The organism is Vibrio sp. 2433-A1 (assembly GCF_056726085.1).
The window spans coordinates 1-57,671 of sequence record NZ_JBRESC010000018.1 but is presented as its reverse complement, the minus strand read 5'-3'; the positions used below and the strand labels follow the sequence as shown (position 1 = coordinate 57,671).

The following is a 57,671-nucleotide window of genomic DNA, read 5'->3' as shown; positions in this document are numbered from 1 at the left end:
ATTTTGGCGTGCCTAAAGTGAAGGTGCTTGAACTTTCCAATAGTGATGTACAAGAAGACAGGCTTTATTTCCCTGCAGTAGCGAATGCCGCTGAACGTTCTCATTTAAGCTTTCGAGTGGCCGGGGAGATAAGCAAGATTTATGTGAAAGAAGGTGATCAACTTAAAAAAGGCGATTTGATTGCTGAGCTTGACCCAACCGACTATCAATTGGACGTGGACAACGCCACCGCTCGGTACAGCGTAGTCAATAGCCAGTACAAACGCTCAAAGCCTCTGGTAGAGAAGGGGCTGTTGGCAAAATCACAATTTGATGAAATTGCCGCCAACAGACAGATCGCTCTAGCTGAGCTGGAACTTTCCAAGCTGCGTCTGTCGTTTACCAAACTAAAAGCGCCAGTAGACGGGATAATCTCTCGCGTCAGTACGGATCAGTTTGAGAATATTCAAGTAGGCCAGCAAGTAGTGAACATTCACAGTGTCGAGGACGTTGAGGTATTGATTCAGCTCCCTGACCGCCTGTACATTAATCAACCAAGCCAAGAGGCGCTTGAAAAGGTTAATGCGCTTGTGAAGGTTCCGAGCGGCAATGAATACAGCGCGCAAATTAAGGAGTTCACCACTGAGCCAGACCCTGCCACAGGTACTTTTACGGTGACGTTATCGCTGCCAATGCCTGAAAATGAATACATTCTCGATGGCATGGCGGTATCGGTGACCTCGAAAGGTGAAGACATTGGCCTTGACCTTAATGCGGGGGTACGCATCCCGATTGAAGCGATTTTCAACGGTGATGGTGATGATCTTGGACGGGATAATAAATACGTTTGGGTTCTCAACTCAGATAACACGGTAACTAAGCAATTAGTGAAAACAGGCAAAGCGAGTAAAGATGCTGTGCAGATTTTAGAAGGTTTGACTAATGAGCAAGTCGTTGTGATTGCGGGTATGTCGCGATTAACCGAAGGACTGGAAGTTGAAGTGATCGAGCAGGAGGCTGGTAATGAGTGATAACAAAGTGAACTCGCCTCAAAGCGATGACGATATCACAGGGATCGCGGCGTACTTTATCCGCAACCGAGTGATCAGTTGGATGATTTCACTGATCTTTCTTATCGGCGGTGCAGCGGCTTTCTTTGGCTTAGGCCGACTAGAAGATCCGGCGTTTACCATTAAAGATGCGATGGTGGTGACCTCTTACCCAGGGGCAACGCCTCAGCAAGTGGAAGAAGAGGTGACTTACCCGCTTGAGAAAGCGATTCAGCAACTGACCTATGTTGATGAAGTGAACTCCATTTCTAGTCGCGGGCTATCTCAGATCACCGTGACCATGAAAAATAACTATGGTCCTGATGATTTACCGCAGATCTGGGATGAGCTACGTCGTAAAGTTAATGACTTGAAAGGGCAATTGCCGCCGGGGGTGAACGATCCTCAGGTTATCGATGATTTCGGTGATGTTTACGGGATCTTATTAGCGGTAACAGGTGATAGTTACAGCTATAAGGAATTGCTTGATTACGTCGATTACTTAAGGCGTGAGCTAGAGCTAATTGATGGAGTGAGTAAGGTCTCGGTATCAGGTCAGCAGCAAGAGCAAGTCTTTATTGAGGTGTCGATGAAGCGCTTAAGCAGCTTAGGTCTCTCGCCAAATACCGTATTTAACTTACTCTCGACCCAGAATGTGGTCTCTGACGCAGGGGCGATCCGAATTGGTGACGAATATATCCGTATTCATCCAACTGGCGAGTTCCAAAATGTCGACCAGTTAGGTGATTTGATCATTACTGAAAGTGGTGCTCAGGGCCTCATCTACTTGAAAGACGTGGCAGAGATTAAGCGTGGCTATGTTGAAGTGCCGACCAATATCATCACGTTCAATGGTGACCTTGCGCTAAACCTTGGTGTGTCATTCGCTCAAGGGGTCAACGTGGTTGAGGTGGGTAAGCGCTTTGATCGCCGCTTAGCAGAATTGAAGTTCCAACAACCTGTTGGCGTTGATATTTCTGAAATCTACAGCCAGCCAAAAGAGGTAGATAAATCCGTTAGCGGCTTTGTTGTCAGTCTAGGTCAGGCGGTTGCGATTGTAATCATTGTTCTGCTGTTCTTTATGGGCTTACGCTCTGGTCTATTGATTGGTTTGATTCTTCTGTTGACGGTACTGGGTACCTTTATCTTTATGAAGTATTTTGCCATCGATCTACAGCGTATTTCGTTAGGTGCGTTGGTTATCGCGCTGGGTATGCTGGTGGATAATGCCATCGTGGTCGTCGAAGGGATATTGATAGGGACGCAGAAAGGCCGCACTAGGATGCAAGCGGCCACCGACATTGTTACACAAACCAAGTGGCCACTGTTAGGTGCAACGGTTATTGCTGTTACCGCGTTTGCACCAATCGGTTTGTCTGAAGACGCAACTGGTGAATATTGTGGAACTCTATTTACCGTGCTGTTGATATCGTTAATGCTAAGTTGGTTTACCGCTATCTCGCTGACACCGTTTTTTGCTGACATCTTCTTTAAAGGTCAGAAGTTCAAGCATGATGGCGAAGATAGTGACCCATACAACGGTATGATTTTCGTGCTGTATAAGGGCTTCTTAGAGTTCTGTATGAAGCGCGCATGGTTGACGGTCATTGTCTTGATTCTCGGTCTTGCTGCTAGCATTGCAGGCTTTACGCAAGTCAAACAGTCATTTTTCCCTTCATCAACAACGCCAATCTTCCAAGCGGATATTTGGCTACCAGAAGGGACAGACATTCGTGCAACTAACACCAAATTAAAGGCGTTAGAGTCATGGATTTCGGAGCAAGATGGCGTCGATCATATCACCACCACCGCAGGTAAAGGCCTACAGCGCTTTATGCTGACTTACGCGCCTGAAAAGAGCTATGCTGCCTATGGTGAGATCACGACTCGCGTGACGGATTATGAAAAGCTTGCTGGTTTGATGGCGAATTTCAGACAGCATCTTGAGAAAAACTTCCCAGAGATCAACTACAAGTTGAAGCAGATCGAATTAGGTCCAGGTGGCGGCGCTAAGATTGAAGCTCGTATTATTGGCTCTGACCCAACGATATTGCGTGGTATTGCCAAACAAGTTGAAGAGATCATGCACGCTGACCCAGGTGCGACCAACGTTCGACATGACTGGCGTGAGCGTACTAAGGTACTAGAGCCACAGTTTAACGAAAGCCAAGCTCGTCGTTACGGTATCACTAAGTCTGATGTGGATGAGTTCTTAGCGATGTCGTTCTCTGGAAAAGCGATCGGTGTTTATCGTGACGGTACAACCTTGATGCCGATTGTAGCTCGTTTGCCGGAAGATGAACGTGTCGATATTCGCAATATCGAAGGGATGAAGATTTGGAGTCCTGCGCTGAGTGAATACATCCCATTGCAGCAAATTACAATGGGTTATGACCTGCGTTGGGAAGATCCAATTATTGTGCGTAAGAACCGTAAACGTATGCTAACGGTTATGGCGGATCCTGACCTTCTTGGTGAAGAGACCGCTTCGACATTACAGAAACGTTTAATGCCACAAATCGAAGCGATTGAAATGCCGCCAGGCTACTCGCTAGAGTGGGGGGGGGAGTATGAGTCCTCAGGTGACGCATAAGCTTCACTATTTACCACAATGCCGATGGGTTACTTGTTTATGTTCCTAGTAACCGTGTTCCTATTCAACTCGGTCAAAGAGCCGTTGATTGTATGGTTAACGGTGCCACTGGCGATCATTGGTGTAACCACGGGTCTGCTCGCTCTGAACACCCCGTTTGGCTTTATGGCGCTGCTCGGTTTCTTGAGTCTATCGGGTATGCTACTGAAAAACGGTATCGTACTGCTGGATCAGATTGAAATTGAAATGAAGTCAGGTAAAGACCCATATCTAGCGGTTGTTGACGCATCGCTTAGTCGTGTACGCCCGGTATGTATGGCGGCAATCACCACTATCTTAGGTATGATCCCACTACTGCCTGATATCTTCTTCAAACCAATGGCGGTGACCATCATGTTTGGTTTAGGCTTTGCCACTGTACTGACACTTATTGTCGTACCTGTGTTATATCGTCTATTCCACAAAGTCAAAGTGCCAAGTTAAAGAATAACAACGAATCAAGCGCCCCTGACTATGTTAGGGGCGTTTGTTTTTAAGGAGATATTAGATGAGCAAGGATACAACCTGTGCATGGGCAATGAACCACGAACTAGAGCGCGAATATCATGATGCTGAGTGGGGCGTTCCGGTTTACGATGATACCGTCCTATTTGAGTTCATTACCTTAGAGGGCGCACAAGCGGGTCTCAGTTGGATTACCATTCTTAAGAAAAGAGAAGGGTATCGTGCGGCATTTGAAGGCTATGATTTGAACATTCTAGCCAGTTATGATGAGTCACAAGTTGAGCGAATCATTGAAAACTTCGATGTGGTTAAGCATCGGGGCAAGATTAATTCTGTGTTCAGTAACGCACGCGCAGCTTTGGCTTTAAAAGAAGAGTATGACAGCCTATCTAATGCGCTTTGGCAGTTTGTTGATGGTAAACCTATCATCAATAACTGGACGGAAATGAGCGATGTTCCAACTTTTACTGAGCAATCAAAGGAAATGAGTAAGTTCTTAAAGAAAAAGGGCTTTAAGTTTGTCGGCGAGACCATTTGCTATGCGTTCATGCAGGCGGTGGGTATGGTCGATGACCATTTAGTTGATTGTCCGAAAAAGCGTCGATAGCGAGAATTGACAGCTGGTTTACGCTGCCAAGTTCGTATGGCTAACGGCTTTGGTCATGAATTCGTTCAAGGTCTTCGACACGCCTCAGTTGGGTTAAAGCGCAAGTCAGGACAAGCGAGTTGCGGTTTTTATTAATAAAATTAGGTTGTTAAAAAGCCTCGCGAACGAGGCTTTTTGGTGGTTGTGCTTAAGTCTATAAGCTTTAGGCTGTTGCTTCTTTCTCTAAGATCAACGCATTGTAGCGCGAGAATCCTGCTTCTAAGTCGGCGATCAGGTCATCGACATTTTCTAAACCGATGTGTAGGCGAACCAAAGTGCCCGAAAAGTTCGGGTTAGCCACGGTACGTAAGCTATTAAAGCTCTTTGGCTCGTTGGCTAGAATAAGGCTCTCATAACCACCCCAAGAGTAACCCATGCTGAAGTGCTTCATGCCATCCAAAAGTGCAGTAGTCGCTTGCGGGTAAGTTGTCTTCAGGACAAATGAAAACAGGCCATTACCACCGGTAAAGTCACGTTTGAAGAACTCATGACCAGGGCAAGTTTCAAGTGCAGGGTGGCGGACATGATCCACTTCTGGGCGAGATTGCAGCCACTTGGCCACTTTTACACTGTTTTCTGCGTGTTGGCGAAGGCGCACATCCAGCGTTCGGATACCACGTAAGCCCAAATATGCATCATCAGGAGAAACACATTGGCCCATCAAATAGCTTTGCTCGCGTAGTTGATCCCAATACTTCTCGCTGGCGACTGCTGTACCTAACATGACATCTGAGTGGCCAACGATGTACTTGGTGGCCGCTTGAATCGAGATGTCCACACCGTGCTCAAACGGTGAGAAATTCACCCCAGCAGCCCACGTATTGTCGAGCATCACGATGATATCTTGCTCGTGAGCTATCTTGGACAATGTCGGGACGTCTTGAACTTCCATGGTGATTGACCCCGGAGATTCCAAAAATAGAACCTTGGTATTGGGTTTAATCAGGTCGCGGATGCCTTCACCAATGGTCGGTTGGTAATAAGTGGTTTCGACGCCCATCTTTTTCATGATGGTGTCACAAAAATCGCGAGTTGGCTCGTAACAGGTATCAACCATCAAAATATGGTCGCCAGTTTCAACAAACGAAAGAATAGCATTGGCGATGGCTGCAGTACCACATGGGTAAAGGGCACATCCTGCACCACCTTCTATTTCTGTCATTGCATCTTGGAAAGCAAAGTGGGTATTGGTGCCACGGCGGCCATAGAAAAGCGTTTTATTGGCGCGGTTAATTGTCGCTTGCTGCTTTTCCGCTACAGTATCAAATACGATGGTTGACGCGCGTTGTACCGGAGGGTTTACAACGCCGTTGGTCCACTTCTTATCTCGACCAGCGGTAACGTATTTGGTCTGCTTGCTCTCTGACATTGGAAGTCCTTATCTAATCACATATTGCCTTATTTAAACCATGGCAAAGCGTGAATAGCAAGCCCGATTAAAGTAGCGGATTGAATAGATAGAATACGCGCTCCAAAAAGCGTGAAGATAACGTACGTTTTTTCCACTGGTCAAAGTCGATTTGGTGTGAATTGTCGATATAGCTTTGCTGTAGCCAAAACATCTCTTTGGTGAACGCTTCGTCGTCGATCGCCAAAGTCAGTTCAAAGTTGAGCCACAAACTGCGCATATCCATATTAACCGTGCCCACTAAGCAGAACTGTTCATCGATCACCACTGATTTGGTGTGCAGTAGTCCACCGTAGAATTCGAAGATCTTAACCCCTGCCGATAGGAGCTCACTGTAAAAAGCGCGAGACGCCCACTGAACCATCATAGAGTCATTTTTATGCGGGATGATCAACTCAACATTGATTCCCCTTTGTGCGGTCATTTTCAGTGTTTCTAGTAGATCAGAACTTGGCACAAAGTAAGGGGTAGTAATGCGTACAGATTGATTTGCTTGATTAATCGCTAGCGTCAAAACTTGAGAGATCAAATGCTCAGGCATACCAGGGCCTGACGGCACCACTTGAATAGGGTGCTGTGGTTCATTCGGTTTGATCGAGCATTCTGGTGATTTCGGGAATTCGCGCGATCCCGTTTCGACTTCCCAGTCCCAGCAGTGTATAGCTGACAGAACGTTCACTGTTGGCCCGGTAATACGCACCATAATATCAATCCATTGACCAACGCCAGAATTTTGTTTGAAGTAGGCTGGATCGACTAAGTTCATTGAGCCTGTGTAAGCAATCTTCTCATCGATAACAATAATTTTACGATGTTGTCGCAAATCGAGGCGTCTTAGAAAAATACGCCAAGGACTGACTTCAAGCGCTTGCACCACTTCAATACCCGCAGTACGCATCATTTGAGCCCACTGACTACGGAAAAAGCGTGGGCTGCCTGCTGAATCTAGTAATAATTTAACATCTACGCCTCTTTTTGCCGCGCGGATAAGCGCTGATGCAACGGAGTCTGCCAATCCTCCCGGATGCCAGATATAGAAGACTAGACGAATGCTCGTTTGTGCATTTTCTATATCTTCAATGATCGAATGAAGGATTTTATCGGGTGAACTTTGCAAAGATAGTGAGTTGCCCGAAAGAGCTGGTAAACCTAAGCGATTGTTACAAAGTTCATCTATTCGGTAGATGTGGCGGCCAAAGCTTTCTGGAGAGTGCGCGTGACAGTTATTGAGGCTTGCGAACCACTTGGCAAAGGGGGCGAGCATCTCTTTGGCACGTTCTGCACGTTTGCGGCCTAAGTTGAGTTCTCCAAACATGAAGTAACACGCAACTCCGACAATTGGGATGATATAGATGATCATCAACCAAGCTAGAGAAACACTAACCGCACGTCGCTTAAGAACGACGCGAATTGTCACACCTGCGACTAGAATCCAGTAAAAGGCAATCCCTGCAAGTGTAAGAAAGTGATAAAACTTTTCCATTCAATAACCTAGAAGTGTATGGCACTCCCAATAGTAGAACTCAACAGGAACAACAACAAGCAGGATTTTTGCAAATCAGCTAATCATGGCTATAGATAAACAAATAGGACAGATATGTTAGGGGACTGTTAAAACTGGTGTGTAATGAATGTTGAAGGCTAAAAAAACAGCATTTAAACATATTAATTACATTTGTGATGGGAAAATATACTTTTTGGACTTCCAATTTTATTCTTAAACTGGTTTACTTGCTACAACGTTAGCGTCACTCAAAATTCTAATAAGTGTAAAAATAAATTTACAATCACTTTTCTCGACGCCTAACAGAAGCAAACACAACTTATAAAATGATTTTAATGGAGTAAATCGTGGCTACTAGTTCAAGTGCACAGCCCCGTGATACGTGGGGGTCTAAATTAGGCTTCGTAATGGCTGCAGCAGGTTCAGCTGTAGGTCTTGGCAATATTTGGAAGTTTCCTTATACCGCGGGTGAAAGTGGTGGTGGTGCATTCGTTGCTATCTACCTAATTTTTGTAATTTTTATCGGCTTTAGCGTAATGCTTACAGAATTCGCTATTGGTCGTAAGACAGGTCTATCAGCAGTAGGTGCGTTTAAATCGACTGACCGTCGTTGGACATTTACAGGTGTTATCGGCGTATTAAGTGGTCTACTGATCATGGGTTTCTACCCTGTAGTAGGTGGCTGGGCGCTAGCATACATCTTTAAAGTAGGTGGTGGTCTACTAAACACGCCAGAAGCAATCGGTGATAGCTTTGGCGGATTCATTTCTGATCCGGTTCAACCGCTAATGTGGATGGGTATTTACCTGTTCCTAAACATCATTATCGTAATGAAAGGTATTTCTGGCGGTATCGAGAAAGCGGGTAAAGTCCTAATGCCTCTCCTATTCTTTATCCTGATCGTTGTATCAGTGAAGGGTCTGATGCTACCGGGCGCAATGGCAGGCCTTGAGTTCTTATTCATGCCAGACTTCTCGAAAGTAGACAGCAATGTCGTTCTAGCGGCGTTAGGTCAGGCATTCTTCTCTCTAAGTCTAGGTATGGGTTGTATGATGACATACGGTTCTTACCTGAAGAAGAAAGAGAACCTAATTCAAACAACCGGTATGGTTACGGCAATGGACACAGGTGTTGCAATCCTAGCGGGTGTAGCAATGTTCCCTGCAATGTTCGCATTCGGTATGGAGCCAGCAGCAGGTCCAGGTCTAGTATTCGTAGTTGTACCTCAACTGTTTGCTGAGATGGGCGGCGTAATTGGTCTTCTATTTGCTTTGATGTTCTTCGTCGGCCTAACAGTAGCGGCACTGACGTCTTCTGTATCTCTGCTAGAGGTTGTGGTTTCTTACCTAATCGATGAAAAAGGCCTGAAGCGTTCAACAGCGGTTATCTCTGCAAGTGTAGTAATGGCAGCGTTATGTGTGTTCGCATCACTATCACTAGGTGGTGTAGGTCCAACACTATTTGGTACTGGTGCATTTGATATCTTCGACCTACTAACAGATAAGATCTTCCTAGCTGTTGGCGGTATGTTGGTATGTATCTTTGCAGGCTGGCGTCTAAACCGCGCTGATCTAGAGAAAGAGATTACTAACGATGGTGAAGTATCTTTCCCACTGTTCGGTCTATGGTACAACCTAGTTAAGTACGTAATACCTGTAGCAATTGCAATCGTAGCGTTTATGGGCATCAAGTCTGGCTTTGATAGCGGCAAAGGTGCAATCATGCTGTTAGGTATTGGTATCATCGCACTAGCAGGTGTGTTCTCTAAGAAGCTTTAGCTCTTCAGTAGCAAAACGATATAGTTCAAAACCTCCCAAACGGGAGGTTTTTTCGTTTCTAGTAATAACATTCCTCAAGAATCGTTCATTTCCGCCGATAAGTAAGAAATATCCTACGTTTACTTAAGCATTGAGTATAGGAAGGTGCATAGTGAAATGGTCTGTTCGAAGTAAGTTGTACGTCGGTTTTGGCTGTATTCTTACCATTATGACTATCATGGCGGGTGTCATCTGGATGGAAGTGACCAAATCACATGCCGTTGCTGATGAAATTAGAAAAGATGATGTGCCTGAAGTGGTTGGCTACTTGATCCTAATTGATGAAGCCGGTGATGTGTATCGAGACGCGACAGGATCAATTACTGGCGTGCCGGGTGCACTTAGCGATTACAAAGCCAATAAGCAAGAGTTCGCTGATGCAATTGCACACGTGAAAACATTAGAGACTCCGGGGAAATCTGATTATCAACGTGTTGAAGAAATTGAACAACTGATGCATGGTTTTACGCAAGGGTTTGAGCGAGATATCGTACCTTTGTTGGGTAACAAAGATGCCTTAGAGCAAGAAATCTCAGCGCTGCGTGCGCTGTACGAATCGTACTTAGCACCAATCGAAGCGCTGTTGGATGCGGCTTCTTCAGAAGAAATTGAAGATACGGACAACTCTCTGCTTGGCTTGACCGAATCATTTAACACCATTGAAAATACGATCTTAATTTTGTTTGTTATCGCTTTGATCCTTACTTGCTCTATTGCGTTCGTGCTTTCAAATTCAATTACCACGCGATTGACCAAGTTAGATAGTGTGGCGCAAAAGGTCGCTAACGGCGATCTGACTGCAGAAGATATTGCCGATAAATCGGGCGATGAGTTGGCCAACCTGGCGGCGTCAATCAATATGATGCAAGCATCACTCACGACTTTGATCGGCGGAATCTCTGCCGTGGCGAATGAAGTGAAGAGTGTCACGGGAGATCTTTCTAATGTTAGCCAAGACATCGTTCATGGCGCGTCATCTCAAGCAGATAAGGCCAATTTGATTGCAACTGCCGCAGAACAACTTAGCCTAACGATTTCAGAAGTCGCACAACAAGGCTCAGCTACCTTTGAAGAAGCTCAGCGCTCAGAACGTAGCGCTGAATCGGGTCGACAAGTCATTACTGAGATGGTGGACACCATTCAGCAGGTAAGTTTGCAGATGACAGAAATGTCGACGCAGATGAACGGACTTGGTCAGCACAGTGGGCAAATTGGTTCAGTCATTCGAGTAATTGAAGAAATCGCTGAACAGACTAACCTACTGGCGTTAAACGCTGCAATTGAGGCTGCTCGAGCTGGTGAGTTTGGTCGTGGTTTCGCTGTTGTTGCTGATGAAGTTCGAGCTCTGGCTGAACGAACGACCAATGCGACCAAAGAAGTGGGCGGCATTATTCAGCAGATTCAATCAGGCACTCAAGAGGCCGTGACTTATACGGTTGAGAGCTGTCAGTTGGTTGAAATCGGCGTAGAGCGTAGCTCTGGAGCGGTCAGTGCGCTAGAAGAAATCGTTGCAGGAGCCGCCAACGTGCAGGAGATGGTTAACTCGATTGCTACTGCCGCAGAAGAGCAGACTGACGTGACTAAAGAAATTGCCGCAGATATTACTGCGATCAGCGATATATCAGAGCGCTCTCTTCAACTGGCAACTAGCAGTTCACAAAACGTTGAAGGATTAAACTCTAAAGTTGCTGAGTTAGAGCTACTGGTGGGTAAATTCAAACTAAGCTAGCACCTAACTGGTTGAGAACCGCACACTTGAAACTGGCTTTCACTGGGATTACGGGTATACTCGTGCGTCCAAAGTGGAGCCAGTTTTAATGTTCGATATCTTACACACTCACACTGATTTTATTGTCATCAGCAAACATCCAAATGTATCAGTACATAAGGATGATGGCGATACCATGTTACTGCAAGAAGTTGCCAAACAGACCGGTGACGCAAAGCTTTATCTCATCCATCGTTTAGATAAAATGACCTCTGGTATTTTGCTCTTGGGGCGCAGCGCTTCTTCTGCCAGTGAACTCTCTCAGATGTTTGCTCAGCGTAGCGTAGAAAAGTACTATCTTGCGATTGGGAGTAAGAAGCCGAAAAAGAAACAAGGACTGGTGAGTGGTGATATGGAGCGCTCACGCCGCGCTTCGTGGAAGCTGCTTAACTCTCAGACTAATCCTGCCATTACTCAATTCTTCACACTGGCGGCAGAGCCGGGTGAAAGACTTTTCTTATGTAAGCCACATACTGGAAAAACGCACCAAATTAGGGTTGCGCTCAAATCTGTCGGTTCAGGGATTGTCGGTGATCCTATTTACAATGCAGGCTCTGAGTCGGATCGTGGTTATTTGCACGCTTTTGCCCTTCGCTTCACTTATCAACATCAAGATTTTGAATTTGTTTGTGACCCAAGAAACCACAACGTATTGGGAAGTAAATGGAACACGGATATCACATGCCAAGGTATCGAAGCTTGGCTTACCCCATGGGAGTTATCATGGCCGAAGATCAACAAGTAATTCCTGCGACTATGCAGGCTGACAAACTACCGATGTTCTTTGAACAGCTAAATCTGCAGTTAACGGAGGTGCCAAACGAAGTTCGTCGACTGTTTCATGGTCGTGGCCGTCGTTTTGAGGGTCTAGAGCAGTTAACCTGTGATTGGATTCAAGGCCAATTAATTGTTGCGATATTCAAACAAGTTGATGAGTTGTTTATTGAAACGCTCAAGCAGGGCTTAGCAAGGCTGTCTGAGTCTGATTTGTGGCAACAAAAGCAGGGTAAGTCGATTGTTGTTCAGCATCGTTACGCGGACGGTGCACCTTCTGAAGTGGTGTTGGGTGAACTAGAAAGCCAGCCAGTCGTGTATGAATCGGGACTGAAATACCAGCTAAATATTGGCCGTAATCAGAACTTCGGCTTGTTCCTCGATATGCGTTATGGGCGTGATTGGGTTAAAGAGAATTCAAAGCATAAGAACGTACTTAATCTGTTTGCCTACACGTGTGGATTTTCAGTTGCTGCGATTGCTGGTGGAGCTGATCAAGTGGTTAATGTCGATATGTCGAAAGGATCGCTGGCGAAAGGTCGCGAGAACCACAAGCTCAACGAGCACAATATCAATCAGATTAAGTTCTTAGGCTATGATATTTTCCGTTCGTGGGGAAAAATCAAAAAGATGGGCCGTTATGATCTTATCGTGATCGATCCGCCATCATTCCAAAAAGGTAGCTTTGCGTTAACCAAAGACTACAAACGTATTTTAAGAAAACTCCCTGAACTTCTTGCCGAGGGTGGGGAAGTAATTGCCTGTGTTAACTCACCACAGGTGACGAGCCAGTTTTTGATTGATGGCATGAAGGAAGAAGCGCCAGAGTTAAACTTTATTGAGCGCTTAGAGAACCCACCAGAATTTGAAGATACGGACCCTGAGGCTTCACTTAAAGTACTTAGGTTTAAATAACCTCTACGACTAAAGCGCCAAATGGCGCTTTTTTGTAATCGGTTCTTGATCTTAACTTAACTTGAGGTTTTAAGCTTGGTTTAACAGTTAGTCAGGAGGACAATGTTATGTACACCAATTACATCAAAGAGCTAAGCATCAAAACCTATCAAGAAGAGATAGCCAAAGAGTATGTTCGTGCTCGCGGCAGCCGATTTCATACTCCAAGTTTTAGTGCGGGTGTCGTGGCCTCGTTTTTACTCTTTATCGTGTTTTAGCGGATCACAGTGCAGAGTGTGAAAACCTGAATAAATTCGAGTAAACGTAGTAAACCAGCAAGCGGCACCAAACAGATAAGCAATAATGGCAAAGTGCTGAGGGAATAAGCAGAAAGCAATGAAACACCCAATGGTTTCCGTCCCCTCAGTTAAGCCGCTCATGTAGTAGAGCGATTTGTGTTTATAGACTGGGTTATCGATGCCTCGTTTTCCCGCCAGAGTGGCGAAAGCGAGAAAGCTTGACCCTGTGCCAATAAATGAAAAAATCAAAAATGCGCCAGCAATGGCATTTTGCTCTGGATTGGCGAGCACAAAGCCAAAAGGGATCAGCGAGTAAAATAGAAAATCGAGGCTAATATCTAAGAAGCCGCCTGCATCGGTGATACCCTGTATTCGTGCGAGCGCACCATCTAACCCATCACAAACGCGGTTGAGAACGATAAAAATTAATGCCAACGTATATTGCTCAGCAATGAGTGATGGAAACGCCATACATCCAAGCGCAAAGCCGAATAAGGTCACTTTATTCGCGCTTACACCCATTTTATCAATCAGCACTGCACATTGAGACAGGGGCCATCGAATAACCTTGATGCTAAATCTATCTAACATGCTTCTTCCTCTCAGGGCCAAGTAATACAGCGACTGTTTGGTGGGATATCTTCTTCGTCATGAGTCACCATTAACGTTGGGATATTTTCTCTTGCCAGCTGCTTAATAACCCAATCACGAAACTGCTCTCTAAGGATCTTGTCGAGCTTGCTAAATGGCTCATCAAGAAGCACCGCTTGAGGCTTAGCAAGTAACATGCGAGTCAGACTGATTCTGGCACGCTGACCACCTGATACTTGATCTGGGAATACGTTTGCCAACTTGCTCAGTGAGATGCTTGTTAGTGCAGCGTCCGCTTGCTGTTTTCTCTCAGCACCTTTCACTGATTCAGGTAAAGCAAATGCGAGATTTTCAGCAATGGTCAGATGCGGAAACAGCAAGTCATCTTGAAAAAGAATCCCTACTTGCCTTTTATGGGCCGGTTGCTGGCCAATATTGCGCTTATTGAGCTGAATTGCGCCCGTGAGAGTAAAATCAGCGGCAAGGTGACCGGCAATTGCGCTAAGTAATGTGGATTTGCCACAACCGCTTGGGCCCATGATGGTGACAATCTCCCCGCGATTTATTTCGAGAGAAAAGCCTGTAAACAGAGGTTCGCCGTCGTTTTTACAGACGGTGAGGTTTTCGAGACAAAGACTCATTGGGTAACAATCCCTTTATAGACAACCTACGATACTTAGCGTGGAAGTGGCCAAGTACAATAGCAATAGAGAAAAACAGTAATGGCAATAATGCTTGCCACAAGGCATAGATCGCGGTGACTCTTCGATCGAAGCCACTTGAAAGCGCAACGGCTTCTGTGGTGATGGTGCTTATTCGACCAGCGCCTAATACCAAGGTTGGCAGATATTGTGCCAGGCTAACACTGACGCCAATTGCCCATGCAAACATCACCGCAGGAAGCAATATCGGCAGTTTCACTTTCAGCCACACATGGATTGGAGATTTGCCCAAGCTTAGTCCAACACGAGTTAACCCTGAATCGTAGCTCTTCCAAGGTCCATCTAGTGAGAGATAGACATAAGGAAAGATAAAGAATACATGCGCCCAGCAAACCCAAAACAGATAAGCGCTACTGTCGATATAGAGCGTTGTGACTTGGATACCAAATAAAATCGAGAGCTGCGGGATTAGCATAGGTATTGCGATGAGATAGTGGGGCAATGTCCATTGATAGCGTAAGCGATATTCATGAGCAATTACGGCCAGTATCAACGCGACTGACGCACAAATAACGGCAATGGATAGACTTTGGCTCAGAGTGCCCAAAATGTTAGACCACTCGTATTGCCAAAATCGACCACTATATTGACTTGGAAGAAAATCAGGAAAGCGCCAACGCTGGGCGAAGCTCCACAATACCTTTAACGGGATCATCATACCTGTCAGCACAACTAAGCCGGTAAATAGCCCGCGTCCTGGCAGTCTTAAACCAAAGCGTCCAGAGGATTGCCAGCTTCGCCAGCCTTGAATCAGAATCCACTCAATTGCTCTGGCAAAACTAATAAGCAAAGTAGCGATGATAAATAGCAAGACTGCACCCGCTGATGCTCGGGGTAATAAGCTTAAGTCTGGGTCGTGGAACCATTGCCAGACAAGAACGGCGAATGTCGGTGGGTTTGTCGGCCCGATAATCAGCGCAACATCGACCACAGATAAGCTATAGGCAATCACCGCAAACATTGGGAAGCGCATCTTAGACAGCCATTGTGGCAACACGCACTTCCACCATGTTTGAGCTCGGCTATAGCCTAAAGAAGCACTGACTTGTTCAATACGCTCAACTTTCAACTGCTGAATAATCGGAATGCTCATTAGCAGTAAAAAAGGGATCTCTTTTAACGTGAGCATCACAATCAGCCCAATCGCATACGGATCTTTGATGAGTAGAGCAAGATCAGACACTGATTGATTGTTCGGATCATAACCAAATAGGTGAAACAGGGCGCGAGCACCAATGCCAGTTGGCGAGAAAAGAAATGCAAAGCCAATAGCAAAAGCGACATGAGGCATAGCGAGTAACGGAGAGAGTGTCGTTTCTATCACTCGCCAAAATCGTTTGTTCCAACAAGATTGCAGGATGATGAAGGTGATAAAGCACGCAAGGTAGCTGCTTACAATTGTTGAGTAGAGGGTTAGCGTAATCGAGGTACTAACACCACTCCAATTGAATACCTGCGTAAAGCCATCTATGCCGATAGTGGTTAACCCCACGGGTGGGATATACCCAAAGGCTGCCAATCCCACCCCGAGCAATCCCGGGATGGTAGGCAAAATACATATGACAATAAGTAGAAGGTATAACGCAGGCAAGATCACAAGATTAGTTTCCGTAACGCTTTAGCCACTCTTGCTCAAGCGCGCTTTGCCAGCTAGGGTGCGGCTCAGCTACCGCTTTAAATTGTTGAGTATTCTTCGCTGTGCCTGTTAGATACTGACTACTTAGCACTGATGGATCGCCCCAAATGCTCGTATCACCTTTACGTGATTGTGCTTCTGGGCTTAAAAGGTAGTTGATGACAACTTGAGCACCTGCCGTCGCATTAGCGTTCCAAGGAATCGCTAAGAAGTGAATGTTAGATAGTGCACCTTGGTCCATCGCATAAGCTTGAGTTGATTCGGCTAACTTGCCATTCGCCTGTGCTGAATAGACCGCATTAGGGTTGAAGGTAATTGCGAGATCGATCTGTCCATCATCAAGTAGTTGAATCGACTCTGCGGTACCTGATGGGAATTGTTTGCCGCCACGCCAAGCAACCGTATGGAACTCATCGAGGTATTTCCATAAAGGTGCCGTCACCAATTGGAAGCTCTTTTCATCGACCGGCTTCATTAGCGAGGCATCGTTATTGGTAAGCTCGACTAATAAGGCTTTCAAGAAACTGGTGCCATGAAACTCCGGCGGACGAGGATAGCTCAAGCGATTTGGAAATGCCTTTGCGTAACTCAGAAACTCGCTAAACGAACGTGGCGGGTTGTTGAGCGCTAACTTATCATGAATAAAAACTAATTGGCCGACACCCCAAGGTGCTTCTAAACCTTCAGTAGGTTCAGAGAAATCTACGTCTATAGGGAGCGATTGATCAACGTACTGCCAGTTTGGCAGTGCTTGCGTGAAAGGGCCAAACAAAAGTTGATTGTCTTTCATTGACTTAAAGTTCTCACCATTAATCCATACCATATCGACGCTGCCGCCACTGTTTTTACCAGCGGTTTTTTCTGCAATGAGTCTGGCTGTGGTTTCTGCAATGTCGGTAACTTTGACATGTTTAAGAGTGACATCGTAATTGGCTTTTAGGTTGGCGCCTGCCCATTGAATATATTGATTAATTTCTTGGCTGCCACCCCATGCGTGGAAATAAACAGTTTGTCCTTTTGCTTCTTCTAGTGTTTGTTGCCACTCTTCACTAGCGTAAGCGCTAATAGAAAGGAGTAAAGTAGAGAGTAACGTGATCAACCTTGTCATAATAGTCCCTGTTCGTTGAATAGTTGTGACGGTCAGTGTGATAGACCGGAGCAATCCAATTATTCATTCATTATGACTGAAAAAAGTCTGATTTATTAACTATTTGATATGTTTGTTGACGGGTTGTATGAAAATTAGGCCTCAAAAACAAAAAAAAGCAGCTCGAGAGCTGCTTTTCTAAATCAAAGTGAGAACAGATTAGTTCTTCCAGTCATTAAGTTTGAACGTTAGTGTGTGAACGTCATTCTTAAGAACCAACGCGTCTTTAGTTAGAGTCATATCGCTCCAATCTGACAGAGTTTGAGAGAAAGCTTGCTCAACGTCCATTAGGTCGCCGATACACATTTTCATCGTCATACCCATTTTTTCAATACGGAATTGGTTGTCTTTTAGCTCTGCTTGGCCAAAGAAGTTGTTACAACCAGCGTTACCGTTTGCTGTCATTTTTTCACCAACTTCTAGGCGAGGGGCAGTCTGACGGCCTTCAAGAACAATGTCATTACCGTCGATGCTCACTAGCTCCCAGTTGTGGTGCTGTAGATCTTGAGCTGTAATTTGTTTCACATCGTCACCATTGCTTGCACATGCTGTTACAACAAAAGGAAGGGCAATTGCTGCAAGTAATGTTTTTGGACTAAGCTTCATAATAGATCAACTCCAATAAGTAGATAAGTCAGCCTGTTGCTAGGCCTGATGAGAGCAGTATAGATAATAAAACACTGTTTTTGTCAGCCCTAAGTCATAGTTTGGACTAAATCACATATTGGAACTTATTGATAAATATCTACTTATAATTCACATATAGTAGATGAGTGACACATTAATGGGTGAGTTACTTTTTGGAGCAACTAGAGTTTTTCATTGTCCCCAGCCCATGCGTGGGCGTTTGTACGGTAGACGAAAAAGGCTACTGTCAGGGATGTATGCGCAAACGGGAGGAACGCTTCAATTGGCTCAATATGACGCCTACCCAACAACTGCATGTGATTAAACTTTGCCGCCAACGATACATTCGCAAACACCGTAAAGCGCCCGGAGAAATGGGAGTTCACTTACCTGACTCAGACCCGCAGCAAGACCTGTTTTAAGGTTAACTCCTTGACATTTCGATATTTATATTCCATACAATAACTGTGTCGCATTGTATATTGAGGTGTTATATGGATGTGAGATGTCAACCTGTTAACCCCTGTGTGGGGTTATGCCAAGCTGACAGCAATGGCCTTTGTATTGGCTGCGGTAGAACGCGGCAAGAAAGGTACCGTTGGTATCAGCTGTCTGAAGTAGAACAGAGAGAGATATTGACTAGGCTCGATAGCGACTCTCTCTCCATCATTGTCGATCCGCGTTAGCTTATTTAGGGCCCCAGTGATCACTGACCCAACCACCTGCGTGTTCATCAAAGTGACTGCCGGAAAAGCGGTGGTTCAACTCATTTTTAGAGTCATCGTGTCCTTTATCATCCAGTAGGTGTTGGATATGACTTGCCATAGGATCGCCACCTTTAAGCCGCTGCTGACGAGTGGCGACTTCTTTGATTAACTGCAGACGGTATGAATTGCTAGCACGTTTCATTTGGGGGACCTCCTTGGCTATGACACTAATATGAAAAGTTAGAAGTCTATGTGACCTACGTCAATTGATCTTGGTTAAAAAATAGTCAGAAAATGGTCAGAACAGGAATTATTGGCGAGGATACTAATTTGCTAGGTTAGGTAGGTGGTTGATTCAATGACTTTCTTGGTAATTTAAGTATCAAAGCCGCTGAAATAAAAAATTCATAGATCCTTTCTAGATTCAGAAAAGCGAATACCAATGGGATGAAGGAGTAGTTATTAAAAAGCCCCGCTTAGCGAGGCCTTAGTATCGTGACTTTAACTAAGTGTTACTTAGCAAAGTTTACGATAGGGAAGCATGGAAGGAAGCCGTTGTCAGCACAGTTGATAATACCCACCTGCACGCCTTCAATCTTAGTTGTCTTGTTGAAGAAGCCAACTTGAACGGTTGATTCACTTGAAAGGTTAACCGCACCAACATCAACCATAGTGTTACCTTCTGAATAGTTCACAAAGCTGACGTTTGCGCCTTTTACATTATTGGTGACGTTAACAGCACCTAGGTTAATACCCGTTGTTTGGCCTTCGTTCCAGTTTAATAAGCCGAGTGATGCACCAGTCATTTCTTGATTGATTTTTGATGCACCAAGGAAAAGACCGAAGTTAACACCTGTTGTCACGTCTGATTCTGACATGCCCACAATCGCAAAATCGACACCTTTTAACGTATTCACTTTACCGTGTAAGGCTGCGAGGCGAACACCGCCTACTGCCGAGTTATCAGGTGCGTTGAAATTATTGATAGAAGAAAACATAACCGGCGTTGAAGCAACAGCAACTGAAGATGCGAATGCTGTTGTAATAGCCACTGCAGTAAGAATTTTTTTCATAGTTATAGCTCCGAGGATTTTTCCGTTTACCCATTTGAGAGTCATGGTTCACCCACAGGCGGAGACTTGCAATTATAGTCAACGTCTTGGATATGGATGATGATTTTAGCATATGCCGACTTGTAGGGTTGAGCAAGTCATTGTTAGGATTGGGCATAATAAAAAACCTCGCATAGCGAGGCTTTGAATATCAAAAAGATACAACGATTAGTTTGCTGAATTGGTGCAGCGCTCGTGCGTGACCAGTTCATCCGCCATAAGTTGGCCGCGGCTATTTCTAATCTTAATTCGATAGCTCAACCCAACATCAAGATTGTTCTTTGTCGCTGGGTTAGTGCAATAAGTGTGAATGCTTTGCTTTAAAACTTGCGCGGTTGGCTTCGCACCTGGAGCATCTTGGTTGTACACCATCATGATTTCAATGGTTGTCCCCTTGGCGCTTGCTCTCATGATGGAAAGCGGCCCATGCTCTAAAGGCAGTTCTGATGCCAGCAGATTCGCTCGACTGTCAGCGAGCATTTCAAGGTGCCTTTGCTTTTCTGCTGTCGCAGATGAACAGCCTGCCACAATAGCAGTGAGCGTCAGCAAAATAAGCGTTTTGACTCGTATCATAGTGATTAAAATACTTTCTTAAATGGTTTAACGATGACTTTTTCGTAAACACCCGCTTCAATATATGGATCGGCATCAGCCCAAGCTTGCGCTTGCTTAAGAGAATCAAACTCGGCAATCACGGTAGAGCCACTAAAGCCAGCGTCTCCTGGATTCTCTGAGTCGATAGCAGGCATTGGTCCCGCGGTTAACAGTCGACCTTCATTTTGCAGCGCTTGGAGACGCTCTAGGTGTGCAGGTCGAACGCTTAGGCGCTTTTCTAATGAGTTTTTAACGTCTTGTGAAAAGATGACATACCACATGTTCAGATGTCCTTATATGAAGAATGTAACAGAGTCCAATTACTCTACCTGAATTCAAGCTAATTTAAAGCCTTGAAATAGAGATATTTAGACTTCAGCCAATGCTTACTTAATTGGGCGAGGTTTGCCGTCGGAGTCAATCGCAACGTAATTGAAAGTGGCATCACAGACCATAAATCGGTCTTCTAAGCCATGTTCTTTTACTGGCTTAACCCAAACTTCTAAATCAATACTCATTGATGTGCGACCGATGCGAATACATTCGCCATAGCAGCAAACAACATCACCAACGCGCACTGGCTTTTTAAAGGTGATGCTTGATACAGAAACTGTGACAATACGGCCGGACGAGATCTCTTTCGCCAGAATACCACCAGCTAAGTCGAGTTGTGACATGATCCATCCGCCGAAGATATCGCCATTAGCGTTAGTATCAGCGGGCATTGCAAGAGTTCTTAGGAGAAGTTGGCCTTTAGGTGTATTCATAGCGTGGCTCATTGTGACATCCGGTACAAACAAAACAGCGACCAAAGAGGTCGCTGGAAAAAGCGCATTGTAGCAAAACAGATACGTTATTCGCTAGGGTTTGCCTTGTTATCATCTTTAGGTAAGTACTTGTAGATGTAAATACCCGTCAATAGAGTGAAACCGAACGTAGCAGCTAACAAACCAAACACTTTGAAGTCAACCCAGACATCAAGGGGCAGTTGGAAGGCAACGTAAACATTGAGACCCGCACACAGTGAAAAGAATGCGACCCAAGCCCATGTTATCTTGGTCCAGACATTAGCTGGTAGCGTGAGCTCTTTACCCAGCATGCCTTTTATTGCTGACTTACCCATAAGGTCGCTTGTCGCGAGGCCAAATGCGAATAGAGCGTAGACAATAGTGACTTTCCATTTAATGAAGTTGTCATCGTGCAGGAAGATTGTCATACCACCAAAAATAGCGACTATTAGAAACGTGATAAGTTGCATCTTTTCGACTTTTCTGTAGATGACATAGATGATGGCGATTTGAATCGCAGACGCAATGATCAGGGCACCGGTTGCGACATAGATATCTTGCAGTTTGTAAAGGGCAAAAAAGATAATCAGCGGAATGAAATCAAGCAGTTGTTTCATGGAGTTAATCTTCATAAGACGAAATAGTGCTCAGTCTAACGAAATATGCTTCGTTGACAAAGCGCTTCACATAACCCTGACAAAACTCAAGAAACTGGGCATTATATAACCTGCTTTAAGTCTTCCAAATATCCTTCACTACGCAGGCTATCAACAGCAAATCTGAGTTCATCATCACTCATGGCAAAACAACTGGATTTACCTGTCATGCCATTTAAATATTCATGATATTCCAACTCGGTAAAGTGGCCAATTCGGTCGACGAGTAGACTTTTAATTCCATGGTGAATGAGTCGGTAGTATGTATGACGTTGAACTTCCATAATGTACTCCTTAACGTCTGGCAGTGTCGAAACTTTGCCGTATTACTTCTTGCCTTGTTGAAAAGCATATTCAATGCCACTTACGATTAGCAGAGGGTAAGTGAATGAATTTAAGCAGATAAAGGTGAGTAATCTAGAGTAAGGAAATTGACGATCCTTGCCGTTGGGTGCAAATTTGAACGGATAAACCGGCAGAGAAGCAATTTGAGACTCAATTCGACATGCAATTATATCGCAAGCCATTTTGCCTCTAACTTAAAAATGTCACATACCTAATAGGGGTATTTTGTTTCTCTTTCAACATCAACAGCTTAATCGTAAAAGTTAATCGATTTAGTTTTTACTACTGAGTTAAGTGTTACTAATGAACTAATATTCTGATATTTAAGGGGGATTCATTCAGAAATCTTAGATAATACTGTTATAAATAGCATCTATGTTGTTGTTTTAAGTAGTTAAACTCTGCTCTTTTAATAAAAAAGTTGGCGAAAATCATAAGCTTGGCATACACTTTCCAAAGTAAAGCTGATATGTTGTTGATTGGCTTGGCGAAATGTTTAGGAGCCGCCTATTGGTGGCAATGTTTAACACAGCTTTGAGGAAAGTTTTATGGCGCTCACAAAGGCCGATTTGGCTGAGAACCTGTTTGAGAAGCTTGGATACAGTAAACGGGATGCCAAGGAAACGGTTGAGGCGTTTTTCGAAGAAATTCGTAAGGCACTTGAAAGTGGCGAACAGGTAAAACTGTCTGGTTTTGGGAATTTTGATCTGCGTGATAAGAATGAACGACCAGGTCGAAACCCGAAGACAGGTGAAGACATTCCAATCAGTGCACGTCGCGTAGTGACCTTCCGTCCTGGGCAAAAACTAAAAGCCCGTGTCGAAAACATAAAGATCGATGATTAGGTCTGGTTTCCGATGTTGGTAAGTTGCTATGTCGCTTGCTAGCACATAAGTGATGAACTCGGTGATACCCTGATAAAAAACACCCCAGCTTAGGCTAGGGTGTTTTAGTATTTGGCGTTTGATAACGAATTAATCGCGTTTCCACAATGCGTGACAGAACTTATGCTCTGGGTCACGACTGATCAGTAGTCTCGCAAATACATCATCAAGTACGTCATTTTCTTCGTTCACGAGACCAACACGCACTTCGGCATAGATTTCTTTATCTACATCAAAGCCAACGTGTCCAGCCCAGTCATCACCAGTTTCCACTAGCTCAGCCGCACCGCGCTCGTCGAACTGCGCAGTGAACAAAATCACGTCTGCAGGCTCAAGGTTATCAGGAGCCATTTCTAGAAAGATATCGTAAGCGGTATCAATCGCGTCGTCGTAAGAGATAAGCTCAGCCATCATTATGCGCGGCTCATGTACTTACGTTCAGTCGTGTTGATCACGATGCGGTCGCCATTTGCAATGTACTCAGGTACTTGTACTGTTAGACCTGTTGAGAAACGAGCAGGTTTAGTACGTGCTGAAGCTGAAGCCCCTTTGATTGATGGGTCTGTCTCTTCAATCACTAGCTCAACAGTTGCTGGTAGTTCAATACCAACTGCGCTGCCGTTAACAAGAATAATGTGAAGACCTTTGATTTCTTCAGTGATGAACTGAAGTTCTTCTTCAATCTCGTCTTTCTTGAATGTGTATTGAGTGTAATCTTCGTTATCCATGAAGATGTACTCGTCGCCATCAACGTAAGAGAAAGAAGATGCGCGCTTGAACATATCTACAGTTTCAAGCACATCGTCAGATTTGTAGCGTTCATCAACGCGAGCACCTGTGTTTAGGTCAGTACAGCGTAGTTTGTAAATTTTAGCGCCGCCACGACCACCAGGAGTGGTTACTTCGATGTCTTTGATTAGTAGTGTTTTACCATTAGATTCGATAGCAAAACCTTTTTTAAGCTCACTTGCCTTTGGCATGAACATTTTCCTTCGTGTGTTAGGTAGTAGCGGCATTATATACCGAGCTAATTAAGGAAGGAATATCTTGATTCATCTATCGCTGTAGGCGAACATAAGAGACAGTCCGTTCATTCTTTTGTTCATAATCAGATGCATCTTACCACGATTGATCCTAACCAAGCCTTTCAGCCCAATTACCAACCCGCAATTGATGATCTCGTGAGCTATCTGAAAAATGGCTTAGGCGAAAATCTGCATAGCCTCTATTTGTATGGCAGTGTTGCGCGTAAGACGGCTAGACCAGGTCACTCCAACATTGACGTTATTGTTGTGACACACCGCAGCTTTGGTGATATGCGCACCACGCTATTTAATTCGATCAAATGGCGTTTTCAAAAAGCCTATCCATTCGTTACTGAAGTGTCATTTAAGACAGCGCTGGTGGATGATGTCGCTAGCCTTGAAGGTATCCTTTCATGGGGATTCTTACTTCGTCATTGTTCTGTGTGTATTCACGGGGAAGATCTCTCGGAATGTTTTGGTGATTATGAACCGAGCTGGGAGATTGCCAAACATTGGAATATGGATGTCGAGGATTGGATCGCGGTCTACCGTAACCGCATCGCAAGAACCGACAAAGATGAAGACCAAGTGAAGGCGCAAAAGATCATTGCTAAAAAGCTGCTGCGAGCAAGTTATTCACTGGTGATGTACAAAGATAAACAGTGGTTTGATGATCCGACAGAGTGCGGCAAACAATTTTTAATTTACTACCCAGAGAAACAGCTAGAAATTGAACGCTTAGGGATATTGCTGTCAGGCCGTGTAATCGCCAAGCGCTCAGTTGTAGGCATTCTAGATAGCTTTGGCGATTGGTTGGTCAAGCAATACAAAAAAACAGAATTTAGAATTGGTTAACAGTTTATTGAGAAACTTCCCACTATCTTATTAATTGTGCTAATTTTTATAGGTATACGTATCTAGAGGTTAGCATGCACGAAGTAACTGATGACAGACAGGTTAACGGTGTTTCTAAGCGTTCTATCGCTCGTCGGCTTATTACTCCTTCGCTGCAAGCCGTTCGAGAGGGAATGGTGTGGCTGATTCCATGTCTGATGCTATCTTCGTTCGCGCTTTTTTTCGCGAGTATCGGTGAGTTTATATTGGGTAGTCGCGATTCGTGGATTAACCATCTTTATAGCTTACACGATGCGATTGCTCAGTTTTTCCCGTTTTTAATGACAGCCACCATATCTTATATTCTCGCAATGCAATGGCGCTTGCCGCGTCCACCTATAGCGTTGTTGATGATATCTTTCCTCGCTATTATTGAAGGTATATTACCCGAAAATAGTCAATTGCTAACGTTCCACATAATTTTGGCTATCGTCACACCACTTTATGCTGTGCCATTCTTAGCGTATTTGCTGCGTTTTGATTCACTTAAGCTGACAGAAAGCGAGTCTGCTGGTCAAATTGTTAAAGAATCACTCAATATGGTGGGGCCTGCATTCATTACAGCTTTGTTGGTGTTAGGGGTAAACTATACCTTTGTTATGAGCCTATCAGATGTCGCTTTACTTTCGGTATTTGCGACCGATTATGCCAATGAGCCGACTCTGTTTGGGGTGTTGTTTGCCACACTGAATTCTGTGCTGTGGTTTATGGGGATTCATGGTTATTACGCATTACTACCATTAGTAGAGTTTTTGCAAGAGGCGAGTAACCTTAATTATTCAACCGTACTCGCTGGTGGTGACGCGCATTATCCGATGAATCTATCTTTCATGGGGTCATTTGTCTTTATTGGGGGCAGTGGGGCTACCTTATCTCTGGTTATCGCACTGCTGGTTTTTTCCAAACAGCGTAGTCTAAAACTGATCGCCCTAGCAAGCATTCCAATAGGGGTGCTCAATATCAATGAGATTCTACTGTTTGGCTTGCCGATCATTTTCAATCCAAGGTTGTTCTGGCCATTTCTTTTAGCCCCAGTGGTTAATGTTGTCGTCAGTATGCTCGCTGTGTCGAGTGGCTTAGTGACAACGCCATCCGTTTCTGTACCGTTTAATAGCCCTATATTTATAAATGCATGGATGGCGACTCAAGGGGACTGGGCAGCGGTTGGGCTTCAGTTACTTAATATCGTTATTGGTATTGCGATTTATCTGCCATCAGTGAAAGCGCTCAATCAAAGTAAGAGTCAAAAGAAAATTACACTGCCAGTTTTTGATACGTCTTATGCTCGGCGTAAAGAAGAGGCGAGAACTCTGACCGATGACCCAATCGCTCAGGCGATTGAGCAAGAGAAAAGTACGTTTTTAGTTGAGCATGAACTCGAACAGTTAAGCTCACGCGACTTTTGTATTGAGTATCAACCGCAAGTATCAGCAAATGGCGCAAAAACGGTCGGCTGTGAAGCCTTGATTCGCTCAGTTGATAAACATGGAAAACTACAATATCCCAACTCATTTATCCCTTGGTTAGAGCAGGCTGGACTAATGAAAGATGTCGATATTTGGGTATTTCGACAGGTGATCAAAGATATCAAGCAGATGCACGAAGCGGGCGTATTCGTTTCGGTCAGTGTTAATATTACGCCGCAAACACTCGTTGACCCTGAATACATTGCTCAGCTTGAAAAAATTATTCAGCCGTACGCTCAATACATCCATATTGAAATTACAGAAGAGTCGTTACTCGAAGATGAACAGGCGCTGGCCATTGCTTTTAATCGCTTGCATCAACTCGGTTCTAAGATCCATATTGACGACTTTGGAACTGGTTATTCATCGCTCAGTTATCTTAATAAGTTTGAGTTAGATTACCTAAAAGTCGACCGTTCATTTGTGTTAGCCATCGACTCGCCTAAGGGTAGAAAGGTGTTTAGCAGTATCATTTCTATTGCTAAACAATTGGAGTTGAAAGTGGTTGTTGAAGGTGTAGAAACTACTGAACAGCTTGCGTATATTCCTGACGATTCGGATATTTCGGTCCAAGGTTGGCTTTTCGCTAAATCGTTACCTTTAAGTCGCTTTATTGACTACGCATCAAAATAATCCAAGCTGAGGCTCACTCAGTGACGTAAAGTCGATGCCGATAAACGGCAAAATCGCCTCAGCAACTGGTTTAAGTTGTTTATCAATGTAGTGTTGATAATCAATCGAGTTTTGCTGATATTCTTTCGGCTCAGGCCCACCTAGGGTAATCACATATTCAATACGGCCCTTGTTCTGATATTGCAGCGGCCTACCGAGCTGGGCGTTTATTTCATCGGCCATACGCGCAGCGCGCACTTGGGGCGGCACATTTTTCTGATATTCATGTAACTTGCGACGCAGTCGTTTTTGATAGATGAGCTTACCATCATGCTCGCCAGCTTTGGTTTGCTCGACAAAGGTACGTACATAGTCGCTAGGGTTTTGCCCTTTAAAGACCATAGAGTAGAGTGACTGTTGGAATTCCTGCGCTAGCGGCGTCCAATCGGTGCGGGCACTTTCTAAACCTTTAAAGATAATGCGTTCGTTGTCGCCTTCACCAATTAGTCCGGCATAGCGCTTTTTCGACCCCGTCTCTTGGCCGCGGATGGTCGGCATCAAGAACTTGCGGTAGTGGGTTTCGTATTCCAGCTCAAGTATCGAGTTGAGGTTAAATTCTTCACTAAGATGCTGAGTCCACCACGCATTAATGTAGGCAACCAGTTCATGGCCTATTTTATCCGCTTGTAGCTGCGAGTACTCGCCATTTAACGAGACAAAGGTTGAGTCGGTATCGCCGTAAATCACTTGATAGCCTTTTTCCTCAATCAGCAGTTTGGTCTGCTTCATGATTTCATGGCCGCGCATAGTAATACTCGAGGCAAGGCGTGTATCGAAGAAGCGACAACCAGACGAACCTAACACGCCATAAAAAGAGTTCATGATGATCTTAATCGCTTGAGAAAATACCTTCTCATTGTTCTTTTTCGCCACATCACGAGCAGCCCAAAGATGTTCGATCATTTCTGGTAGGAAATGGCGCGAACGGTGGAACTGGCCACCACGAAAACCGGGAACGGCTTCGTTATCCTCTTTACCTATATCGAGTTGCAACCCTTCAATTAACCCCATTGGATCAATCAAAAAGCTACGGATTATCGATGGATAAAGGCTCTTGAAATCGAGTACTAATACCGAATCATAGAGATTGGGGATCGAGTCCATAACGTAACCACCTGGACTGGCAATCCAATTCTCTGGGTGCAGGTTAGGGGCCACATAGCCAGCGCGATGGATCTGAGGAAGGTACAAGTTAGTGAAGGCCGCGACCGAGCCGCCAATTCGATCCAACTCAACACCGGTCAATTTAACCCGCTCAATGGCAAACTCTAACAGGTGAGTATGGGCGAATATCTTGTTGACTAGGACACAGTCTTGCAAGTTGTAGTTGGCTAATGAAGGTTTATCTGAGCGAAACATCTGATTAATCTCGTCCATGCGGTCATGAACGTTGTGGATCTGTTTGCCTTCACCAAGGAGCTCTTGCGATACCGACTCCAACGACCAACTACGGAAGTGATAAGTTGCGGTTTTCAGGGTATCAATACCGTCCATCACTACACGGCCGGGGATCGAGATAAACGCTTGTTGGGTCGTATTAGAAGTTCGGAAATAGCTATTTTGCAGATCGCGTCCAATCGTCAGCTTGACCTTGTTCCAGTCGGCTCGTTTGTGGAGCAATCTAAAGTCGAAGTCGATCACATTCCAACCGATGATGACATCAGGGTCAAACTGTTGGAACCACTGGACCATCGCCAGCAGCAAGGCTTTTTCGTCGGTTACCCATTCAATCGGTGTTTCAGATTCTTGCGGTGAACCAATCATAATCACTCGGCTATCCATAGGGCTGTCTAAGCCAATAGAGTAAAGGATGCCTTTCTCGGAACATTCAATATCCAGCGAGACGACTTTCAGGCTTGGCGTATAGTCACCTTGGCGGCATTTCACATCGTTATAGCGCGTAAAATGGGTTCTACTTTGCTCATTACCGGTAAATTCAACACTGCCTTTGATAAAACGCTCCATCAAATAGCGGTCGGCAAGGCGAATGTCATCCTCAAGCACGGTAATATCTTGCTGTGTGAGTAATTGACTTAATTGCTGAGACTGTTTACTTAACTGACAGTAGCAGGCCGCAAGAGGCTCTAATGCGAAGCTTTTAAGTGGTAACGGTTTCAACTGGGCGGTAATCGAATGCTGCTTAGCCAAGCTTTCTACCGTTTTTAAGTCTGTTTGGTGAACAAAAAAGATGGGCTTTTCACCATGAATAAGCAGCTGCGCTGGCCCATTAGGGGTCGATAGCCAAAGATCAATTTGAGTCTGACCATTGATGTCGCGAGCTTGGCGAGTGAGTAAAAAACCGTTTTGAATAACCATGATACTGACGATAAGTGAGGTGATGCGGAGCCTGACCCGCAGCGATAGATTACCACATGCGAAGCCACATAAATAGAACCCCTCGGCATACTGAATTTTATAGACGGTGGTTGATTAAGCACCAGTAAACTACTTATAACTCATTGATTAATAGGTTAATTGCTACAGGAGCGGCAGATATGAAAATAAGTACTTGCTAATCTTTCCATTTCAGCACATATTCAGACTAAGTAAATTTTGTGTTTTAGGTTAAACTAAACATCTATAGCATAACCTGCAAATTGTGGGTGAAAAGCGAATGTAAAAGTGTGGAGATACAAGTTTGATAAATGTTTTCCTTGTAGATGATCACGAGCTGGTTCGCACAGGGATACGACGTATTATTGAAGACGTCCGTGGAATGAACGTAGCAGGGGAAGCTGAAAGCGGTGAAGAAGCAGTAAAATGGTGTCGTAGCAATCATGCTGACGTCATTTTAATGGATATGAATATGCCGGGTATTGGTGGTCTTGAAGCAACCAAGAAGATCCTGCGTTTTAATCCTGATGTGAAAATCATCGTTTTAACTGTTCATACGGAAAATCCGTTTCCAACGAAAGTGATGCAAGCAGGTGCCGCAGGCTACCTAACAAAAGGCGCTGGTCCAGATGAAATGGTCAACGCAATTCGCATGGTGAATAGTGGACAACGCTATATTTCGCCTGAAATCGCACAGCAAATGGCATTAAGTCAAATTTCTCCGGCATCGGAAAACCCGTTCGCTGATTTGTCTGAGCGTGAATTGCAAATCATGATGATGATTACCAAGGGCCAGAAAGTTACTGATATTTCAGAGCAGCTAAATCTTAGCCCGAAAACAGTGAACAGTTACCGTTACCGATTATTCAATAAACTGGATATTAGTGGTGATGTAGAATTGACTCACTTGGCTATTCGCCATGGCATGATTGATACCGAAACCTTATAAGGCATCATTATCATTGCAACTCTATTCAGCCAATTGACGGAGTTGGTATGAGCCAATTTGATTCGGCTTCTTTTTTAAAAACCGTGACTAACCAGCCCGGCGTTTATCGTATGTATAACGCCGAGGCTGTCGTTATTTATGTCGGTAAAGCAAAAGATCTCAAAAAGCGCCTGTCTAGCTATTTTCGCGTTAAAGTGGATAGCGAGAAAACGCGTGCGTTAGTCAGTAATATCGATAAGATTGATGTCACGGTCACTCATACCGAGACGGAAGCACTGATTCTAGAGCACAACTACATCAAGCAGTATTTACCGAAATACAACGTATTGCTGCGTGACGATAAGTCCTATCCCTATATCTTTGTCAGTGGACACAAGCATCCAAGACTTTCTATGCATCGCGGGGCAAAAAAGCGCAAAGGTGAGTATTTTGGCCCTTACCCTGACTCAGGTGCGGTAAGAGAAACGCTTCATCTACTGCAAAAAATCTTTCCCGTCAGACAGTGTGAAGACACGGTCTACAGCAACCGAACGCGTCCATGTTTGATGTACCAAATTGGTCGTTGCGCTGCACCTTGTGTCAGTAGCGTAATTTCCGACCAAGAGTATGCAGAGCTAGTCGATTTGGTTCGACTTTTCTTGCAAGGTAAAGATCAACAAGTATTGAGCTCCTTAGTTGAGAAAATGGAGCAGGCGAGCCAGTCGCTGCGTTTTGAACAAGCCGCTAAGTTTCGCGACCAAATCCAGGCCATTCGTCGAGTTCAGGAGCAGCAGTTTGTCTCTGAAGACTCAATGGACGACATGGACGTATTAGGCTTTGCCCAAGAAAACGGTATTGCTTGTATCCATATCTTGATGATTCGCCAAGGTAAAGTGCTTGGTAGTCGTAGTCATTTTCCTAAGATCCCGAACAATACCACTGCGCAAGAAGTGTTTTACTCCTTCTTAAGTCAGTATTACCTCAGTCACAATGAGGCGCGTACGGTTCCGACTAGAATCATTCTAAATAGTGGGCTGGTGGATGAAACCAAATCGCTGGAAGAAGTCTTGTCTGAGGTTGCAGGACGTCGCGTACAGTTTCATGTCAATCCAACCGGAACTCGCGGTCGATACCTCAAACTATCCAATACCAATGCTCTTACGGCGATCACAACCAAAATCAATCATAAGATGACGATTTCTCAGCGTTTCAAAGAGCTGAGAGAGCTGTTGGATATGGAAAGCATTACCCGTATGGAGTGTTTCGATATTTCCCATACCATGGGGGAGAGTACCATTGCATCGTGCGTCGTGTTTAACCAAGAAGGACCGGTCAAGCAGGAATATCGTCGATACAATATCTCGGGAATTACGGGTGGTGATGATTACGCGGCTATGGGGCAAGCATTAGAGCGCCGTTATTCTAAGCAGCTCGAAGTGGAAAAAATACCCGATATTGTTTTTATCGATGGTGGTAAAGGGCAACTTAACCGAGCGCATGAAATAATCTCCCAATATTGGGGAGATTGGCCAAAACGCCCACATTTGATCGGTATTGCTAAAGGTGTCACACGTAAACCGGGTTTGGAAACTTTGATTACCGTCGAAGGCGACGAATTTAATTTGCCAAGTGACGCGCCAGCGCTTCACCTCATGCAGCATATTCGTGATGAAAGCCATAACCATGCGATAGCAGGGCATAGGGCAAAGCGAGGAAAAGCGAGAAGAACCAGCGCCTTAGAAGGGATTGAAGGGGTCGGGCCAAAGCGCAGGCAAGCACTTCTAAAATACATGGGAGGCTTACAAGAGTTGAAGCGAGCAAGTGTAGAAGAAATCGCCAAAGTGCCGGGTATTAGTTTTTCTTTAGCAGAAAACATCTATCAAGCATTGAAACAATAACAAAAATCCCGCACCATAAGGGCCCTGTTTGAAGTACCAAATAGAGCAATACGCAAACAAAAAGAGCCTTAATAAAATATGCGTTTAAATATCCCCAATATACTGTCTTTGTTGCGACTATTCTTGATACCAGTCTTTGTCGTTGTTTTTTATCTTCCTTATAGCTGGTCTCCTTTTGCCGCAGCAATGGTGTTCTGGGTAGCAGGTTTTACTGATTGGCTTGATGGCATGTTGGCTCGTAAGTTAGGCCAAACCTCCCGTTTTGGGGCATTTATTGACCCAGTGGCAGATAAAGTCTTAGTAGCTACAGCGCTGATTTTGATTACTGAGCACTACCACAGCATTTGGATCACTATTCCTGCCGTGACGATGATAGCCCGTGAAATTATTATTTCGGCTTTAAGAGAATGGATGGCTGAGATAGGTAAACGTGCCAGTGTCGCCGTTTCTTGGGTAGGTAAGGTTAAGACAGTCAGCCAAATGTTTGCGCTTTGGGTATTAATCTGGCGTTATGATGACTGGATGATCTGGGTTGGTTATGCCGCTCTCTATATAGCAACAATTTTGACTTACTGGTCTATGGCGCAATATTTAATGGCTGCCAAAGACGATTTGCTCGACGAAGAACATCATTAAAAAATGCGGACGACAGTCCGCTTTTTTTTGGTCTTAATAATCAAATAGTTCACTTAAGTCAGTAGTTTTAAACTGATATTTGCCAGAAAACTCATCTATTTGGGCGATTTTGGACGTTAAATAGACAAACGATTCAAAAAACAAAAAAATAGTGTTGACTCATTAGTTCGAATCCGTAGAATGCATTCCGTACCCAAGAGGAATGCAGCAAAAAAAGCGGTTCGGATTGGTGTTGTAAGGCGTGTTGGCAGAGTGGCTATGCAGCGGATTGCAAATCCGTGGACCTCGGTTCGACTCCGGGACGCGCCTCCATTTGCGACACTAGCTCAGTTGGTAGAGCGCAACCTTGCCAAGGTTGAGGTCACGAGTTCGAACCTCGTGTGTCGCTCCAGAAATTTTGGATAGCGAAATTTAGTTCGATATCAAGATGGTGTTTTACTTTATTCAGTAAAGGCATCGCAAATTTAGATTTGTGTGCCCTGGTGGTGGAATTGGTAGACACAAGGGATTTAAAATCCCTCGGCGTTCGCGCTGTGCCGGTTCAAGTCCGGCCCGGGGCACCATCTAACGCTAATTGAATTAGCAAACAATATGCGACACTAGCTCAGTTGGTAGAGCGCAACCTTGCCAAGGTTGAGGTCACGAGTTCGAACCTCGTGTGTCGCTCCAAATTTAAAACCCCAGCAGAAATGTTGGGGTTTTTTCGTTTCTGGCATTTTTCTTCATTTGAATTAGTGCTTAATGTCTAATTCTTAATGAGTGTTCTCTCGTTTATGCCTATCTAGACTGATTTTTGTTCATACTTTTTAGTGATTTTATTTTTAAATCAAATAAAATGACCGAAATATATAATTGGAATGACACAAATCAGTGAGGTAAATGTGTATGAGTAGACCCAAAGGATTACTGGCAATGTGTTTATTCGTCACTGCTTTGATTGTCCTACCCGTAAAAGCCGAATCGATTGCTTCTTTTCCAAAAAACTTTCTCGATTGGCCAGTAGTAAAAGAGTCAGCCAATTTACCTGCAGATGCGGTTTTACCACCTGATACATCACTATTTATTCAAGAGTCCGTAAGGGCTTACAGTTGGATTAATGACGGTCAGGGTTCGCCGTTAACGATTAGAGTTAACCCGAACAAATTAGCGGAATACCAAACGCATGGCCCATACAGTGATGGGCCGACCGCTGTAGCAGTGTCAGAAGCACAAGGTATTGTGTGGGTAACTGAGCATATCGGCGGAGAAGCCGTATATGGTAGCTATAATCGCCAAGGAGAGGATATTAGTCATCAGCACCCGACTTTACAGCCAAGCTTTTGTCAAAGTTGCCATACTACTTATAAAGATATCTGTATCAATGGAACATGCACTGAGCCTGTTCTAGATATGTACAGTGAGTGATGCTTTCTTGACGTTCCGAAAGTTACCTAAAAGGTTAGTGAAAAAGCTATCGATCAACCAAATGTTGGTCTTATCGCATCTTCTTTTAGTACTGATTCTCATATCGGGTTTTAGCTATACTCGCTATCAGAGCGAGTGGAACAGGCACGTAGAGTACTCTGCCAGTTTAGCTAAGCTCACGCTTGCGCCGCATATTTCGTTTATTTCCACTTCTGTTGCTGGTATCAATTATGCCAATTTGACCATGCCCGCGACCAAAGACTTGTTTGCATCGATTGATGACTTAGAGTTTCTTGATATTACGGGCACGTCCGACTATTCCGCGCAGACCATGCACATCAGTTACTTTAAGCGCTTAGAGTACTTGTGGCGAGCGGATGTTAGCCAAGAGGAACTGCACAAGCTAGAGAGAAAGCTCTCGGACTTAAAAGCGCAGATTGAGGCAACAGATCCTGCAAATGCGGTTCGACATAAAAAGCTTAAGTTCATTAAAAATAGGGTCAAGCGCGAATATGAAGCGGTTGCAGAAAGCATTTTTGTGTCGGAGAACATCTATATTCCTTGGCAAAAATCGCCAGTGAACAATGAAAGCTATTACTTGGATGAAGAGCTTTGTACCTTGAACGTTGTATTGCCACTGAGAAATAAAAATGGTGGTGAGGTATGGGCGGTATTTGATGCAAGCGAGCTTACCGCCTTACAACATTCGCTGGTTGAAGAGATCATTGCCGAGGCGATAGTTGCACTGGCTATTTCTCTGGTATTGATTGGTTGGGTCTCTCATTGGATAGTCTCTCCACTCAAGTCATTAGCTAGCCACATGCGCTCCGACAACACTAGTGAGAACCTCAATAGACTGAGTGAACTGGATAGAAGTGACGAAATTGGCCAGTTGGCGCGTGCTTACCAAGGATTACTGAAGAAATTGGATCATCAGCTAAATATTCTTCGTACGCGGTCGGATACCGATCCTCTGACGGGACTCGGCTCACGTTACAAATATTCACGCACCGCGATTCCATTTTTAAAACACCATCTTTCCAAGGGCCAATATGTTGGCTTGGTTGTTTGTGATGTCGATAATTTTAAGGCGTTCAACGACATCTACGGTCATACGGAAGGGGATAATGCTCTGTCGTTGATTGGGTCCAAAATCAATGAACTCGCAAGAGACAATGATTTGGCCTTCCGTTATGGTGGCGAAGAGTTTGTTCTTCTTTGCGCTCGAGCTGAAATGAATCAGTTGATCAACTTTACCGAGCACTTAAGAAAAGAGATTGAAGGCTTAAACGTCACTCATGAAGGCAATCAGCCCTATGGCACACTGACGATCACATTGGGCGGATCTGTGGCCACGTTGCAGGATATTAACGAGTACTTTATTACTCATCGAGAGTTGCAAGAGTCGATGTTTAATGTCGCTGACAAAGCCCTCTATGCGGGTAAGCAGAATGGGCGTAATCAAGCGACATGGTCGGGCAGCAAACTAGAGAGTACTGATACTTCAATTTAGCGCCAGTAGTGAATGATGCGTATCGATTATTGTCTACTCGTTAAGCGATAGATCTTGCCGCTGTCGGTACTGAATATAATCTGACCATTTGGCAGAGCTTCTATATCTCTGATTCGCTCACCAAGATGCTCTAAGATCCGTTGCTCGGATATCACTTGACTGCCTTGCAAGGTAACAATATTGATATGCGTGAGCTTCAAAGCACCCGCGAGCAGCTTTCCATCTAGTTGAGGGTGCTTATCTCCTCGATAAAGAATCAACGATCCAGGAGCAATAGAGGGAACATACACCTTCTTTGGTGAGTTTATGCCTTCTTTTTCTTGCGCTTCACCAATCTTTATTGGTCCCCAGTACTCCTTACCATGTGATGTTATCGGCCAGCCGTAGTTTGCGCCTTTCTCAATTAAGTTGATTTCATCACCGCCTCTTGGACCGTGTTCAATCGACCAAAGTTGATTTGTTGTTTTATCAAAAAATAGCCCTTGAGGATTACGGTGGCCATAACTCCATATCTCAGCTTTAGCACTACTATTGGAAGCAAATGGGTTGTCGGCGACCGGCTGGCCTTCTGGAGTGACGCGTAAAATCGTTCCTGCATGGGTTGCTAAGTTCTGTCCATTAGTGCGCTCTCCGCGATCTCCGACGCTAAAATAGAGTGATTGATTATCGAAGGTAATTCGGCTACCAAAATGGCGCCCGCTGTCTGAGCCAGAGTAAGTGGTGAGCACATCTTGCCAATCTGACAATTGGCTATTTTGGAATTTGGCCATGCTCAAAGTCGTTTCAATGGCTTTACCTACTTGTTTGGAGTATGTGAAATAGACCTGTTGATGATCGAAAGGGGATTGGGCGACATCCAGCAGTCCTCCTTGCCCAGAAGCGCGGACATTAGGGTGTGTTCCGATGGTTGTGTATTTGTTATTGGTGAGATTCAGTAAGCCAACCGTGCCATCTTTTTCACTGACCATCACGCGGTTGTCGCCAACGTAACTTAAGCCCCATGGCACATTCAGCCCTTCGGCTAACAACTCACCACGCCAGTTGCTTGCGTGGGTAGTGAATGAAACCATCAGTAACATCGCAAACAAGTCGACCTTATGTTTCATTTTGCATTCCTTTTAAAAGCGTTCATGCACAAATAGTAGCATTAGTGAGAATCTATAGCTGTCATAAATGTTTTTTATAAATTCACTTGAATTGATCAATATGTGCGCTATTATGACGAAGTGTCAAAAATGACGATGCGTCATAAAAGTGATTTATCACGCTGTCGTTATTCGTGTTACAATTAGCATGTTAAGGAGTAATGGACTGATACGGATTAATTGATCATGTTTGGCTTTGGCTGTAAAAAAAGTGATAAGAGTGAGCGCTCTGGGTGCGGTTTTGGTAAATCCAAAAAGCAGCAGGCGATCGCAGATAGAGAAGTAGAACTTACCCTGTTAGCTAAATCATTAGTGCAAGAGCAGGGCTGGAGTAACTTGTCCATGGATAAGTTGACCGCGGCGAGTGCCTACTCGAAAGGGACTATCTATAATCATTTTTGTAGCAAAGAAGATGTGATCCTCGCTTTGTGTATTCACTCACTAAAAAGTGAAGCGATATTGTTCGCTAGAGCTGCCGAATTTGAAGGTAGCACTCGTGAGAAAATCGTGGCGATGCACGTAGGTTATCGAATCTATGCGCGTATGGAGCCAGTGCTTTCAACCTGTGCCATCATGGCAAAGAGCCCATGGGTACTCGAAAAAGCCTCCCCAGAGCGAGTAAAAGAACTCAATGAATTAGAAGAACAAGTGATTAGCAGCGCAGATCAACTGGTCAATTTTGCAGTGGAGCAAGGTGACTTAAAGTATTCACCAGGAATAGGCTCAGATGCGATAGTATTTGCTAACTGGTCGATTGCTTTCGGCTCTAACGCTTTAACGCAGAATGCTTCTAATAGTCATTGTATTCACCGTCTTCAAGACCCATTTTCTGTTTTACATAATGCGAATATGTTGCTTGATGGTCTTAGCTGGAAACCACTCTCCACCGAGTGGGATTACCGCAAGACTTGGCAAAGAGTAGAGCAAGAATTGTTTGCTCAAGAGGTCGAATATCTACAGTCTGTCGGCCGCTAAACACTCTGACTAAAAAGCCCTATTGGGCTTTTTAAAGCAACGTTTGTGACGAATCGTCAATAAATGACACTCGAACTTTGGTTCGGTCTTTCATTTAAGTTTTGTTACTTAAATACCAGCACTTGCTGGTTTTTAAGTAATGAATTTTGACGAAACGTCACAAACGGAGAGTGTGATGAATACCAGACAAATAACCTCAAAACAGCCCTCTAATTGGCTAACAATGCCCACTCGTTTAAGTTGGTGGGTGTTACTTCTAACTATGCTGATGGTTGTTGCGGCCACCATTGGCGGCAAAAACCTCTATTTTAGAGGCGACTACAATATTTTCTTTGATGGCGAAAATGCCCAGTTAAGAGCGTTTGATGAGATTCAAACCACCTTTGCTAAGTCAGATAACCTCGCCATTGTTATTGCGCCTAAAAGTGGCAACGTCTTTGAGCCAGAAACCTTAACCCTCATTCAGCGCCTAACTCAAGACGCTTGGCAAGTCCCATACTCTAGCCGTGTTGATTCGTTAGCCAACTATCAACATACCGAAGCGACTGAAGACGATCTGATTGTCGAAGATCTGTTGCTCGACGAATATAGTCTTACACCTGAACGCATCGCCAAAGTGAAGCAGATCGCGCTTTCTGAGCCAGTGATCAAGCATTCGATGATTTCAGGAAAAGGTGATGTGTCAGTCGTGAACATTACCGTGCAACTGCCTGAGGTTGATGAAACCGCTGAAGTACTCGAAGTGGTTGCGGCGGTAAATCAAATGATCGCGCAATATCAAGCTGAGTACCCTGATGTAGATTTCCATAAAGCCGGGATCATTGCGATGAACCATGCGTTTATGGTTGCCGCACAAGATGATAGCTCGACTTTGGTTCCGACTATGTTACTGGTCATCTTACTGTTCTTAACCTTGATGTTGCGCTCCGTGCTCAGTGTAGTGGCGACACTTATCGTTATTATCGGCTCTGTAGCGGCGACCATGGGACTCTCAGGCTGGGCTGGGATGTTTCTTAGCACCGCAACAGTCAACATCCCAACCTTGGTGATGACACTGGCTGTTGCCGACTGTGTCCATGTCATCGCGACCATGCGCCAGAATATGAAGCTTGGCCACAGTAAACGCTACGCGATTGATCAAAGTGTCAGCGTTAACTTCATGCCTATCGTCATTACCTCGATTACGACGGCGATTGGCTTTTTGATGATGAATATGTCCGACTCTCCGGTATTGCGAGATTTCGGTAATCTGGCTGCCCTTGGTGTGATGATCGCCTGCCTACTTTCATTATCTATGCTGCCAGCGATGCTTAGAATCTTGCCGATTAAAGTCAAAGCGGTTGACGCACACAACCCAGAACCAAGTGATGTTATGGACAAGCTAGGCGACTGGGTAGTACGAAACAGAAAAGTGTTGCTGCCTGTCTCTGCGGTAGTGATCGCTGTCTCTGCTAGCTTGTTGCCGCTGAATAAAATCAATGATGAATCAGTCAAGTATTTTGACTCTCGCAGCGAGTTTCGCCGAGCGGCTGATTTTATGGAAGAGCGCATCAGTGGCATGAGCAATATCAATATCGTGGTCAAAAGCGATGAGTCTCAAGGTATCGCGGATCCTACCTATTTGCAGACAATTGGCGATTTTTCCAAATGGCTGCGTCAGCAACCAGAAACTGACCATGTGGCGACGTTATCGGACGTGTATAAGCGTTTGAACAAAAACATGCATGGCGATGAGAACAGCTACTACACCTTGCCATTGGATCGAGAGTTAGCCGCGCAATACCTGCTGCTGTATGAAATGTCTCTACCTTACGGACTTGATCTGAATAACCAAATCAATGTCGATAAGTCTTCGATCAAGATGGTGGCTACGGTGGCTAACCTTGGCAGCGTCGAGATGGTCGATCTTGAGAATCGTATCTATGCTTGGTTTAACCAGCATGCACCTCAGTACCAAGTCATCGCGTCGAGTCCAACCTTAATGTTTGCTCATATTGGCGAAACTAACATGGCAAGTATGTTGGCGACTCTACCAATCACCTTGATCTTAATTTCTGCATTGATGATCTTCTCGCTACGCTCACTAAGGCTCGGCATCATCAGTGTCGTACCGAACATGGCTCCGGCGATTATCGGCTTTGGTCTGTGGGCACTATTCTCCAGTGAAATCAACCTTGGTCTGTCAGTGGTAGTGACTCTCACGCTGGGGATTGTGGTGGATGATTCGGTGCATTTCCTCTCCAAATACCAGCGAGCACGTAAGCAAGGGCAAAACGCAGAACAAGCGGTTCGTTACGCTTTCCATACCGTAGGTCGTGCATTGTGGATTACCACTGTTGTGCTAGTTTCGGGTTTCTCGGTGTTGGCGATGTCGAGCTTTAGACTTAACGCCGATATGGGCCAGCTCAGTGCGATCGTCATCTTTATTGCTTTAGTGGTTGACTTCGTTTTCCTACCAGCGCTGCTGATGAAATTTGATACCGCGAGATATAGCCAAGATGAGGCGCAGACCTCTAATGCAACAACTAATCCAGCAATGGCTACCCCAGCAACGACGCAATTACAAAGTTAAAAGGATGTCACGATGAAAGTACAAAACAGCTCAATAATCAAAACTATCGCGCTAACGATTTTATTCGCTCTTAGTAACCAAAGTATTGCATCTCCAGAGAAAGGGTTAGAGATCGCCAAAGAACGTAAAGCACGTGATGAAGGGTGGGGTGATTCAGTTGCGACCATGCAGATGATCTTAAAAAATGCGCAAGGTGAAAGCAGCACCCGAGAAATGCGTTTGAAGTCGTTTGAGGTCGCTAATGATGGCAATAAGGGACTGACCATTTTTGATCAGCCGCGCGATGTGAAAGGAACCGCTTTTCTTAATCACTCGCACAGCGTTGAAGCGGATGACCAATGGCTCTATCTGCCAGCGCTAAAACGCGTTAAACGTATCTCATCGCGCAATAAATCTGGCCCGTTTATGGGCAGTGAATTCGCCTACGAAGATCTTAGCTCGTTTGAGCTCGAAAAATACACCTTTAACCACTTAGGAAATAAAGACCTTAATGGCGTCACGACTTATCTATTAGAGCAAACGCCAACGGATAAAAATTCCGGCTACACCAAGCAACTGGTCTGGTTAGACACCGAGCATTATCGCCCACTTCAGGTCGAGTTTTATGACCGAAAAGGCACGTTGCTCAAAACACTCAAGTTCGATGACTACAAACAGTATCTAGATAAGTATTGGCGCGCTCATACCATGGCAATGGTCAACCACCAAACCGGTAAAAGTACCTTACTGACGACGAGCCTGTTGGATTTCCAAACAGGGCTGCGTGAGAAAGATTTCGAGAAAAACGTCCTTAAACGTGTGAAGTAGAGGTGGTATGAATTCTGTCATCAATCTAGCTGGTCAGTTAACGGCCAGCGCATTGCTTACCATTGTGGCGTTACAATGTCACGCAGTTGAGCTGTCAGGACAAATTAATGCAGAGCATCGCCAATTTGCCAGTCATGGATTACAAGGACAAGATAAAGGGCAAAGTTCGTTAGTATTTCAACCTGAATTGTATTGGCAGTTGGGTGAAGCGTCCGATTTCACCCTTACGCCGTTTTATCGCCTAGATAGCTTAGATGAAGAGCGTAGCCATGGTGATATCCGTGAAGCGCTATACCTTACCTATTGGGACGACTATGAGCTGCGTGCGGGTATCGGCAAGGTCTTTTGGGGCGTGACAGAGTCTGCGCACCTTGTCGATATCGTCAACCAGACTGATGCCATTGAGTCAGTCGATGGTGACGATAAACTTGGCCAGCCTATGGTGCATTTCACCTCAATCAAGGAGTGGGGCACTGTTGATACGATGATCTTGCCTTATTTTCGTGAGCGTACCTTTGCGGGTGTTGACGGTCGATTAAGGCCAACCGTCCCGGTGTCTAGCAACGCGCTCTATGAATCTTCGCGTGAAGAAAAACACATCGACTACGCGGTTCGTTATTCACAAATGTTAGGGGATTGGGATTTAGGTTTAAGCTATTTTCAAGGCACCAATCGGGCTCCTTATTATCAAGTCCATGGCAACGAGCTAAAGCCTTACTACGCGAAAGCCAAGCAAGTTGGGCTTGATATTCAAGGTATTGTCGGCGATTGGTTGTGGAAAATAGAAAGCATTTATCGCGACAGTTTTGACAACCATACGGGTGTCGTTGGCGGGTTTGAATACACCATAGTCGGGGCGTTCGACACGGTATGGGATATCGGGCTGATAGCGGAATATTTGTATGACAGTCGTGGCAACAACGCCCAATCTGTTGGCCAGAACGATCTTTTTGCTGGCACTCGATTGGCTCTAAATGATGAAGACAGTACTGAGATTTTGCTTGGTATCAGTCAAGACCTAGATAACAGTGATGTTTATAGCGCAAAACTGGAGGCATCAAGTCGATTAACCAATCATGTCTCTTGGACGGTTAATGGCTGGTTGTTTGAAAATGAAACACCGGATGATCTGCTTTATTTCGCGCGAAAAGATGACTTTATCGAGTTTTCATTGCAGTACTACTTTTGATAGAATGTGATGCGTGATATCGATTCCAAATTAAGGGGGCTGTTCTAGCTCCCATTTTGGTTCTTTCCTTAAATTTGCCTGTTAAATATGTCAAATCCCCATAATTATAAACGGCTAGACGTAACGAATAGTTCTAGTGGGAGCATCTAAAGGTATTGGGGAGCGTAAGTCTGAGATGACGGACTTTAATGACCTGATCAAAGCCGCTGATAACGCGGTGTATAAAGCGTTATCAGCAGGCCGAAATAGGGTCGAGAAAGAGGGTTAAAGCTGCTTTAACATCCAAACATCGCACTTACCATGCTCTGTGCCATCGAGCGCTTTATCGAGATGCTCAAAGCCAAGTTTCTCATAGAGGTTGATGGCCGAAGTCATAGACGAAAGCGTGTCTAGATAGCAGGCGCTAAATCCTTGGGCCTTAGCAAACGATAAGCACTGTTCACTCAATGCTTTGCCCAAGCCTAATTCGCGACTTTCTGGTAATAAGAACAGCTTTTTCAGCTCACAAATTTGCTCAGAGGCATTGAAAGGAGCAAGTCCACAACCGCCAACAATTTTGCCATTTAACGTCGCGACTAAGTAGCGGCTCTTAGTGTCAGAGGCATAATGCGCGCTCATGGCATCGACTTCAGGGTCAGAAGGTCCAAACCCTTCGCCAACAGCGCCAAATTCAGCACCCACAGTTTTAATGATGGCGCGGATTTCTGCATTCTGTTTAGGGTGAATTGGCTCAATCAAAACGGTCATCTTAAATCCTTATAATGCGGCTTAATGATTAAATAACTGGGTGCTAAAAGCCTTTTTATCAAGTGCTCAGCTGAAAATTTACTCAAAGGTAGTAAATAGCGTGATTTCAATTTGGATTTGACCTTGTCATTCGTTACTATGTACAGCTATTTATAGACCCAAGATCCCTGTCGGGTAATCGCAGTTTGCAATTAGCCCAGAATGGACACTACCACTTATGCCTATTGCATGTAGGTGTAGGTAGATGAGGAAACGATGCAACATCTAGAAGAGATCATTGCTAACGCGAACGCCGCTATTGAAGCAGCAGATTCGTTAGTTGCACTTGATGAAGTGCGTGTTCAGTATCTAGGTAAGAAAGGTGAGTTAACAGCTCAACTTCAAAGCCTAGGTAAACTACCACCAGAAGAGCGCCGTGAAGCTGGTCAAGAGATCAACAAAGCGAAAGGCGTTGTTCAACAAGCGATCGCAGCTCGTAAAGATGCACTACAACGTGCAGAGCTTGAAGCGAAGCTAGCTGCAGAAACAATCGACGTGACTTTACCAGGTCGTCGTATCGAGAACGGTGGTCTACACCCTGTTACTCGTACTGTTGAGCGTATTGAACAGTTCTTTGGTGAGCTAGGCTTTAACACTGAGTCTGGTCCTGAGATCGAAGATGCATTCCATAACTTTGATGCACTCAACATCGCAGAAGACCACCCAGCGCGTACTGACCACGACACGTTCTTCTTCAACCCAGATCTAATGCTACGTACTCACACGTCTGGCGTTCAGATCCGTACGATGGAAAATGGTAAACCACCATTCCGCTTCATCGCACCGGGCCGTGTTTACCGTAACGACTACGACCAAACGCACACGCCAATGTTCCACCAAGTGGAAGGCATGCTAGTAGACGAGAACGTAAACTTCGCACAGCTTAAAGGCATCCTGCACGATTTCCTATGTAACTTCTTTGAAGAAGAAGTTGAAGTTCGTTTCCGTCCTTCTTACTTCCCATTCACTGAGCCTTCAGCAGAAGTAGACGTGAAAGGTAAGAACGGCAAATGGCTTGAAGTTCTAGGTTGTGGCATGGTTCACCCTAACGTACTGCGCAGCGTAGGCATCGACCCTGAGAAGTACTCTGGCTTTGCATTTGGTATGGGCGTTGAGCGTCTAACTATGCTTCGTTACGGCGTAAACGATCTTCGTGCGTTCTTCGAGAACGACCTTCGTTTCCTAAAACAGTTCAAGTAATCCAGGGGATACATCACTATGAAATTTAGCGAATCTTGGCTTCGTGAGTGGGTAAACCCTGCGGTATCGACTGACGAACTTACACACCAAATCACAATGGCGGGTCTAGAAGTAGACGACGTACTACCTGTTGCTGGTTCTTTCACTGGCGTTAAAGTAGGTAAAGTGGTTGAGTGTGGCCAACACCCAGACGCTGACAAACTACGCGTAACTAAAGTAGATGTTGGCGCTGAAGAACTTCTAGACATCGTTTGTGGCGCATCTAACTGTCGCCTAGGTATCAAAGTTGCTGTAGCGACTGTTGGTGCTGTGCTACCAGGCGATTTCAAAATCAAAAAAGCAAAACTACGTGGTCAACCATCACACGGCATGCTGTGTTCATTCTCTGAACTAGGTATCGACGTTGAATCTGATGGCATCATGGAACTAGCTGAAGATGCAGCAATCGGTACTGATTTCCGCGAATTCCTAGGTCTTGACGACGTAACAGTAGACGTAGACCTAACGGCTAACCGCGCTGACTGTTTCAGCATCCGTGGTATGGCGCGTGAAGTAGGCGTTCTAAACCGTGCTGACGTAACTGAGCCTGCGGTAAACGCAGTAGCACCAGCTATCGACGACACAGTTTCTATCGAAGTGAAAGCGACTGCAGCATGTCCACGTTACCTTGGCCGTGTGGTTAAGAACGTAAATGTTCAAGCTGAAACACCACTATGGATGCAAGAAAAACTGCGCCGCTGTGGTATCCGCTCTATCGATCCAGTGGTAGACATCACTAACTTTGTTCTTCTAGAGCAAGGCCAGCCAATGCACGCATTTGATCTAGCTAAGATTGAAGGCGGCATCGTAGTTCGTATGGCAGAGCAGGGCGAGAAGCTAACTCTTCTAGACGGCAACGAAGCTGAGCTAAACGCTGATACTCTAGTAGTAGCAGACCACAACAAAGCACTTGCTATCGCAGGTATCTTTGGTGGTGAAGAGTCTGGTGTAACCACTGAGACTAAAGACGTACTACTTGAGTGTGCATTCTTTGCACCAGACCACATCCGTGGCCGCGCTCGTAGCTACGGTCTACACACGGATTCTTCAATGCGTTTTGAGCGTGGTGTCGATTTCGCACTGCAAACAAGCGCAATGGAGCGTGCAACAGAGCTTCTCGTTGAGATCTGTGGCGGTGAAGTAGCCCCTGTTGTTGCGGTAGAGTCACAAGCTGACCTACCAAAAGCAAACACAGTATCACTACGTCGCACTAAGCTAGACAGCCTACTAGGTCACCACATTGCTGATAGCGATGTTGTTGAGATCCTAGAGCGTCTTGGTCTAACGGTTGAAACAACAGACGCAGGTTGGACAGCAACAGCACCGACATGGCGTTTTGATATCGCAATCGAGCAAGACCTAATTGAAGAAGTAGGTCGTATCTACGGTTACGATAATATACCTAACCAAAACCCAGCGGCAGCACTTAAGATGCACGACCACGTTGAAGCGAACATTCCGCTAAAACGCGTTCGTAATCTACTTGTTGATCGTGGTTACCAAGAAGCCATCACTTACAGCTTCGTTGAGCCAGAGCAGCAAAAACTTGTTGTTCCAGGTGTTGAGCCGCTAATCCTGCCATTCCCAATCTCTGCGGATATGTCAGCAATGCGTCTAGGCCTAATCCAAGGTCTAATAAACACCGTAGTTCACAACCAGAAACGTCAACAGCCTCGTGTTCGTCTATTCGAATACGGCCTACGTTTCATCCCATGTGAATCTGCTGAAAACGGTATGCGCCAAGAGCCTATGCTTGCAGGTGTTATCGCAGGTACTCGCAGTGAAGAGCACTGGGACATCGAAACTAACACAGTTGATTTCTTTGACCTTAAAGGCGATCTAGAAGCGGTTCTTGAGCTAACAGCGAACGAAGCAGCTTACTCTTTCGCAGCGCTTTCTGCAGAAGACAAAGCAGCGAACCCAGCACTTCACCCAGGTCAATCTGCAGCTATCATCGTTGATGGTAAGCAAGTTGGTGTGATTGGTACAGTTCACCCAGAGCTTGAGCGTAAGTTTGGTCTAAACGGCCGTACTATCGTATTCGAAGTGGAATGGTCTGCAATCAACACTAAAGTGATCCCTGAAGCAGTTCAGCTTTCTAAGTTCCCATCAAACCGTCGTGACATCGCGGTCGTTGTTGATGAAGCAGTAGCTTCTGGCGACATCGTTGCAGCATGTTTAGAGCAAGGTGGTGAGTTCCTAAAAGATGCGAAACTATTCGACGTTTACGTTGGTAAAGGCGTTGAAGAAGGTAAGAAGAGCCTAGCTATTGCGCTAACACTACAATCTGTAGAGCGTACGCTTGAAGATGCAGACATCGCTGGCGCGGTTGACGCTATCGTAGCTCACGTATCTGACAAGTTCGGCGCGTCACTGCGTGACTAATCACTTCTGATTATTAGATAGAAAATCAAAGGCCTCGCGATTGCGAGGCCTTTTTTGTTTTTGTGGTAATTTTTACCAATGCTTGAGCAACCACAGCAGTTCAACACAACGTGGATAACAGAAAGGGGAGCAACTGAATACCGAACGTGATAAGTGCAGCTATATGTTTAAGCGCACCAACTCGGTGCTCTTGTGTTGGTATGCGCTCACCAATATAGTGCAGAGAAAATTTGAGTTTAGTTTAACCCTATAAAAAACAATGAATTATAAATGGTCCAATTCTTGATGCTTATTTGAGTATCTCCCCCAAACGTTAAATTAGAATCAAGGATGACGACTATGCAAGATGCACTCACAATAATACTTGCCGGAGGTATGGGCTCTCGCCTGTCTCCGCTTACCGATAATAGAGCAAAGCCTGCCGTACCGTTCGGTGGTAAATACAGAATCCTTGATTTTACTTTATCCAACTGTCTTCATTCAGGTTTGCGCCGTGTACTTGTTCTCACTCAGTACAAATCGCATTCGTTACAAAAACATCTGAGAGATGGCTGGTCTATATTCAACCCAGAACTTGGAGAATATATTACAGCTGTACCGCCGCAAATGCGTAAAGGTGAAAATTGGTATGAAGGAACGGCCGATGCTATTTACCAAAACTTATGGTTACTGGACAGAAGTGAAGCCGAATATGTGGTGGTGTTATCTGGCGACCATATCTACCGTATGGACTATGAACCTATGCTTGCTCAACACAAAGCAACGGGGGCCGACCTTACTATTGCGTGTATGGAAGTCTCTATTCGCGAAGCGAGTGCGTTTGGTTGCGTTGGCACCGATAGTGAACGAAAAATTGTGGCCTTCGAAGAAAAGCCAGAAAACCCACCAGCGACACCGAACGACAAAACCAAAAGTTTAGCTTCTATGGGGATCTATATTTTTTCAATGAAAGCACTGGTTGAAAGTTTAGAGTTAGATGCAGAAAATGATTTATCTAGCCACGATTTTGGCAAAGATATCATTCCTAAGCTCATCGATAAACAGTCTGTTTATGCCTACCAATTTGGTGATGCACAAGGCCGCGTTAGCAGAGACTCTTATTGGAGAGATGTAGGAACTATCGATTCTTTCTATCAAGCAAACATGGATCTTTTGGAGGCCGTTCCCCCAATTGATCTTTATCAGCCTAATTGGCCCGTGAGAACCTTCGAACATCAATACCCACCGGCTAGAACCGTGTCATCAGAGACGGGAAATGAAGGCATCTTTATTAACTCTATTATTGCTAACGGTGTCGTCAATTCTGGAGGCTCAGTTCATCATTCCATTCTATCCGCTAACGTGAGAATTAATGACGGGGTAACCATCGCTGACTCCATCATATTTGACGGTGTTCAGGTCGGAAAAAATAGCCAACTACAAAACTGTATAGTGGATAAACACGTTATGATCCCACCTAATACTAGAATTGGCTTTAATCCTACTGTCGATGCTCAGCGTTTTCATATTTCAGAAAATGGAGTCGTCGTTATTCCTGAAAGCTACCGTTTTGATTGACTAAAAAACGAACCAGTAGAAGATAGTTTTCAATTGGTTTCGTATTTATTGCAGCCTTTAACGGTAAGGCCACATAGAAGACTTACTCGCTGATACTAATTTCAATTACGATAGCCAATGCCGATAGGCGAGCGAGAAGGGGTTTATCTTTACTCTGATACCAACTCGTTGGCATTGCGTTCTGTAGCCCCGCTTTTTTTAATGCTTGTAGCTCGGCTTTAGAGATCAACACGTAGCTAAGCAGGGTATCGAGTAGGCGACGTAAGTTGCTTGGTGTCAGCTCTCCATCTCGCCAGTAACGTTTAATCTCTCCAACAACAACGCTAAGTGGCACGACAGGTTCAAGGGCTGACTCTTTTAGGCTTTTACATTGGATAGAGCGAGCAACACTTTGACGAGCTAGTTCCCAATCCGGCTTGCCTTGCTTGCTGACGTAATCGTGTTTGTAGCAGTAGTAGCTAAAGAGAAAGCGCTCGATTTGATGCCATCGCTGCGCTTTTACTTCTAAATAGAGATGTTCAAATTCGAGTTCTAGATCGGTCATAGCTTGGCTCTTGATGATGAGCTGCGAGTGTATCGCTTAGCTTATTGCCATCGCAAGTGAATCTGTGTTGCGCTGCTTTTTGATTGCAAAGATCAGTTGGATAAGCAACAGCACGCCAGTCACACCTAAGCCAATACCAATACCGCCCCAAATGCCTGCTAATTCGAACTCTGGCATGAGTAGCCATGCAGCCGGCAGACCAAATGCCCAATATCCAATCGCAGTCATAATGGTTGGGCCCATGACTATCTTCATGCCACGCAATAGGTTTATCGCCAACAATTGCCATGCATCAACAACGAATGACAGTGCGACGACCCAAAGAACCATTGTCAGTAAGTGGGTTAGATCAGCATCTAGGTTAAACATACCGGCAATAAGCTCAGGCCATAACATAAAGCCACTTGCCAAAATGACACTCAATAACGTGGTGATACCAAAACTGCGCAGAGCAGTGCGTTTGATGCCGTCATAGTTTTCAGCCCCAAAGTCTTGCCCAACAAGAATCGCCGCAGCTTGTGAGAAACCAAAGTTGATGTTCCAAGTAAAGCTTAGGCACTGCAATAGAATTTGATGTAGTGCTAATGCAGCAATACTGATGGTACCAGCCATTAAAGTCCCGCCATAGATTAAGCCATGCTCAAGCAGCGCTGCCATCGCGATAGGCAAGCCCATAGCGAGTAGTGGAGTGAGTAGCGAGAGTGAATATTCTTCGCGATTCAGCCAAGGTGCAAACGGCGCGTACTCTGGGCGCTTAAAGACCCAAAGTGTGTAACCAATCATCACGATAAATGCCGCTAATGCCGTTCCTGCACCCAAACCAGCAAGACCTAAATCGAAGCTAAACGCCAATACATAACTAATTGGAACGTTCAGCGTGACGGTCATCAAAGACATGATCATGATCGAGCGGACATTACCAAACGCACTGGTTAATCCGCGCAACACAAGTAGAAGCAATGATGGAAGCATCGCCCACTTTAAGGCGTCCACATACCGCATGGCTGGCTCAGCGAGTTCACTTGGTTGATTGGCAAGGACGAGCAGCTCTGGCACAAAGGTAAAGCTAATGGTTAAGATGACAGTCAGTACGAGCGACAGCAGTACCGCGCCTTTAACGGCTAATCTAATTTGTTGGTTACCATGTTCAGGTCTCGCGACACGCTGCCCATAGGCAATCGCAATCAAGTTTGCAACGCAGCCAACCGTGCTGCCAGCGACGATAAACACGAACGAATAGACAGAGGCACCTAATCCTCCCGCAGCGATGGCAGACACACTTAATCGCGACATCATCCATACGTCAGTCAACACCAACGCCATAGAGATCATTTGCGAGATAATAAGTGGAATGGCCAAGGAGAGAATTTTTTTCATGTTTTGCCTCGTGATCGGTATCACATAAAGGTACGAGTTATCTACTTGGCATTCAAATGACATTTATGTCACTCTTACATAACTTCAGATCATGTGAGCAACTTATGAGCCCTTACAGCCACCTTCCTTATTCACATAACGCATTAAAAGTCTTTGAGGCGGTAGCAAGGCTGATGAGTTTTACCAAAGCAGCGGATGAACTCAATGTCACTCAAAGCGCAGTGAGTAGGCAAATTAAGCAGCTTGAAGAAGAGTTAAGTTCGCCACTATTGATACGTAAACATCGCGCGATTGAACTGACGCAAAGTGGCAAGGATCTTTATGAAGTGCTGCGGCAAAATTACCATAACCTAGATGCATTAATCGGGCAGTGGAAGATACCTGCGAAGAAGCGGATAGTGATCAAAAGTGCGCTCAGTTTCGCGACTCGTGTATTGATGCCCAATGTGGCGTTACTCAATGAAAAGTATCCAGAACATGAAATCGTCATCATTCCCGCTATCGATGAAGATCCTCAGCTTGAGTCCGAAGATTGTGATTTGCTGATCATCAACTCTCGCAAGCGCTCGCGTTACCAAAATCGACCGGGAGTTACCTTATTGCGTGAAGAATATATGGCGCCTGTTTACGCCGAGTCATTGTCTGACAAGTTTATCCAGATTGAAGATGTACTGACGTTGCCGCACTTGCATGCCACACTTGATCATCAAGATTGGAAATTATGGATCAGCAACGCCAAACTTAAGGGCAAAAAGCAGGGCAGAGACACGGTATTCTATAGTTTAGATTTGGCGCTTAGTGCGTGTTTATCTGGGCAAGGGGTGACGGTGACAGATTTGCTGCTCGTATTACCTGAGCTCAAACGCCAGTTTTTAAAATGCCCAGAGAACATTACCCTGCAGCACAGTGAATGGCAGTACTTTTGTTACCAAAGAAATCCTAACCCTATTGCTAACGAAATCTTAGATTGGCTGGTGGCACAGACTCAGTCGGATGTCGCGCAGCTTAAGGCACTGTGCGACAAGTTTGGTTGGTCTATTGAAGAGGTCAAGTTCTAGCTGCGCTGAGGTAAGAGACCAAAGCTTTGCTTTAAAGCGGTAAGAAACAGGAAGTCCTCGCACATGGCTTTTTCTGGTTCATCACTGATTTTTGCCACTGGTCGACCGTTACATTCTGCCATTTTGACTACGATAGACAGCGGTTGGTATTCGATACCGTCTGATACGTAACCACCCATGTCATTGGCGAGGAAAGTACCAATACCAAAGCTGATGTTCGCTCTGCCCGCGAAGTAGTCACAGATCTCAATCGCGCGCGCAAAGTTGAGACCATCGGTAAAAATGAGCATTTTTGACATCGGATCAATGCCCAGAGACTGGTAGTGGGCAATCATCTTATCACCCCAATCAAATGGGTTACCTGAGTCATGACGTACGCCAGCATAAGCGCTAGCTCGATCTGAGTTAAAATCTTTTAGGAATGCATCAATGCCAATGGTATCGGTTAAGGCAATTCCAAGCTTACCGTCAAAGGTCGACTGCCATAGGTCTAGGGCGACTTGCTGTGACTTTGCAGGCTCGACAAGCGCCTGATGGGCCATAAACCACTCATGTGCCACAGTGCCAATGGGTGTAAGGTCGAACTTCTTAGCAAGGTGATAGTTGCTGGTCCCGGTCATCAGCTCCGGAACGTGTTGATTCAGGTAGGCAACGACATCATGTTGAACCTGAGCGCTAAAACGGCGGCGGCTACCCATCTCAGAAAAATTAAAGTTAGTCAGCGAGCGCTTCGAAAGCTCAGACTTTAATACTGACACTTTTTGCTCAAGTACTTTCGAGAACTGTGCAGAGGGGATTTTGTTCCAACGCTGACGGCTACGTACTTCGGAGATAATGCTCATCACCAGCGTTTCATACAAGATAGTCTCATGCCATAGGCCTTTGATTGAGACACTAAGCTGATCATCGGCTTGTGAGACAGTAACTTGTTGCAGCGGTAAAAAGCGAAAATCAGCCAGGTAGGAGAGGAAGTCATCACTTAAATAACTGGCATGCTGGCTAAGATAGGCAATATCACCAGTGGTGAAAGAGCACTCTGCAAGCTGATTGATTTCTTGTTCAATTAAGCCGTGTAAGTCGGATATGTCTTCACTCGAACGCACAATAAGCTCATAACGCACTTCAGTTTGCGGGTAGTGCGTGAAAGCAGCAAACATCATATTGATTTTGTAGACATCTAAGTCGAGTGCGCTTTGGATAATTTTGTCGTTGAAAAGTGAGGCAGACATCCGGCCTTCCTGTTGTATTACTAGGCTTGGTGAAGAGTCGCACTCTAGTTAACGCAGTGAAAATTGTCAAATTCTGCTATCTAAATGCTATCTAGGCTTAAAGCAGGTGTTTTATCCGCTAACTTGAGTATTATAGAGAATGAAATCGCCTAATACGTTTGATAATTCGCTAAAGGAATCTCCATGTCTTTGAAAACTATTCAGTTACTACGATCTAAAACGGCGGCCATTGATGTGGATCCGCAAAAAGGGTTCAGTGAATTGTGTCCTAACGAGTTGCCTGTACAAGGCGCGCTTGAAATCATTGATGAACTGAAACGTAATCATTCGAAGGCGTCAATTAAAATAGTATCGCGCGATATGCATCCACCGGGCGCAGCATGGGAAGCAGAAACGCCTGAGCAGATGTTAGAGCCAGTTGGCCTGCCTGAGGTCGATATTAAGTGGAACCCGCATTGCGTCGTAGGCACAACCGGCGTTGAACTACTGCCAGGATTGCCTGCTATTCGAGAGTACGATTTCCAAATCAACAAAGGCATTGATCCCGATGCACACCCTTATGGCGCGTTTTATCACGACCAGGCGGATACTCTTTCTACGGGCGGTATTGAGTTCTTGAAATCTAACCAGATAAGCCATGTGATTGTCGGCGGACTGGCATTAGATTTCTGTGTGAAAAAGTCAGTTGAGCAGTTAGTTGGTGCCGGGTTCAGCGTAATATTAAACCTAGCGTCGACTCGTGCGGTCTTTCCTGATAGCGCGAGTGATGTTGTCGAACAGTTGGGAAAACTTGGCGTCGAGATTGTCGTGACTTCTGAGTCGATAGTATTGGTCGATTAAATCGAAGGGAAAAGGGTGCAATGTTTAGTAAGAGTTCACGCCATCCTTGGCTATGAGCTCACGCGTAAAACTAAATGCACAGAGCGATAGTGCCCGCGATCATAAGTACGATTGTAGCGTACCAGAAGTATTGTGTTTTGTTGTCTGCTACGTGAACTTTGATGAAGTTTATCTCTTCGTTTGCCATTGCAGAAAAATCAGCGTAGTTAATCGCTAATTCGGGCTTTGCTTCCTTAAGATCGTGTTGCAACTTATCAAATGCGTTGTCCACATAAGTTTTGGCTTCTAGAGCTGTCGCGCCCGCTAAGGTTAAACCGTTCCAAACAGCCATTCGTGATTCATACTCGCCTTCACTAACGCAGTTGAGCACGCGTAGGTCGTATTCACGCTTGATACGCTCTTTGCTCATTTTGGCAGGACAAATATTTTTTAAATCGTTCACGAAAATTACTCCAATAGAGATTTTTATAGATGTAAGTTGAGCCGAATTTGGCTCAAAACGGTGAAGTCGAATTCACATTCAAAGGTCGATCTATAACAACCGCTATTTATCTTCGGTAATCAATAATTGAAGGCATGGTAGATAGATGACAAAATCGCAGCAACTTAAGGATTTTGTTTAGACGATAAATATAATTTTTCTGGTCTCATATTGGTTTCTGCTAACGTCGCTGACAATATCTACCATGTTCACCTTGATAGGTCAGTATTTTTTTGTATCCTCGGATATGTGTCGGGTCGAAGTATGATGGTTCTAGGTTGTGGACATGGAGGGGATCACTATCCCCCGTTTATTTTAACCAACCTCTAAAATTATACGACACTTTGCAACCTAATTCCGAAGTTGCTGATATAGTTGCCCATGATAAAGTTTTGCTAATCATTAGGTTAGTTACAGTTTGGTACTCTGGACCTTGAGTGAAAGGCGATACTTAAGCTGGTGGTTAGAGGTACTTAATGTGGTTTAATTAGCGTTATGTTTACTTGTAATTCAAAGGCTTAAAGGTCTTAGGCTCAAGTTCTTTGTCCCTCTGACAATTCGTCCCTAGTAGACTCAGCAAATCCGCATTGTCGGTCTAAGCTCTTGAATCACTCAGCCCCTAAAACATGCCAATGTTCGCGGGTTGCTTCATTGTCAGGTCGTGGTGGTTGGCCTTTCATTTTACTGGCTCAAAGTCGCTTTTAGGTTCTTAACCAAGCAGTATTTCAGCTTGGCAGTTGCCTCGGCAATTCAGCCTTGTTTTGCGCTTTGGTTGGTAAGAAAGGGCGCTTTTTGGAGCTTAGTCGGGTTGCCTCATTGGGCAGGGAAGTGGAATTACTGGTTTTGGGTTTGTCGCTTTTGGTGGTCAAGTTGGTTCTTGCCTTGTGGTTTGCTTCAGAAAACTGGCTTGAAATAGCAGTTCTTTCTCAATCAAGTCAGTAACTTGTGGTAAAACATAACAAACAATTCAACAGTGATTCGCAACGCTTGGCGCTCTCACTTCGGGTTGAGTTTAGTGTTTACGGCGCAATGTTTAAGTTCAGTGTCTGCGCTGCTCACACGTTAATTGGGCGTTATGTTTACTTGTATTTCAAAGGCTTAAGTGTCTTAGGCTCTAGTTCTTTGTCCCTCTGGCAATCCGTCCCTAGTAGACTCAGCAAATCAATATTGTCGCTCTAAGTTCTTGAATCTCTCAGCCCGTAAAACATATCAATGTTCGTGGGTTGCTTCATTGCCAGGTCGTGGCGGTCGGCTTCTTGTTTAACTGGCTCAAAGTCGCTTTTGGATTCTTAACCAATCAGCATTTCGGCTTGGCAGTTGCCTCGGCAATTTGCCATTGTCTTGCGCTTTGGTTGGAAAGAAAGGGCGCTTGTTGATACTCGGTCGGGTTGCCTCATTGAGCAGGGAAGAGGAATTACTTGTTTCAGGTTGGTCGCCTTTGGCGGTCAAGTTGGTTTAAACCTTGTGGTTTGGTTCAGAATATTGGTCTGAAACAGCAGTTCTTTCTCAAGTAATTCAATCGTTTGTGGTAAAACATAACAAGCAATTTAAGAGGGATTCACAACGCTTGGCGCTTTCACTTTGGGTTGAGTTTAGTGTTTATGGCACAATGCTTTAGGTTTTGATGTAAGCGTTGTTCACCCCTTAATTGGGCGTTAGGCATCAAGGAGGTTGTTGTCATGGAAGAATCAATAAAATTTGGTAAGTTAGCGGAAGCTCATTTTGAAAATGGACTTTTGTGTGCTGAAAGTGTCGTTTCTGCTATCGCGGAATATCACGGGGTGGATGATCACCTAGCCTCGAAAATGGCAACTGGATTTTGTAGTGGCATGGCTAGAACTTGTGGACCATGTGGCGCTTTATCAGGAGCTGTTATGGGCATTAGTTTAGTTTTAGGTCGTGAATCCCAAAGTGATACTGTCGCTACGACGTACGAAGCAACACGGGAGTTAGTCGAGAAGTTTGAAAATGAATTCGGGGCTAAAGACTGCCATAAGCTTTTAGGCTGTGACATTGGAACGGAAGAAGGTATGGCTCATTTCCGCTCTCAAAATCTTCGTTCTAATTGTAGCAACTACACTCGAAAAGCCGCTGAACTAGCAGTGCAAATATTGAGCAAAAATGCCTAACAATCTGTTTAAGAGTGATTCGCAACGCTTGGCATTTTTGCTATGCGTTGCGTGTAGTGTTTAAGGTGGTATGCGAGAGCTTCGGTATTGCGTTGCTCACACCTTAACAGGGCGTTATGCGACTGGGCAAAAATCTTCTCTTACTCTATTTCTTGTCCTCTCCACCCATTGGTTTTTGGTTGTCGGAAAATTGGCATTGTCGGTCCAAATTCTTGAATTAATCGGGCTGCAAACCATGCCAAGGTTCGTGGGTTGCCTCATTTCAATTTGGTGTCGGCTAGCGATAGATTGGTCGTGCGCAAAGTGTGGTGAGGGCAAGTTCTTAGAGGCTGTCGTTTTTGTTGTCCGTCCGCTTCATTGAGTTTCATGTAGCCAAAAGCTGCATCGTGCGCTTCAATTCACCGTTCGTCACTTGAGGAAACTGGGTGAATCTTTAGTGGCTTGGGTTGTTCGGTGAATCACAAAAAGTGTTTGGTTTGTTTGTGGTTTTTGGTGTCTCAGGTAATCTCTTAGTGCTCACATTGGCATCGGTGATTGAATTCGCATAACAAGCAATTTAAGCAGATTCACAACGCTCGGCATTATTGGTTTGTATTGGCTCGGGTGTTTACGGTGCAATAATTTAGGCAGGTGGTGGCGTTGTTCACTACTTAATTGGGCGTTATATGCTTTCAAGTTTCAAACAATAAAAGGACTTAAAAATGATTCTAAATCACGTCTCAGTTGGCGCTTCTGATGTGGTAAAAGCAGTTGGTTTTTATGACTCAGTTCTTTCTACGTTGTCTATTAAGCGTGCTCACTATATAGAAAATATCGCAGCAGCTTATGGTGAAAGTTTTGAATTTTGGGTCGGCAGCCCTTGTGAAGGAAAAGCAACATCAAGTAATGGTGCTCATGTTGCTTTCAATGCGTCTTCAAAAGAAGCTGTTGACCAATTCTATGCTACAGCTATTGAATTGGGTGGTTCATGTGCAGGTAAGCCAGGCTTAAGACCTGAGTATGGTGAAACTTACTATGCAGCCTTCGTACGTGACTTAGACGGAAACAAGATCGAAGCTGTTTCAATGTAGCTTCGAGTACGCATATAACAATAAATTTAAGAGTGATTCACAACGCTCGGCGCTTTCACTTCAAGCTAGTTTAGTGTTTATGGCACAATGGTTTAGGTAAGGTGGTCGCGTTGTTCACACCTTAATTTGGCGTTAGGCAAAGGGCAGAAAAGTTCTTTGTTCTAATCTTCTTGCTCCCTCTGGACACCTGCTTTTCTTAGTCGGCAATTCTGTATTGTCGGCTCAAATTCTTGAATCTCTCCAACCGTAAAACTTGCCAAGATTCGTGGGTTGCCTCATTGGTTTTCAGTGTTGGTTGGTGGTGAGTTTCACTGGCTTAAAGTGTGGAAAGGACTAGTCAATCGAAGCTTTCATTTTTGCTGTCAGCTCGCAGCTTTTAGTATTCCGGTTCAAAAGCTACTTCGTCGCTGAAAAGACGCATTTCGTGGATGTTGAAACCTAGGCTGTAACATAGCGGCTTCAGTTGTTCTTGAA

52 protein-coding genes, 4 tRNA genes and 1 pseudogene (1 of these 57 running past the window's edge) are annotated in these 57,671 nt (G+C 44.8%); 34 read left to right on the top strand and 23 right to left on the bottom strand.

Features of this window, described 5'->3' with window-relative positions:
• The 3 genes and pseudogenes from ACU01J_RS16930 to ACU01J_RS16920 form a co-directional block, all read left to right on the top strand.
• On the top strand, positions 1-1,010 hold the 3' portion of the coding sequence (locus tag ACU01J_RS16930) for an efflux RND transporter periplasmic adaptor subunit (RefSeq protein ID WP_481086765.1). Its footprint begins 79 nt before the window's first position; 1,010 of the gene's 1,089 nt are visible here — the last part of the coding sequence; its start codon lies off the left edge, out of view; its stop codon occupies positions 1,008-1,010.
• A pseudogene (gene vmeI, locus ACU01J_RS16925) lies at positions 1,003-4,104 on the top strand (efflux RND transporter permease subunit VmeI). Before ACU01J_RS16930 ends, vmeI begins: the two are co-directional and overlap by 8 nt.
• Positions 4,105-4,168: 64 nt before the next feature.
• Positions 4,169-4,732 (top strand): DNA-3-methyladenine glycosylase I, encoded by a 564-nt coding sequence (locus tag ACU01J_RS16920; RefSeq protein ID WP_481086764.1) that lies wholly within the window; start codon positions 4,169-4,171, stop codon positions 4,730-4,732.
• 202 nt (positions 4,733-4,934) lie between these two features.
• Here the strand turns inward: ACU01J_RS16920 and ACU01J_RS16915 are convergent, their stop codons facing one another.
• Together ACU01J_RS16915 and cls are read right to left on the bottom strand one after the other, a co-directional pair.
• Positions 4,935-6,140, bottom strand: coding sequence for a cystathionine beta-lyase (locus tag ACU01J_RS16915; RefSeq protein ID WP_481086763.1), 1,206 nt, complete (start codon positions 6,138-6,140; stop codon positions 4,935-4,937).
• 67 nt (positions 6,141-6,207) lie between these two features.
• Positions 6,208-7,662, bottom strand: coding sequence for a cardiolipin synthase (cls, locus tag ACU01J_RS16910; RefSeq protein ID WP_481086762.1), 1,455 nt, complete (start codon positions 7,660-7,662; stop codon positions 6,208-6,210).
• Positions 7,663-8,030: 368 nt separating this feature from the next.
• On the opposite strand from cls, the gene ACU01J_RS16905 reads away from it, so the two are divergent.
• From ACU01J_RS16905 to ACU01J_RS16885, 5 genes are all read left to right on the top strand, one after another.
• Positions 8,031-9,461, top strand: a complete 1,431-nt coding sequence (locus ACU01J_RS16905; protein WP_481086761.1) for a sodium-dependent transporter — start codon at positions 8,031-8,033, stop codon at positions 9,459-9,461.
• 151 nt (positions 9,462-9,612) lie between these two features.
• Positions 9,613-11,229 carry a methyl-accepting chemotaxis protein gene (locus ACU01J_RS16900; protein ID WP_481086760.1) on the top strand — a complete coding sequence of 539 codons (1,617 nt, stop codon included), beginning with the start codon at positions 9,613-9,615 and terminating at the stop codon, positions 11,227-11,229.
• A gap of 88 nt (positions 11,230-11,317) precedes the next feature.
• Positions 11,318-12,013, top strand: coding sequence for a TIGR01621 family pseudouridine synthase (locus tag ACU01J_RS16895; protein WP_481086759.1), 696 nt, complete (start codon positions 11,318-11,320; stop codon positions 12,011-12,013).
• A gap of 11 nt (positions 12,014-12,024) precedes the next feature.
• Complete coding sequence (locus ACU01J_RS16890; protein ID WP_481086791.1) at positions 12,025-12,957, top strand: class I SAM-dependent methyltransferase; 933 nt, start codon at positions 12,025-12,027, stop codon at positions 12,955-12,957.
• Positions 12,958-13,064: 107 nt separating this feature from the next.
• Entirely contained in the window at positions 13,065-13,214 is a 150-nt protein-coding gene (locus ACU01J_RS16885; RefSeq protein ID WP_481086758.1) for a hypothetical protein, read from the top strand.
• On the opposite strand, the gene ACU01J_RS16880 is transcribed toward ACU01J_RS16885, so the two are convergent.
• From ACU01J_RS16880 to ACU01J_RS16860, 5 genes are all read right to left on the bottom strand, one after another.
• Positions 13,194-13,826: a CDP-alcohol phosphatidyltransferase family protein gene (locus ACU01J_RS16880; protein ID WP_481086757.1), complete on the bottom strand. Its 633-nt coding sequence runs from the start codon at positions 13,824-13,826 to the stop codon at positions 13,194-13,196. The genes ACU01J_RS16885 and ACU01J_RS16880 overlap by 21 nt on opposite strands.
• Before the next feature lie 11 nt (positions 13,827-13,837).
• Positions 13,838-14,467, bottom strand: a complete 630-nt coding sequence (locus ACU01J_RS16875) for an ATP-binding cassette domain-containing protein (protein WP_481086756.1) — start codon at positions 14,465-14,467, stop codon at positions 13,838-13,840.
• Positions 14,433-16,142 carry an ABC transporter permease gene (locus ACU01J_RS16870; protein ID WP_481086790.1) on the bottom strand — a complete coding sequence of 570 codons (1,710 nt, stop codon included), beginning with the start codon at positions 16,140-16,142 and terminating at the stop codon, positions 14,433-14,435. Before ACU01J_RS16870 ends, ACU01J_RS16875 begins: the two co-directional genes overlap by 35 nt.
• Before the next feature lie 7 nt (positions 16,143-16,149).
• A complete protein-coding gene (locus ACU01J_RS16865; protein WP_481086755.1) occupies positions 16,150-17,292 on the bottom strand; it encodes an ABC transporter substrate-binding protein in 1,143 nt (380 codons plus the stop codon).
• Positions 17,293-17,490: 198 nt separating this feature from the next.
• Positions 17,491-17,937 (bottom strand): META domain-containing protein, encoded by a 447-nt coding sequence (locus ACU01J_RS16860; protein WP_481086754.1) that lies wholly within the window; start codon positions 17,935-17,937, stop codon positions 17,491-17,493.
• 194 nt (positions 17,938-18,131) lie between these two features.
• On the opposite strand from ACU01J_RS16860, the gene ACU01J_RS16855 reads away from it, so the two are divergent.
• Both ACU01J_RS16855 and ACU01J_RS16850 read left to right on the top strand, forming a co-directional pair.
• Positions 18,132-18,380 (top strand): DUF1289 domain-containing protein, encoded by a 249-nt coding sequence (locus ACU01J_RS16855; protein WP_481086789.1) that lies wholly within the window; start codon positions 18,132-18,134, stop codon positions 18,378-18,380.
• A 72-nt stretch (positions 18,381-18,452) separates the two neighbouring features.
• The gene (locus ACU01J_RS16850; RefSeq protein ID WP_481086753.1) at positions 18,453-18,644 is read left to right on the top strand and encodes a DUF1289 domain-containing protein; all 192 of its coding nucleotides are present in this window, start codon (positions 18,453-18,455) and stop codon (positions 18,642-18,644) included.
• Between the two features lies 1 nt (position 18,645).
• On the opposite strand, the gene ACU01J_RS16845 is transcribed toward ACU01J_RS16850, so the two are convergent.
• The 7 genes from ACU01J_RS16845 to ACU01J_RS16815 form a co-directional block, all read right to left on the bottom strand.
• Positions 18,646-18,867 (bottom strand): hypothetical protein, encoded by a 222-nt coding sequence (locus ACU01J_RS16845; protein WP_481086752.1) that lies wholly within the window; start codon positions 18,865-18,867, stop codon positions 18,646-18,648.
• Positions 18,868-19,177: 310 nt separating this feature from the next.
• The gene (locus ACU01J_RS16840; protein WP_481086751.1) at positions 19,178-19,738 is read right to left on the bottom strand and encodes a VC2662 family protein; all 561 of its coding nucleotides are present in this window, start codon (positions 19,736-19,738) and stop codon (positions 19,178-19,180) included.
• A 207-nt stretch (positions 19,739-19,945) separates the two neighbouring features.
• Positions 19,946-20,350, bottom strand: coding sequence for a GspS/AspS pilotin family protein (locus tag ACU01J_RS16835; RefSeq protein ID WP_481086750.1), 405 nt, complete (start codon positions 20,348-20,350; stop codon positions 19,946-19,948).
• A gap of 5 nt (positions 20,351-20,355) precedes the next feature.
• Complete coding sequence (locus ACU01J_RS16830; RefSeq protein WP_481086749.1) at positions 20,356-20,652, bottom strand: YciI family protein; 297 nt, start codon at positions 20,650-20,652, stop codon at positions 20,356-20,358.
• A gap of 105 nt (positions 20,653-20,757) precedes the next feature.
• Positions 20,758-21,138, bottom strand: a complete 381-nt coding sequence (gene yciA, locus ACU01J_RS16825) for an acyl-CoA thioester hydrolase YciA (RefSeq protein ID WP_481086748.1) — start codon at positions 21,136-21,138, stop codon at positions 20,758-20,760.
• An 86-nt stretch (positions 21,139-21,224) separates the two neighbouring features.
• Positions 21,225-21,776 carry a septation protein A gene (locus ACU01J_RS16820; protein WP_481086747.1) on the bottom strand — a complete coding sequence of 184 codons (552 nt, stop codon included), beginning with the start codon at positions 21,774-21,776 and terminating at the stop codon, positions 21,225-21,227.
• A 101-nt stretch (positions 21,777-21,877) separates the two neighbouring features.
• Complete coding sequence (locus ACU01J_RS16815; RefSeq protein ID WP_481086746.1) at positions 21,878-22,099, bottom strand: hypothetical protein; 222 nt, start codon at positions 22,097-22,099, stop codon at positions 21,878-21,880.
• A gap of 609 nt (positions 22,100-22,708) precedes the next feature.
• On the opposite strand from ACU01J_RS16815, the gene ihfA reads away from it, so the two are divergent.
• Positions 22,709-23,005, top strand: a complete 297-nt coding sequence (gene ihfA / locus ACU01J_RS16810; RefSeq protein ID WP_004413569.1) for an integration host factor subunit alpha — start codon at positions 22,709-22,711, stop codon at positions 23,003-23,005.
• A gap of 129 nt (positions 23,006-23,134) precedes the next feature.
• Here ihfA and ACU01J_RS16805 read toward each other — a convergent pair whose 3' ends face one another.
• Positions 23,135-23,455 (bottom strand): HI1450 family dsDNA-mimic protein, encoded by a 321-nt coding sequence (locus ACU01J_RS16805; RefSeq protein WP_053438636.1) that lies wholly within the window; start codon positions 23,453-23,455, stop codon positions 23,135-23,137.
• A gap of 2 nt (positions 23,456-23,457) precedes the next feature.
• Entirely contained in the window at positions 23,458-24,024 is a 567-nt protein-coding gene (gene yeiP / locus ACU01J_RS16800) for an elongation factor P-like protein YeiP (RefSeq protein ID WP_481086745.1), read from the bottom strand.
• A 132-nt stretch (positions 24,025-24,156) separates the two neighbouring features.
• Between yeiP and ACU01J_RS16795 the strand changes: the two genes are divergently transcribed.
• The gene (locus ACU01J_RS16795) at positions 24,157-24,924 is read left to right on the top strand and encodes a nucleotidyltransferase domain-containing protein (RefSeq protein WP_481086744.1); all 768 of its coding nucleotides are present in this window, start codon (positions 24,157-24,159) and stop codon (positions 24,922-24,924) included.
• 173 nt (positions 24,925-25,097) lie between these two features.
• Entirely contained in the window at positions 25,098-27,062 is a 1,965-nt protein-coding gene (locus ACU01J_RS16790) for a PTS sugar transporter subunit IIC/EAL domain-containing protein (protein ID WP_481086788.1), read from the top strand.
• Here the strand turns inward: ACU01J_RS16790 and ACU01J_RS16785 are convergent.
• On the bottom strand, positions 27,054-29,417 hold the full coding sequence (locus ACU01J_RS16785; RefSeq protein WP_481086743.1) for a DNA polymerase II: 2,364 nt from the start codon (positions 29,415-29,417) through the stop codon (positions 27,054-27,056). The two genes, ACU01J_RS16790 and ACU01J_RS16785, sit on opposite strands and share 9 nt — an antisense overlap.
• A gap of 322 nt (positions 29,418-29,739) precedes the next feature.
• On the opposite strand from ACU01J_RS16785, the gene uvrY reads away from it, so the two are divergent.
• From uvrY to ACU01J_RS16740, 9 genes are all read left to right on the top strand, one after another.
• Complete coding sequence (gene uvrY, locus ACU01J_RS16780) at positions 29,740-30,384, top strand: UvrY/SirA/GacA family response regulator transcription factor (RefSeq protein ID WP_053438641.1); 645 nt, start codon at positions 29,740-29,742, stop codon at positions 30,382-30,384.
• A gap of 47 nt (positions 30,385-30,431) precedes the next feature.
• Positions 30,432-32,261: an excinuclease ABC subunit UvrC gene (gene uvrC, locus ACU01J_RS16775; RefSeq protein WP_481086742.1), complete on the top strand. Its 1,830-nt coding sequence runs from the start codon at positions 30,432-30,434 to the stop codon at positions 32,259-32,261.
• A gap of 78 nt (positions 32,262-32,339) precedes the next feature.
• The gene (pgsA, locus tag ACU01J_RS16770) at positions 32,340-32,897 is read left to right on the top strand and encodes a CDP-diacylglycerol--glycerol-3-phosphate 3-phosphatidyltransferase (protein ID WP_134834339.1); all 558 of its coding nucleotides are present in this window, start codon (positions 32,340-32,342) and stop codon (positions 32,895-32,897) included.
• 238 nt (positions 32,898-33,135) lie between these two features.
• Positions 33,136-33,209, top strand: a tRNA-Cys gene (locus ACU01J_RS16765).
• A 3-nt stretch (positions 33,210-33,212) separates the two neighbouring features.
• A tRNA-Gly gene (locus ACU01J_RS16760) sits at positions 33,213-33,288 on the top strand.
• Positions 33,289-33,373: 85 nt separating this feature from the next.
• Positions 33,374-33,460: transfer RNA gene (locus tag ACU01J_RS16755), tRNA-Leu, on the top strand.
• Between the two features lie 30 nt (positions 33,461-33,490).
• Positions 33,491-33,566, top strand: a tRNA-Gly gene (locus ACU01J_RS16750).
• Positions 33,567-33,809: 243 nt separating this feature from the next.
• Positions 33,810-34,301 carry a hypothetical protein gene (locus ACU01J_RS16745; protein ID WP_481086787.1) on the top strand — a complete coding sequence of 164 codons (492 nt, stop codon included), beginning with the start codon at positions 33,810-33,812 and terminating at the stop codon, positions 34,299-34,301.
• 61 nt (positions 34,302-34,362) lie between these two features.
• The gene (locus tag ACU01J_RS16740) at positions 34,363-35,814 is read left to right on the top strand and encodes a sensor domain-containing diguanylate cyclase (protein WP_481086786.1); all 1,452 of its coding nucleotides are present in this window, start codon (positions 34,363-34,365) and stop codon (positions 35,812-35,814) included.
• A 26-nt stretch (positions 35,815-35,840) separates the two neighbouring features.
• On the opposite strand, the gene ACU01J_RS16735 is transcribed toward ACU01J_RS16740, so the two are convergent.
• Complete coding sequence (locus tag ACU01J_RS16735; RefSeq protein WP_481086741.1) at positions 35,841-36,920, bottom strand: PQQ-dependent sugar dehydrogenase; 1,080 nt, start codon at positions 36,918-36,920, stop codon at positions 35,841-35,843.
• A 225-nt stretch (positions 36,921-37,145) separates the two neighbouring features.
• Here ACU01J_RS16735 and ACU01J_RS16730 point away from each other — a divergent pair, with 225 nt between their 5' ends.
• The 5 genes from ACU01J_RS16730 (at position 37,146) to ACU01J_RS16710 (ending at position 42,770) form a co-directional block, all read left to right on the top strand.
• Positions 37,146-37,934, top strand: coding sequence for a TetR/AcrR family transcriptional regulator (locus ACU01J_RS16730; protein ID WP_481086740.1), 789 nt, complete (start codon positions 37,146-37,148; stop codon positions 37,932-37,934).
• 175 nt (positions 37,935-38,109) lie between these two features.
• Entirely contained in the window at positions 38,110-40,506 is a 2,397-nt protein-coding gene (locus tag ACU01J_RS16725) for an efflux RND transporter permease subunit (RefSeq protein WP_481086739.1), read from the top strand.
• Between the two features lie 12 nt (positions 40,507-40,518).
• Entirely contained in the window at positions 40,519-41,313 is a 795-nt protein-coding gene (locus ACU01J_RS16720) for an outer membrane lipoprotein-sorting protein (RefSeq protein ID WP_481086738.1), read from the top strand.
• A 7-nt stretch (positions 41,314-41,320) separates the two neighbouring features.
• The gene (locus ACU01J_RS16715; protein WP_481086737.1) at positions 41,321-42,502 is read left to right on the top strand and encodes a hypothetical protein; all 1,182 of its coding nucleotides are present in this window, start codon (positions 41,321-41,323) and stop codon (positions 42,500-42,502) included.
• 136 nt (positions 42,503-42,638) lie between these two features.
• Entirely contained in the window at positions 42,639-42,770 is a 132-nt protein-coding gene (locus tag ACU01J_RS16710) for a hypothetical protein (protein ID WP_481086736.1), read from the top strand.
• Here ACU01J_RS16710 and ACU01J_RS16705 read toward each other — a convergent pair.
• On the bottom strand, positions 42,767-43,249 hold the full coding sequence (locus ACU01J_RS16705; protein WP_481086735.1) for a GNAT family N-acetyltransferase: 483 nt from the start codon (positions 43,247-43,249) through the stop codon (positions 42,767-42,769). The two genes, ACU01J_RS16710 and ACU01J_RS16705, sit on opposite strands and share 4 nt — an antisense overlap.
• A gap of 255 nt (positions 43,250-43,504) precedes the next feature.
• Here ACU01J_RS16705 and pheS point away from each other — a divergent pair, with 255 nt between their 5' ends.
• The 3 genes from pheS to glgC all read left to right on the top strand — a co-directional run bounded on the left by pheS (position 43,505) and on the right by glgC (position 48,469).
• The gene (gene pheS / locus ACU01J_RS16700; RefSeq protein ID WP_004413586.1) at positions 43,505-44,488 is read left to right on the top strand and encodes a phenylalanine--tRNA ligase subunit alpha; all 984 of its coding nucleotides are present in this window, start codon (positions 43,505-43,507) and stop codon (positions 44,486-44,488) included.
• A gap of 18 nt (positions 44,489-44,506) precedes the next feature.
• Positions 44,507-46,912 (top strand): phenylalanine--tRNA ligase subunit beta, encoded by a 2,406-nt coding sequence (pheT, locus tag ACU01J_RS16695; RefSeq protein WP_481086734.1) that lies wholly within the window; start codon positions 44,507-44,509, stop codon positions 46,910-46,912.
• 330 nt (positions 46,913-47,242) lie between these two features.
• Positions 47,243-48,469: a glucose-1-phosphate adenylyltransferase gene (gene glgC / locus ACU01J_RS16690; RefSeq protein WP_481086733.1), complete on the top strand. Its 1,227-nt coding sequence runs from the start codon at positions 47,243-47,245 to the stop codon at positions 48,467-48,469.
• Positions 48,470-48,551: 82 nt separating this feature from the next.
• Here the strand turns inward: glgC and ACU01J_RS16685 are convergent, their stop codons facing one another.
• Both ACU01J_RS16685 and ACU01J_RS16680 read right to left on the bottom strand, forming a co-directional pair.
• Positions 48,552-49,013 carry a hypothetical protein gene (locus ACU01J_RS16685; protein WP_481086732.1) on the bottom strand — a complete coding sequence of 154 codons (462 nt, stop codon included), beginning with the start codon at positions 49,011-49,013 and terminating at the stop codon, positions 48,552-48,554.
• A 36-nt stretch (positions 49,014-49,049) separates the two neighbouring features.
• The gene (locus tag ACU01J_RS16680) at positions 49,050-50,390 is read right to left on the bottom strand and encodes an MATE family efflux transporter (protein WP_481086731.1); all 1,341 of its coding nucleotides are present in this window, start codon (positions 50,388-50,390) and stop codon (positions 49,050-49,052) included.
• A 104-nt stretch (positions 50,391-50,494) separates the two neighbouring features.
• Here ACU01J_RS16680 and ACU01J_RS16675 point away from each other — a divergent pair, with 104 nt between their 5' ends.
• Positions 50,495-51,448: a LysR family transcriptional regulator gene (locus tag ACU01J_RS16675; RefSeq protein WP_481086730.1), complete on the top strand. Its 954-nt coding sequence runs from the start codon at positions 50,495-50,497 to the stop codon at positions 51,446-51,448.
• Here ACU01J_RS16675 and pncB read toward each other — a convergent pair.
• Positions 51,445-52,677 (bottom strand): nicotinate phosphoribosyltransferase, encoded by a 1,233-nt coding sequence (gene pncB, locus ACU01J_RS16670; RefSeq protein WP_481086729.1) that lies wholly within the window; start codon positions 52,675-52,677, stop codon positions 51,445-51,447. The two genes, ACU01J_RS16675 and pncB, sit on opposite strands and share 4 nt — an antisense overlap.
• A 183-nt stretch (positions 52,678-52,860) precedes the next feature.
• On the opposite strand from pncB, the gene ACU01J_RS16665 reads away from it, so the two are divergent.
• Positions 52,861-53,517, top strand: a complete 657-nt coding sequence (locus ACU01J_RS16665) for an isochorismatase family protein (RefSeq protein WP_481086728.1) — start codon at positions 52,861-52,863, stop codon at positions 53,515-53,517.
• 70 nt (positions 53,518-53,587) lie between these two features.
• Here ACU01J_RS16665 and ACU01J_RS16660 read toward each other — a convergent pair whose 3' ends face one another.
• A complete protein-coding gene (locus ACU01J_RS16660; RefSeq protein WP_481086785.1) occupies positions 53,588-53,926 on the bottom strand; it encodes a thiamine-phosphate diphosphorylase in 339 nt (112 codons plus the stop codon).
• A gap of 1,751 nt (positions 53,927-55,677) precedes the next feature.
• Between ACU01J_RS16660 and ACU01J_RS16655 the strand changes: the two genes are divergently transcribed.
• Positions 55,678-56,127 (top strand): C-GCAxxG-C-C family protein, encoded by a 450-nt coding sequence (locus ACU01J_RS16655; RefSeq protein ID WP_394128671.1) that lies wholly within the window; start codon positions 55,678-55,680, stop codon positions 56,125-56,127.
• 701 nt (positions 56,128-56,828) lie between these two features.
• Entirely contained in the window at positions 56,829-57,197 is a 369-nt protein-coding gene (locus tag ACU01J_RS16650; protein WP_458704596.1) for a VOC family protein, read from the top strand.
• The last annotated feature ends 474 nt before the right edge of the window (positions 57,198-57,671 follow it).

What these genes read in the sequence shown, in the direction of transcription:
- ACU01J_RS16920 (WP_481086764.1), top strand. Translation starts at nt 4,169, where the DNA reads ATGAGCAAGGATACAACCTGTGCATGGGCAATGAACCACGAACTAGAG.
- ACU01J_RS16915 (WP_481086763.1), bottom strand. Translation starts at nt 6,140, where the DNA reads ATGTCAGAGAGCAAGCAGACCAAATACGTTACCGCTGGTCGAGATAAG.
- cls (WP_481086762.1), bottom strand. Translation starts at nt 7,662, where the DNA reads ATGGAAAAGTTTTATCACTTTCTTACACTTGCAGGGATTGCCTTTTAC.
- ACU01J_RS16895 (WP_481086759.1), top strand. Translation starts at nt 11,318, where the DNA reads ATGTTCGATATCTTACACACTCACACTGATTTTATTGTCATCAGCAAA.
- ACU01J_RS16890 (WP_481086791.1), top strand. Translation starts at nt 12,025, where the DNA reads ATGCAGGCTGACAAACTACCGATGTTCTTTGAACAGCTAAATCTGCAG.
- ACU01J_RS16885 (WP_481086758.1), top strand. Translation starts at nt 13,065, where the DNA reads ATGTACACCAATTACATCAAAGAGCTAAGCATCAAAACCTATCAAGAA.
- ACU01J_RS16880 (WP_481086757.1), bottom strand. Translation starts at nt 13,826, where the DNA reads ATGTTAGATAGATTTAGCATCAAGGTTATTCGATGGCCCCTGTCTCAA.
- ACU01J_RS16875 (WP_481086756.1), bottom strand. Translation starts at nt 14,467, where the DNA reads ATGAGTCTTTGTCTCGAAAACCTCACCGTCTGTAAAAACGACGGCGAA.
- ACU01J_RS16865 (WP_481086755.1), bottom strand. Translation starts at nt 17,292, where the DNA reads ATGACAAGGTTGATCACGTTACTCTCTACTTTACTCCTTTCTATTAGC.
- ACU01J_RS16860 (WP_481086754.1), bottom strand. Translation starts at nt 17,937, where the DNA reads ATGAAGCTTAGTCCAAAAACATTACTTGCAGCAATTGCCCTTCCTTTT.
- ACU01J_RS16850 (WP_481086753.1), top strand. Translation starts at nt 18,453, where the DNA reads ATGGATGTGAGATGTCAACCTGTTAACCCCTGTGTGGGGTTATGCCAA.
- ACU01J_RS16845 (WP_481086752.1), bottom strand. Translation starts at nt 18,867, where the DNA reads ATGAAACGTGCTAGCAATTCATACCGTCTGCAGTTAATCAAAGAAGTC.
- ACU01J_RS16840 (WP_481086751.1), bottom strand. Translation starts at nt 19,738, where the DNA reads ATGAAAAAAATTCTTACTGCAGTGGCTATTACAACAGCATTCGCATCT.
- ACU01J_RS16835 (WP_481086750.1), bottom strand. Translation starts at nt 20,350, where the DNA reads ATGATACGAGTCAAAACGCTTATTTTGCTGACGCTCACTGCTATTGTG.
- ACU01J_RS16830 (WP_481086749.1), bottom strand. Translation starts at nt 20,652, where the DNA reads ATGTGGTATGTCATCTTTTCACAAGACGTTAAAAACTCATTAGAAAAG.
- yciA (WP_481086748.1), bottom strand. Translation starts at nt 21,138, where the DNA reads ATGAATACACCTAAAGGCCAACTTCTCCTAAGAACTCTTGCAATGCCC.
- ACU01J_RS16820 (WP_481086747.1), bottom strand. Translation starts at nt 21,776, where the DNA reads ATGAAACAACTGCTTGATTTCATTCCGCTGATTATCTTTTTTGCCCTT.
- ACU01J_RS16815 (WP_481086746.1), bottom strand. Translation starts at nt 22,099, where the DNA reads ATGGAAGTTCAACGTCATACATACTACCGACTCATTCACCATGGAATT.
- ihfA (WP_004413569.1), top strand. Translation starts at nt 22,709, where the DNA reads ATGGCGCTCACAAAGGCCGATTTGGCTGAGAACCTGTTTGAGAAGCTT.
- ACU01J_RS16805 (WP_053438636.1), bottom strand. Translation starts at nt 23,455, where the DNA reads ATGGCTGAGCTTATCTCTTACGACGACGCGATTGATACCGCTTACGAT.
- yeiP (WP_481086745.1), bottom strand. Translation starts at nt 24,024, where the DNA reads ATGCCAAAGGCAAGTGAGCTTAAAAAAGGTTTTGCTATCGAATCTAAT.
- ACU01J_RS16795 (WP_481086744.1), top strand. Translation starts at nt 24,157, where the DNA reads ATGCATCTTACCACGATTGATCCTAACCAAGCCTTTCAGCCCAATTAC.
- ACU01J_RS16790 (WP_481086788.1), top strand. Translation starts at nt 25,098, where the DNA reads ATGGTGTGGCTGATTCCATGTCTGATGCTATCTTCGTTCGCGCTTTTT.
- ACU01J_RS16785 (WP_481086743.1), bottom strand. Translation starts at nt 29,417, where the DNA reads ATGGTTATTCAAAACGGTTTTTTACTCACTCGCCAAGCTCGCGACATC.
- uvrC (WP_481086742.1), top strand. Translation starts at nt 30,432, where the DNA reads ATGAGCCAATTTGATTCGGCTTCTTTTTTAAAAACCGTGACTAACCAG.
- pgsA (WP_134834339.1), top strand. Translation starts at nt 32,340, where the DNA reads ATGCGTTTAAATATCCCCAATATACTGTCTTTGTTGCGACTATTCTTG.
- ACU01J_RS16745 (WP_481086787.1), top strand. Translation starts at nt 33,810, where the DNA reads ATGTGTTTATTCGTCACTGCTTTGATTGTCCTACCCGTAAAAGCCGAA.
- ACU01J_RS16740 (WP_481086786.1), top strand. Translation starts at nt 34,363, where the DNA reads ATGTTGGTCTTATCGCATCTTCTTTTAGTACTGATTCTCATATCGGGT.
- ACU01J_RS16735 (WP_481086741.1), bottom strand. Translation starts at nt 36,920, where the DNA reads ATGAAACATAAGGTCGACTTGTTTGCGATGTTACTGATGGTTTCATTC.
- ACU01J_RS16730 (WP_481086740.1), top strand. Translation starts at nt 37,146, where the DNA reads ATGTTTGGCTTTGGCTGTAAAAAAAGTGATAAGAGTGAGCGCTCTGGG.
- ACU01J_RS16725 (WP_481086739.1), top strand. Translation starts at nt 38,110, where the DNA reads ATGAATACCAGACAAATAACCTCAAAACAGCCCTCTAATTGGCTAACA.
- ACU01J_RS16720 (WP_481086738.1), top strand. Translation starts at nt 40,519, where the DNA reads ATGAAAGTACAAAACAGCTCAATAATCAAAACTATCGCGCTAACGATT.
- ACU01J_RS16715 (WP_481086737.1), top strand. Translation starts at nt 41,321, where the DNA reads ATGAATTCTGTCATCAATCTAGCTGGTCAGTTAACGGCCAGCGCATTG.
- ACU01J_RS16705 (WP_481086735.1), bottom strand. Translation starts at nt 43,249, where the DNA reads ATGACCGTTTTGATTGAGCCAATTCACCCTAAACAGAATGCAGAAATC.
- pheS (WP_004413586.1), top strand. Translation starts at nt 43,505, where the DNA reads ATGCAACATCTAGAAGAGATCATTGCTAACGCGAACGCCGCTATTGAA.
- pheT (WP_481086734.1), top strand. Translation starts at nt 44,507, where the DNA reads ATGAAATTTAGCGAATCTTGGCTTCGTGAGTGGGTAAACCCTGCGGTA.
- glgC (WP_481086733.1), top strand. Translation starts at nt 47,243, where the DNA reads ATGACGACTATGCAAGATGCACTCACAATAATACTTGCCGGAGGTATG.
- ACU01J_RS16685 (WP_481086732.1), bottom strand. Translation starts at nt 49,013, where the DNA reads ATGACCGATCTAGAACTCGAATTTGAACATCTCTATTTAGAAGTAAAA.
- ACU01J_RS16680 (WP_481086731.1), bottom strand. Translation starts at nt 50,390, where the DNA reads ATGAAAAAAATTCTCTCCTTGGCCATTCCACTTATTATCTCGCAAATG.
- ACU01J_RS16675 (WP_481086730.1), top strand. Translation starts at nt 50,495, where the DNA reads ATGAGCCCTTACAGCCACCTTCCTTATTCACATAACGCATTAAAAGTC.
- pncB (WP_481086729.1), bottom strand. Translation starts at nt 52,677, where the DNA reads ATGTCTGCCTCACTTTTCAACGACAAAATTATCCAAAGCGCACTCGAC.
- ACU01J_RS16665 (WP_481086728.1), top strand. Translation starts at nt 52,861, where the DNA reads ATGTCTTTGAAAACTATTCAGTTACTACGATCTAAAACGGCGGCCATT.
- ACU01J_RS16660 (WP_481086785.1), bottom strand. Translation starts at nt 53,926, where the DNA reads ATGAGCAAAGAGCGTATCAAGCGTGAATACGACCTACGCGTGCTCAAC.
- ACU01J_RS16655 (WP_394128671.1), top strand. Translation starts at nt 55,678, where the DNA reads ATGGAAGAATCAATAAAATTTGGTAAGTTAGCGGAAGCTCATTTTGAA.
- ACU01J_RS16650 (WP_458704596.1), top strand. Translation starts at nt 56,829, where the DNA reads ATGATTCTAAATCACGTCTCAGTTGGCGCTTCTGATGTGGTAAAAGCA.